A 57671-nucleotide genomic window follows, 5' to 3' on the forward strand; every position below is an offset into this window, starting at 1 on the left:
CAGCAGCGCCGCGCCGGTCCAGCGCACGCGCCGGCTCCGCAGCCGTGTGCTGGGCAGCCTTGCAGCGGGGATGCCGTCTCGTTCTTTCATATCCAGGGGAGCGTCGCCATGCGGCGGGCAAGGATAGCGCATCGCCTGCGGTCTGCCGCCGCGACACCTCGTGCGTGCGCCTGTCTGTGAGGCGGCCGCCGGGCGGGCATGTGGAAACACTATTGACATGGTGGATGCGCACCGTCGGTACCTCGCAGGATGGGCGATGCAGGCAGTCTGCGCAGCGCGATGTAGCGCGCGGTGCTGCCGGCGCCAGTGCCATGTCACTGCGGATGCGCCGTTCCATCACGGGGCCACGACATTGCCGGCAAACGTCATTCCGAGCGCATTGAACGGGGCGCGGCGTCCTTCGATGGCGACGGCGCGGATACGGACGCACGCGTGACCAGCCGGTGCGCAAGCACCTGATTGACGGCCACGCGGCCAGCGGTGGGGGTGCGGCGGATCTGCCGCAACAGGATGTCCACCGCGCTGTCGGCCATGTCTGCCACGGGCTGATGCAGGGTGGTCAGTTCCGGCCACACCATCGTGGCGGCGGACGTGTCATCGAAACCAACGACGGAAAGATCGCCGGGCACCTCCAGGCCGCGCCGGTGCGCCACTGAAACCACGGCCGATGCCATGTCATCGTTGCTGGCGAAGATCGCGCTGGGGCGCTGATCCAGGGCCAATAAGCGTTCGGCTGCGTCCAGTCCGGAGCGGTAGGTGAAGTAACCGGGCTGGACAAGGGAGGCGTCATAGTCGATCCCGGCGTCAGCCAGCGCATCCCGGTAACCTTGCCATCGATGCGCGCTGGCGGTCTGGTTTGGATCGCCCTTGATGTAGCCGATGCGCGTGTGTCCGTGGGCCAGCAGATGCGACATGACGTCGCGGCTTGCTTGGCGGTCATCGATGCGTACGCAGGAAATATGATCGCTGAAATGGCTGGACGCGATGGAAACCACGGGAATGCCGGCGTCGACGAAGACATCGACAATGTCCTTTGTTTCGCACAGCGGCGGCGGAAGAATCACGCCCGAGACCGTGATGGAGAGCTGCCGTGCCGCCTCCCGACGCGCCTGGCTGTCCAGCTCATCCCAACTGGCAATCACCAGCTGCGCCGCTGAGCGGGTAGACCCGCGCAGCGCGCCGACCAGCAGCTCGCGCAGGTAGCTGGAGCTGGGATTGGTGTAGATCAACGCGATGCAGGTGTGCTGCGCGGCGGCCAACGCACTGGCGGCAGGGTTGGGCCGGTAGTCCAGTTCCTGCACGCTGCGCATGACCCGGTCACGGTTGCCTTCGCGCACGCCGGCATGGCCATTGATGACACGTGAAACCGTCATCGGCGAAACGCCCGCATGCGCGGCGACGTCATCGATGGTGACGGCGCTTGCCTTGCGACGGACCGCTTTTTGGCTGCTTTTCAAACAATCAACTCCTTTGCTGCGCTGCATGATGACAAGCGCGATCCGGGGTGAGTAGTCTGCGCCCGAGACGTGATGGTAGCGCTACCACTGAGCCAGAGTAAGGCCAGCAGGTACCCCCCCCTTACCGCGCGGCTGTTCTGGCAAATCCGCAAGCGAGTTTGAGTCGCAGTGAAGGCAACGCGCACTGCGATGTTCGGTTTGGAAGACGGGCGTCGCCCGTACGTGCCCCAGAAGGGGCGGTGCATCCATTCGATCGTATGTCAGAGGGGAGAGTCATGAGCGCTGTTACTGTCCGTCGTACACCCGGCTGGAGGGCTCTGCCATGAGCCGGACGCTGGCGAAGTTCACCTCCAGGGCCATGTTCACCTTCGTCGGCGGCGTCCTGGTCATCAATCCCGCCTTCGCGCAGGACCCGGCCACGCCGGCGCCCGTGGCGCAGCAGCAGGGCCAGGCGAGCCCGACCCAGCTGGACGCCGTGCAGGTCACCGGCATCCGCAACAGCCTCAGCCAGGCGATGGATATCAAGCGCGACTCGGCCGGCGTGGTGGATGCCATCAGTGCGGAGGACATCGGCAAGTTCCCCGACACCAACCTCGCCGAGTCACTGCAGCGCATCACCGGTATTTCCATCGAACGCCGTGATGGTGAGGGTGCACAGGTCACCGCGCGCGGCTTCGGGCCGCAGTTCAACATGGTCACGCTCAACGGGCGCCAGATGCCCGGCGCCGATGCCTTCGGTGCATCTGGACAGGTCGCCATCGGCGGTGTCGACGGCGGTACCCGTGCCTTCAACTTCGCCCAGCTTGCCGCCGAGGCCATCAACGGCATCGAGGTCTACAAGACCAGCCAGGCCAATGTGCCCAGCGGTGGCATCGGCGCAACGATCAACATCCTGACGGCGCGACCCTTCGACCATCAAGGCACCGTCGCCAGTGCCGGCGCGAAGATCGTTTCCGACGAGAGCCAGCCGTTCGGTGACGACCTGACGCCGGAACTGTCCGGCCTCTTCAGCTACAGCAACCCGGAAAAGACCTTCGGTGTTGGCGTGAGCGCCAGCTACCAGAAGCGCAAGGGTGGCTCGGTGCAGGCCACCAACAATTACTGGAACATCCAGCCGTGGACCGGCACGCTGCCGGGCAATCCGACCGTGGTCAATGCACCGGCAGTGGGCGCGCTGTACGGTCGCCCGAACGACCTCCGCTACGCGTTTTCCGAGTTCGAACGCGAGCGCATAAACGGCCAGGCCGTGCTGCAGTTCGCGCCAACCGATGCGGTGACGCTGACCCTGGATTACACCTATTCGACCAACGAGATCACCGAAAATCGTGGCGAACAGGGCATGTGGCTGCAGAACAGCAACTACACCGACGTCGAGTTCGACACCAGCGGCGCGGTAGCCACGCCGATCTACATCCGAGAGGTCGCGGGCACCAAGGATTTCGGGCTTGAGCAGCAGCGCAGCATGCAGAAGTACAAGCTGGGATCGCTTGGCTTCAATGCACTGTGGCAACTTACCGATCGGTTCAAGCTGAGCTTCGACGCGCACGATTCCAAGAACGAGAGCCGGCCGAACGATCCGCTCACCGGGGGCGGCTCCATCTTCAGCAGCATCGCCGGTACCAACAACTGCACCACCGGGCCGCATTGCGGTGGGTCGTGGGTGCAGGAAATGAACTTCAACAACGGCCTGCCGGTGGGCACGCAGGTCTGGTACCCGAGCACGGCCGATGCACTCGCCAAGGTCAACGGCGTGGTCAATCCGGGGTTCGTGCCGGGCGAGATCGGTTCGCAGGTGCTGCGCATCAATTCGCAGACCCAGGTCAGCGAGATCAAGCAGGGCCGCGTCGACGGTGAGTGGAGTTTCGACAAGGGTCGCTTCCAGTTCGGCGTGGATTCGAGCAAGCAGACCACCCACCGCATCCAGGCCGCGGAGAACTACAACACCCTGGGCGACTGGGGCGTGGCCAACGTCGACGGGGATGTGGCCAATGGGCTGATGGACCTGCTGCAGCCGGTCAACATCGTCGGGTTGTTCAACGACTTCAATGCCAACAGCTTCACCGCCTGGCGCGGCGATGCTGGCCGCCTGGCACAGTGGGCGGCGGACAACTATGGCGCCAGTCTCGGCGTGAGCCCGCAGCGCGCCGCCGACAACCTGGTGGAGGAGAAGACGAAATCCGCTTATTTCCAGGTCGAGCTGGACGGTGAGCTGGGCGGGCTGCGCACCAATACCCGCCTGGGCGTGCGCTATGAAACCACCGATGTGGTGTCCACTTCGGTCATCGCCATTCCGGAGGCCATCGAATGGCAGTCCAACAATGACTTCCGCGTGGTGTTGTCCGATGAGCAACAGCCGTTCACCGAAAAGAACAGCTACAGCTACGTCCTGCCCAACCTCGATTTCAGCATCGACCTCATGGACGACCTGAAGGGGCGCGTCTCGTTCGGCAAGAGCATCGCGCGTGCGCCGATCGGAAACCTCTACGCAGGTCCGACCGCACAGCAACCGTTCGGCTCGGTGCTGATCGATCCGTCTTCGCGCGCCAGCGGCACCGCACAGAACCCGCAACTGAAGCCACTGGAGTCGGACAACCTCGACATGGCGCTGGAGTGGTACTTCGCTGACGCCAGCTACGTGTCGGTCACGTATTGGAACAAGCGGGTCGCCAACTTCATCGGCAATACCGTGGTCCAGGAAAACCTGTACGGACTGCGCGATCCCACTGCCGGTCCGGATGCACAGGCGGCGCTGGCCTTCCTCACCAGCGGCGCCTGCGCTACCCAGGTGGGCGCGGCGAATGCGGCGGCCTGCAATGCCAACGACACCGCGTTGTTCACCGCGCTGGCACTGCTGCGCAACAATCCCGCCGGCCTGGGTGCCTACAACGGGACAGACGCGCAGGTGCTGTCCACCGAAGCCGCCTACGATCTGTATGGCACCGCAGCCGACCCCCTGTACCAGTTCAACGTCAACCGCCCGATCAACCAGAACGAGTCCAAGCTGAGTGGTTGGGAGCTTGGTGGCCAGTACTTCTTCGGCGATACCGGGTTCGGCGTGCTGGCCAACTACACCATCGTCAACGGCGACGTTGGTTACAACGATGCGGGGGATCCGAACATAGACCAGTTCTCGCTCACCGGCCTCAGCGACACCGCCAATGCCATGCTGATGTACGAAAAGTACGGATGGTCGGTACGCCTGGCCTGGAACTGGCGTGACGAGTATCTGATCCTGGCCAACCAGGGCACCAGCCGCAATCCCTACTATGTGGAAGAATACGACCAGTGGGATCTCAGCGTGAACTACACACTGAATGAGAACTGGTCCTTCGGCCTGGAGGCGATCAACCTGACCGGAGAGGACGTCCGCTGGCGTTCGCGCACCTCGCAGATGATCGTGAAGCTGGCGGACCAGAGTCCGCGTTACATGCTCGGCGTGCGTTACAGGTTCTGAACCGTGGGGTGCCGCTGCCTTGCCGGCGGCACCCGTTCAAGGCTCCTGCTGGGAGGGGACGACACCGTGTCGCGATACGAAATGCTCAACAACATCGCCCACCACGACCTGCGCGTGGCGACCGGCTTCGGGCCCGAATTCGGCGATGCGGTGGGCATGCTGCCGGCCTATCCGAGCGAGTTCGCCGAACTGCAACGGGAATATCCCATCTTCCTGCGCCGCGATGTCGACAGCGGCGCCTGGCAAGCGGTAGCGCTGCTCGGGTTCGAGCAGCATGAGAATCTGTTCCTGCAGGACGGCCACTGGAATGCCTCCTACCTGCCCGGGGCTGCGGCAAAAGGGCCGTTTCTGATCGGCTTCCAGGACCGCCATATCGATGGCGCGCTCAGCCAAGAAGCGGTGCTGCACGTGGATCTTGATCATCCGCGCGTGACCGCGATGCAGGGTGAGCCGGTGTTCCTGCCGCAGGGGGGAAACTCCCCTTACCTGGACCATATCGCCAGCGTACTGCGCGGCATCCATGATGGCCACGCGTTCGGTGCGGACATGTTCGCCGCGCTGGACGCGCAAGGGCTGATCCAACCGGTCACGCTGGATGTGCAGGTCGATCCGGAACATCGGTTCACGGTCAACGGGCTGCACGCGATCGACCGTGATCGCCTGGCGCTGCTGGACGGCGCCGCGTTGGCCGGACTCAACCGCGCCGGCTATCTGGAAGGGGCCTATCTGATGCTCGCGTCGCTGCACAACATGCGCCGCCTGATCGCCGAGAAACAACGACGCCTGCGCATGCAGGATGCTGCGTCTACGGCGGGCAGGAACTGACCGATGCGGGACGCCGTTGCCATGCGCGCACTGGAAGGCCTGGACCCCGGCGCGCTGCCGTTGCAGGCGCTGGTGGACGCTGGCGAGCCGGTGGTGCTGCGTGGCATCGTGCGCGACTGGGGACTGGTGCAGGCCGGATTGCGCGGCCCCCACGAGGCCATGGCCTACCTGCGCCGCTTCGACGCAGGGTTGCCGGTTCCGTATTCTTTCGGCGATCCCGGTATTGAAGGGCGACCGTTCTACACGGCGGACTTCACCGCGTTGAACATCGAGGTCCGGCGCGGCGTGCTGTCAGAGGTGCTGGAGGCGATCTCCGACCATCTCGCTTCGCCCAGCCCGCCGACCTACTACGTCGCCTCGCTGCCGGTCGCGCGTGCGCTGCCCGGGTTCACCGAGCACAACGACGCCGGGCTGGCCGGGCAGGGCATCGAAGCGCCGGCAAGCATCTGGATCGGCAACCGGGTCACGGCCTCCTGCCACTACGACACCCCGCAGAACCTGGCGTGCTGCACGGTCGGCCGACGCCGGTTCACCCTGTTTCCGCCCGAGCAGATCGACAATCTCTACCCCGGCCCGATGGATCCCACCCCCGGCGGGCAGGCGGTCAGCGTGGTGGATTTCGACCGCCCGGATTTCGATCTGCATCCCCGTTTCCGTGATGCCCTGGCGAGTGCGCAGAGCGCCGAACTGGAGCCCGGTGATGCCATCTTCATCCCGAGCCTGTGGTGGCACCACGTGCGCAGCCTGGAGCCGTTCAACGTACTGGTGAACTACTGGTGGCGCGGTTCGCCGAGCATGCTGGCCTCGCCCCTGCCGGCGCTGCAGCATGCGATGTGGGCACTGCGTGATCTGCCAGCGCGTGAGAAACAGGCGTGGGCGGCGATCTTCAACTACTACGTATTCGGCCCCGCCGAGCGCGCCGGGCAGCATCTGCCCGAAGCCGCACGGGGCGAGCTGGCACCGTTCGACACGACCCAGGCGCGGCGCATGCGTGCCCGGCTGCTGGCGCTACTCAACCGTTGATGGGGACATCGCATTGAACGCTGTGGACACAACAGATGGTCGGATCCGCAAGGTCGTCATCGCCGGCGGTGGCACTGCCGGTTGGCTTGCCGGCTGCGCGCTGGCCCACCAGTTCCGCGATCAGCTGGACATCGTGCTGGTGGAGTCCGAGCAGATCGGTACCGTCGGCGTGGGCGAATCCACCGTGCCGCCCATCCGCATGTTCCATCGCTTCCTGCAGATCGACGAGCAGGAGTTCCTGCGCGCAGTGGCTGGTACGTTCAAGCTCTCGATCTCGTTCGAGAACTGGCGTCGCCCCGGTGACCGTTTCATCCATCCGTTCGGCACCATCGGGCAGGGCACCTGGGCCACGCCGTTCCATCACTTCTGGTTGGAGAGCCTGCGCCGGGGCATGCCCTCGGACCTGGGCGAGTTCTGCCTGGAAAGTGCGGCCTCGCTGGAAGACCGGTTCTCGCTGCAGACCCAGCCGCAGGCCAGCTACGCCTATCACTTCGACGCCAGCCTCTACGCCAGGTTCCTGCGCGGCAAGGCCGAGGCAAACGGCCTGCGCCGGGTGGAAGGCAAGATCCGCGAAGTCCGCCAGCACGCCCATGACGGCGCCGTGGCATCGCTGGTGCTGGAAGACGGCCAGGTCATCGAGGGCGACCTGTTCATCGACTGCACCGGCTTCCGCGGCCTGTTGACCGAGCAGACCCTGCATACCGGCTATGAAGACTGGCACGAATGGTTGCCCAGCGATCGCGCCGTTGCGGTACAGACCGAGTCGGTGAATCCGCCGGTCCCGTACACGCGCGCCATCGCACACGAGGCCGGATGGCGCTGGCATATCGCGCTGCAGCACCGGGTGGGCTGTGGGCTGGTGTTTTCCAGCCGCCACATGTCCGATGACGAGGCGCAGGCCAAGCTGCTGCGTGACGTCGAGGGCCGGCCCCTGCGCGACCCATGGCTGGTCCCGTTCCGCAGCGGGCGCCGGTTGAAGGCATGGAACAAGAACGTGGTGGCGCTGGGGCTTGCCAGTGGGTTCATCGAGCCGCTGGAATCCACCAGCATCCACCTGACCATCAGCGCGGTAGTGCGCCTGATCCAGTTGTTCCCGCTGGAGGGCATCAGCCCATCGCTGATGGAGCTCTACAACGATGTCAGCCGCCAGGAAATGGAACACGTGCGCGACTTCATCATCCTGCATTACCACGCCAACCAGCGCGACGAGCCGATGTGGAAAGCGTGTCGGGAGATGGCGCTGCCTGAGTCGCTGCAGGTCCGACTGCGCGCGTGGCGCGAGCGCGCCCACGCCTGGCAGGACCCCGGCGAACTGTTCCGGGTCGACTCCTGGACCAGCGTCCTGACCGGGCAGGGCATCCAGCCAGGACCGCCGCATCCGCTGTCGCGCGCCATCAGTGATGCGGACCTGCGCACGCTGCTGGATCGCATCCGTCGGCCGGTGCAGCAGGAGGTGGCGAAGATGCCGTCGCAGGCCGCGTTCATCGAGCGCTACTGCAACGCGTCGGCGCAGGCGTGGCAACGGGGCATGGCGGTGACATAGCCGCCCGACATGCTGTTGCCGCTGATTGGTAGCGCTACCTTCAAGCCAAAACGGGTGGAAACGATGGATCTGGTTGCCGGAATCGACGCGGGTACGCAAAGCCTCAAGGTGGTGGTCTACGACCCTGCCGGGCGCAACGTGGTGGCCAGCGCCAGCGCGCCGTTGACGCTGGCCAGCGGTGCCGACGGCAGCCGTGAACAACAGCCGGCGGACTGGGTCGCGGCACTGCACGCCTGCTTCGTCGACATCGATCCCGCGCTGCGCTCGCGCATTGCCGCGCTGGCCGTCTCGGGCCAACAGCACGGGTTCGTGGCGGTCGATGAAGCGGGAGAGGTACTGGCACCGGCCAAGCTGTGGTGCGACACCAGCACCTCGGCCGAGTGCGGGCAGATCATGCAGGCGGCAGGCGGCAGGGCGCGCACCATCGCGCTGGCCGGCAACCCCGTCCTCACCGGGTACACCGCATCCAAGCTGCCCTGGACCAAGGCCCACCGACCCGAGGCCTACGCCCGCCTTGCGAGCATCCTGCTGCCCCACGATTACCTCAATTTCGTGTTGACCGGGCAGCGTTTCTGCGAGTACGGGGATGCGTCCGGCACGGGCTGGCTGGACGTTCGCACCCGCACCTGGTCGAGCGAGCTGTTGCATGCGACCGATCCCGAGCGCGATCTTGCGGCCTGCCTGCCGCGCATCGCCGCGCCTGAAGAAGTGTTCGACATCGACCCCGCCACGGCGGCGGCGTTGGGGCTGCCGGCGACGGTGAAAGTGGCTGTCGGAGGCGGTGACAACATGATGGCGGCCATCGGCACCGGCTGCGTGGTGCCGGGTCGCCTGGCGATGAGCCTCGGCACCTCGGGCACGCTGTTCGCCTACTCCGACACGCCCGTGGTCGATCCGGACGGGGCATGGGCGGCCTTCTGTTCGTCCACCGGCGGCTGGCTGCCGCTGATCTGCACGATGAACTGCACCGTGGCGACCGAGCAGGTCGCGGCGGCTTTCGGCTTCAGCACGCGCGACGGCGACGCTCACCTGCGAGCGACTCCGCCCGGTGCCGACGGGCTGGTGATGCTGCCCTACCTCAACGGTGAACGCACGCCGGACCTGCCGTTCGGCAAAGGCGTGCTGGCGGGGCTGGACACCACCAACATGACGCCGGCGCATGTCTATCGGGCGGCGATGGAAGGGGCCACCTACAGTCTGAAGTACGGCTTCGATGCCTTCGTACGCGCGCGCATGTCGTTTGATTCCATCGTGCTGACCGGCGGCGGCAGCAACAGCGCGCAGTGGCGGCAACTGGTGGCCGATGTATTCGGCCTGCCGGTGGAGGTACCCAGCCAGCCTGAAGGCGCCGCGTTCGGTGCGGCGCTGCAGGCGGTGTGGGCGCTGGGCCACGCGCGCGGCGAAGCCACCTCGATCGCCGACATCGCCGACCAGTACGTAGCGCTGGATCCGCTTCGGTCCGCACGCCCGGACCCGGCGCGCATGCAGGCCTACGCCACCGCCTATGCACGGTTCCTGCGCCACCTCGATGCCATCACGCCGCTGTATCGCGACGGATCCCCCTCAACGCCACACCCCGCACAACGACAGGAAGACCCCTCATGACCACCCAGCCCTTCATCGGCAGCAAGGAATATTTCCCCGGCATCGGCCGCATCCCCTTCGAAGGACGGGGGTCGGACAACCCGCTCGCCTTCAAGGTGTATGACGCGGACAAGCGCGTCGGGGGCAAGACCATGCAGGAACACCTGCGCTTCGCGGTGTGCTACTGGCACACCTTCTGCAATGCAGGGCATGATCCGTTCGGCCCGGGCACCCGGCATTTCCCCTGGGAAGCCGGCTCGCCGATGGCCAGCGCCGAGGCGAAGCTGGACGCGGCGTTCGAGTTCTTCACCAAGCTGGGCGTGCCGTACTGGTGCTTCCATGACATCGACCTGGCACCGGACGCCGACGACGTCGCTGTCTACGAGAAGAACCTCAAGCACATGGTGGCGCTGGCCAAGGCCCGCCAGGACGACACCGGCATGAAGCTGCTGTGGGGCACGGCCAATCTGTTCTCGCACCCACGCTACATGAACGGTGCGTCCACCAATCCGGACTTCGCGGTGGTGGCGCGGGCCGCCGTCCAGGTCAAGGCGGCGCTGGAAGCAACCGTTGAACTGGGCGGCGAACATTACGTGTTCTGGGGTGGCCGCGAAGGGTATGCCGCCCTCGCCAATACGCAGATGAAGCGCGAAGTCGAACACCTTGCACGCTTCCTGACCATGGCGCGCGACCATGGCCGCAGCATCGGCCTGAAGGGCAATTTCCTGATCGAACCCAAGCCGATGGAACCGATGAAGCACCAGTACGACTTCGACAGCGCCACGGTGGTCGGGTTCCTGAAGGAACATGGCCTGGACAAGGATTTCAAGCTCAACATCGAGGCGAACCACGCCACGTTGTCCGGTCATACCTTCGAGCACGATCTGCAGGTCGCATCGGACCATGGGCTGCTGGGCAGCATCGATGCCAACCGCGGCAATGCCCAGAACGGCTGGGATACCGACCAGTTCCCCACCGACCTGTACGACACCGTCGGCGCGATGCTGGTGGTGCTGCGCCAGGGCGGGCTGGAGGGCGGCCTGAACTTCGATGCCAAGGTGCGCCGTGAATCGACCGACCTGGAAGACCTGTTCATCGCACACGTCGGGGGCATGGATGCGTTCGCCCATGGGCTGGAAGTCGCCCATGCGCTGATCAACGATTCGCCGCTGGAACAGTGGCGGAAGGAGCGTTACGCCAGCTTCGACAGTGGTACCGGCCAGGCGTTCGCAAGTGGCGCGCTCAGCCTCGCTGAACTGGCCGCGCTGGGTGCGAAGGGCGGCGAGCCCAGGCAGGTCAGCGGCAAGCAGGAGCGCTACGAGAACCTGATCAACCAGTATCTGCTGCGCTGACCGCGCAAGCTCGCGTCGATGAAACCCAACCGGGGAGGGGCAGGGCAATGCAACAGGCAGTGAGCAGCGGCGAGAACACCCGACTGATCGTCCTGATCAGCGTGGTGGCGACCATTGGCGGATTCCTGTTCGGGTTCGACAGCGGCGTGATCAATGGCACCCAGGACGGACTGCACCAGACGTTCAAGTCCGGCGAATGGATGCAGGGATTCGAGATCGCCTCGATGCTGTTGGGCTGCGCGTTCGGCGCCTTCAGCGCCGGCCGCCTGGCCGACCGCCTTGGCCGCCGCAACGTGCTGATCGTATCGGCGGTGCTGTTCCTGCTGTCGGCGATCGGCGCCGGTGCAGCCCCATCGTCGGCGATGTTCATCATCGCGCGGGTACTGGGCGGTTTCGCGGTAGGCGCGGCCAGCGTGATCTCCCCGGCGTACATCGCCGAAGTGGCGCCGGCGCGTTACCGTGGCCGCCTGGCCACGGTCCAACAGATCGCGATCATCAGCGGGCTGACGGCCGCGTTCCTGTCCAACTATCTGCTGGCGGCCACCGCCGGTGCCTCGACCGAGCCGCTGTGGGCGGGCCACGCGGCCTGGCGCTGGATGTTCTGGATGCAGGCGGTACCCTCGCTGTTGTTCCTGGTGCTGTTGTTGGCCATTCCAGAAAGTCCGCGCTACCTGATGGTGAAGCGCCGCAAAGACGAGGCACTGCAGGTGCTTGGGCGGTTGTTCGGCGCAGCCGAAGCGCAGGCCAAGCTGGCCGAGATCGATGCCTCCCTGTCGACCGACCACCATCGCCCGCGGCTTTCGGACCTGCGTGACAAGGCCAGCGGCAGCGTCCGCCCGATTGTCTGGGTGGGCATCGGCCTGGCGATCTTCCAGCAACTGGTTGGCATCAACGTGGTGTTCTACTACGGCGCCGTACTCTGGCAGGCGGTCGGCTTCTCTGAAAACGACGCCCTGCTGATCAACATCCTGTCCGGTGCGCTCAGCATCGGCGCCTGCATCGTGACCGTGCTGCTGATCGACCGCATCGGACGCAAGCCGCTGCTGTGGGTCGGCTCGGCCGGCATGGCGGTGGCCTTGGCACTGCTGGTGTTTTCCTTCGCCAGCGGCTCGCTGGTCGATGGGCGCCTGCAGCTGCCAGGTGGCATGGGCACGCTGGCGCTGGTGGCTGCCAATGCCTACGTGGTGTTCTTCAACGTCTCCTGGGGGCCGGTGATGTGGGTGATGCTGGGCGAGATGTTCCCCAACCAGATACGCGGCTCGGCGCTGGCGGTGGCTGGTGCGGCGCAATGGACCGCCAACTTCGCCGTGACGGTGACCTTTCCGATTTTGTTGGCTGCCATCGGGCTGGCCGCAACCTACAGCCTCTACCTGGTGGCGGCGGTCATCTCGGTGTTCTTCGTGCTGCGGTTCGTGCACGAAACCAAGGGCAAGGAACTGGAGCAGATGGAAGGATGAACACCATGACGAATCGACGCTTCACGCAGGCCGGTGGTGGCGTACTGCTGACTGCGCTGGTGCTGGCAGTGGCGGCCTGCGGGAACGATGGGAAAGCCGTTGCAGCTGCGCCGGCCGCCCCGAACGCGTGGCCGCAGGTCGCCTGGCCGCTGGCCGAGGATGCGACTCTGGAGAAACGCATCAACGAGCTCATGGCGACCCTGACGGTGGAGGACAAGGTCGGCCAGCTGGTGCAGGGGGATATCGCCAGCGTCACCCCGGACGACGTGCGCCGCTACCGGCTGGGTTCCATCCTGGCAGGCGGCAACTCAGACCCCGGCGGCCGTTACGATGCCTCGCCTGCGCAATGGCTGGCACTGGCCGATGACTTCCATGCCGCCTCGATGGACACCTCGCAGGGCGGCAAGGCGATCCCGGTGCTGTTCGGCATCGACGCCGTGCACGGGCAGAGCAACATCATCGGCGCGACCCTGTTCGCGCACAACATCGGCCTGGGCGCGACCCGCAATCCGGAACTGCTGCGCCGTATCGGCGAGATCACCGCACTGGAGACCCGCGTGACCGGGATGGAGTGGGCCTTCGCACCCACCGTGGCGGTACCGCAGGACGATCGCTGGGGACGCACCTACGAAGGCTATTCGGAATCGCCGGAGGTGGTGGCCAGCTACGCCGCTGCAATGGTCGAGGGCCTGCAGGGCAAGGTGGGCTCGCCCGCCTTCCTGGACGAGCGCCACGTGATCGCTTCGGTCAAGCACTTCCTCGGTGATGGCGGGACCGTCGATGGCAAAGACCAGGGCGATGCCCGGATCGATGAAACCGAGCTGGTGCGCATCCACGCGGCCGGCTATCCGCCGGCCATTGCCGCAGGCGCACAGACTGTCATGGCATCGTTCAACAGCGTCAACGGCGAGAAAATGCACGGCCACAAACCGTACCTGACCGATGCACTGAAGGGACGCATGAACTTCGGTGGCTTCGTGGTGGGCGACTGGAACGGCCACGGGCAGGTGAAGGGCTGCACCACTACGGACTGCCCTGCCACCATCAACGCCGGCCTGGACATGGCCATGGCATCGGACAGCTGGAAGGGTTTCTACGAAACCACGCTGGCGGCGGCCAAGGCCGGCACCATCAGCCCGCAACGCCTGGATGACGCGGTGCGTCGCATCCTGCGGGTCAAGCTGCGCCTGGGCTTGTTCGAGGCGGGGAAACCGTCATCGCGTGCGGTCGGCGGCCAGTTCGCGCTGATCGGTGCACCGGCCCATCGCGCGGTGGCCCGGCAGGCGGTACGCGAGTCGCTGGTGCTGCTGAAGAACCAGGGCGGCGTGCTGCCGCTGTCGCCGAAGCAACGCATCCTGGTGGCCGGTGACGGTGCCCACGATGTCGGCAAGCAGGCCGGTGGCTGGACGCTCAACTGGCAGGGCACCGGCACGACCCGCAAGGATTTCCCGAATGCAGACAGCATCTTCGAGGGCATCGCGCAGCAGGTGAAGGCAGCCGGTGGCCACGCCGAACTTGCAGTCGACGGACGCTATGCGAGCCGGCCGGATGCGGCCGTGGTGGTGTTCGGAGAAAATCCGTATGCCGAGTTCCAGGGTGATCTGCCGACACTGGCGTACAAGCCAGGCGACGATGCGGACCTGGCACTGCTCAAGCGCCTGAAAGCCGATGGCATTCCCGTTGTCGCGGTGTTCCTCAGCGGACGCCCGCTGTGGGTCAATCGTGAGCTCAATGCCGCCGATGCCTTCGTCGCAGCATGGCTGCCGGGCTCGGAGGGCGCAGGCATCGCCGATGTCCTTCTGCGCGGTCCCGATGGCAATGTCCAGCACGACTTCAAAGGCACCTTGAGCTTCAGTTGGCCGCGCACGGCGACCCAGTACGCCAACAACGTGGGCCAGAAGGACTACAACCCGCTGTTCCCGTTCGGCTTCGGGCTGACCTACGCTGACAACGGCGCGCTGGCCCCGCTGCCGGAAATTTCAGGTGTGACCGGCAAGGAAGGGGCGGTCGGGGTGTTCTTTGCACGCGGTGACGCTGGCCCCGGCATGGCACTGCGACTGGAAGCCGACACGGGGCAGGGGGTGACGGTCACGAAGGTACCGGATGCCCTCGAGTCGGACCTGCTCACGGTTGCCGGCGTGGATCATCAGGCGCAGGAAGACGGGCGTCGGCTCAGCTGGTCGGGCAAGGGCGAGGCGACTGCCGCACTGCAATCGCACACGGCGCTGGACCTGCAGCGCGAAAGCAACGGTGACCTGATGCTGTTGACCACCCTGCGGGTCGAGTCCGCACCGCAGGGCGATGCCTGGCTGTCGGTGGGCTGCGGCACGGGCTGCTCGGCGCGCATCGCAATCGGGCCCACGCTGGGGCGTTTGCCGGCAGGCCAATGGACACGCGTAGGGGTGCCGCTGAAGTGCCTTGCCGCCGCGGGTGCGGATGTCGGCAAGCTGGATCGCCCCTGGTCGATCGGCACGGCGGGGAAGATGACGCTGGCGGTGTCGCGCGTAGCGCTCGGGGCGCTGAACGAGGCGGAGACCACCATCGAGTGCACGGGCGCGTGACGGTGGGTGCTGCGCTAACGAGGCCCAGGAGGACGCGCGACCGAATCGCGCACCACCAGGCGGTGGGGCACGACGTGGTCAGTCAGTACACGTACGCCTTCCTGCCGGCGGCGGATGGTGCGCAGCAGGATTTCGATCGCGGCATCGGCCATCGAGGCGATCGGCTGATGGACAGTGGTGAGCTCGGGCCAGACGGTGGTTGCGGCGGAGGTGTCATCGAAACCGACCACCGACAGGTCGCGTGGCACCTCGAGGCCGCGCCGGTGGGCAACGGAGATCGCCGCCGCCCCCATGTCGTCGTTGCTGGCGAAGATCGCGGTGGGCGGCCGACGGTGGCGCAGCAGCTTCTCGGCGGCGGCAAGCCCGGAGCGGTAGGTGTAGTCGCCCTGCTGGACCAGGGCGGGGTCGACTTCCAGCCCTGCATCATGCAGCGCGCTGACGAAGCCGTCGTAGCGCCGCGCGCTTGCGCTGAGGTCGCTGCGCCCGCAGATGAAGCCGATGCGGCTGTGGCCGTGCTGGATCAAGTGTTCGGCCAGTTCTCTGCCGGCGTGGAAGTCGTCGATGCGCACGCAGGAAATGTCGTTGCCGAGGTGGCCCGATGCGATCGCGACCACCGGGATGCCCGCCCTGAGCAGCTCGTTCACCGCGGGCTGGGACTCGCACAGAGGCGGCGGCAGGATGACCCCGTCGACCCGGCCGGCAAGCGCACGCGCCGACCTGCGCTCGGCGGCAGGGCCCAGATCGTCCCAGTAATCGACGACCAGCTGGATCGCGGCGCCCGACGCCACGCGCAGCAGCCCGACCAGCAGTTCGCGCAGGTAGGCACCACTGGGATCGGTGTAGATCAGCGCGATGCGCGTGTGCTGCGCGGCGGCCAGCGAACTGGCGGCGAGGTTGGGTGTATACCCGAGTTCACGCACCGCGCGCATCACGCGCTCACGGGTGACATCGCGGACTTTGCCCTGGTTGATCGCGCGCGATACGGTCATCGGCGAGACCCCGGCCAAGGCCGCCACTTCGTCGATCGTCACGCCACTGGCTTTGCGGCGGACCGATTTCTTCGGCTTCTCCAATACGCGCTCCCATTGTGCTTCGTGGCGCCATCGCCAGCCGCGCACGTCCCGAGCTTACAAGGTTTACCGCCCGCGCTGCGGGGTCGCCCGGATGGCAAGCGGTGTCATTGGATGCTGGCTGCCGTGGTGGCCTTGATGGCCTGCATCGGCAGCGCGCAGGCAGAGGATGGCTACGCGCTCTGGATGCGCTATGTGCCCCTCGATGCCCCGCTTGCCGCCGCCTACCGCACGCAGCTGGCTGAAGTGGTGGCGCCTGATCACACACCGACCCAGCGTGCCGCACGCGAAGAGCTGGAGCGCGGCCTGGCCGGACTGCTCGGCAGCGCCCCGCCCATGCGGGTTGCGGCGGCCACCGGCCCTGCCGTGGTGCTGGGTACGCCGCAGTCATCGCCATTGATCGCGCCGTTCGGCGAGCAGATTGCATCGCTGGGCGGAGAGGGCTACCTGCTCGAACGTACGCGTCTGGCTGGGCACGATGTGGTGCTGGTGGCCGCTCGCACGGATATCGGCGTGCTGTACGGCACATTCCATCTGCTGCGCCTGCTGCAGGCCGGCGCGGCACTGGACACCCTTGCGGTGCGCGAATCGCCGCAGCTCGGTCGGCGCGTACTCAACCACTGGGACGACCTGGACGGGCACGTGGAACGCGGCTATGCAGGCCGCTCGCTGTGGGAGTGGCAGACCCTGCCGGAATGGCGCGACCCGCGCTATACCGACTACGCACGGGCCAACGCGTCGGTGGGCATCAACGGCACGGTGCTGAACAACGTGAATGCCAGCGCGCAGAGCCTGGCGCCGGAGTATCTCGACAAGGCTGCGGCGCTGGCCGACCTGTTCCGGCCCTACGGCATCCGCGTCTACCTGAGCGCGCGCTTCAGCGCGCCGATCGAACTGGGCGGGCTGGAAACCGCCGACCCCCTCGACCCGGCGGTACGACGGTGGTGGCGGGACAAGGCCGCGGAGATCTACAGCCGCATTCCGGATTTTGGCGGCCTGCTGGTAAAGGCCAATTCGGAAGGCCAGCCCGGCCCGCAGGACTACGGTCGTTCGCACGCCGAAGGTGCCAACCTGCTGGCCGATGCGCTGGCCCCGCATGGCGGCGTGGTGATGTGGCGGGCCTTCGTCTATGCGCACGACGTTCCTGCAGACCGGGCCACGCAGGCCTATACCGAATTTGTCGGCCTGGACGGTGCCTTCCGCCCGAACGTGATCCTGCAGGTGAAGAACGGGCCGATTGATTTCCAGCCGCGGGAGCCGTTCCATCCGCTGTTCGGTGCCATGCCGCGTACCCCGCTGATGATGGAGGTCCAGATCACCAAGGAGTATCTCGGCTTCGCCACGCACCTGGTGTACCTGGGGCCACTGTACGAGGAAGTGCTGCACGCCGACGCCCATGCACGCGGCAAACGTTCCACCGTGGCGCAAACGCTCACCGGCATGGCCGGCGTCGCGAATATCGGCAACGATCGCACCTGGAGTGGATCGCACTTCGACCAGGCCAACTGGTACGCCTTCGGCCGTCTTGCGTGGAACCCCGGGCAGAGCGCCGCCGACATCGCGGCGGAGTGGGCGGCGATGACCTTCTCACCGGATCGCGAGGTGGTGCAGCCCATCGTCGGCATGATGATGGGCTCGCGCGAGGCGGCAGTGAACTACATGACTCCGCTTGGCCTGCATCACCTGATGGCACGCGGACACCACCATGGCCCCGGTCCGTGGGTCGACGGCGGTCCGCGCGCGGACTGGACGTCGGTGTACTACCACCGCGCCGACCGCGATGGCATCGGCTTTGACCGCACGGCGCGCGGCAGCAATGCGGTGGCCCAATACGCACCGCACGTGGCAGACCGCTACGGTGACCTGCAGCAGGTCCCCGAATCGTTGCTGTTGTGGTTCCACCACCTGCCCTGGGACCACCGCATGGCGTCCGGCCAGACACTGTGGGACGAACTGGTCCGGCGCTATGCGCAGGGCGTGCGCGGTGTCGAGGACATGCAGAGCACCTGGGCAGGCCTGCGCGGCAGGGTGGATGCACAGCGCTACGCGCAGGTCGAAGCGTTCCTGCGCATCCAGCGCCGCGAAGCACAGTGGTGGCGCGATGCCAGCGTGGCGTATTTCCAGTCGGTCAGCGGCCGACCCTTGCCGGAGGGAGAGGCCACGCCACCGCATCCGCTGGCGTGGTACCAGGCCCAGCAGTCTCCGTCCGCGCCGGGAGATGGCCGATGAGCCGGGCAGCGTGGAGGGGCTGGCTGCTGGCGATCACGCTGGGCTGCTGCGCAGGGCCCGCACCGGCGCAGCACACGATGGCGCCGTTGCTGCATCCGCTGTTCCAGGATCACGCCGTCCTGCAGCGGGACCAGCCGATTCGGGTCTGGGGGACTGCCGCTTCGGGCGTCAGCCTCCGGGTGGAGCTGGCCGGCCGGACAGCCACCGCCCGCGCCGATGACAGCGGCCATTGGCGGGCCATGCTGCCGCCGCTGGCGGCAGGCGGCCCGTACGAGCTGGCGATCCGGGCCGGGAATGCCGTCCAGGTCGTGCGCGATGTGCAGATGGGCGATGTCTGGCTGTGTTCCGGGCAGTCGAACATGGAGCTTCCGGTCTGGCGCGCGCTCGACGCAGCCAGCGAAATCGCTGCCGCCACGCAGCCGATGATCCGCCTGTTCACCGTGCCGAAGGCGGTGGCCGTTTCGCCACGACAGGAGTTTGCAGGACCCGTTGCCTGGCACGCCGCATCGCCGGACACCGTGCGGGACTTCTCCGCTGCCTGCTTCTACTTCGCACGCGAGCTGCAGAAGACCGTCGCGGTACCGATGGGGCTGATCCAGGCGGCGTGGGGCGGTTCCCGCATCGAGGCATGGACCAGCGCCTCTGGCCTGCGCCGACAGGACGGCATGGACCCGGCGCTGGACGTACTGGCGCTGTACGCAACCGATCCGGTGGCCGCCAACGCCCGATGGGGCCGACACTGGCAACAGTGGTGGTCCACGCACATGGGCGCGGGCGCCGATGAAAGCCCGTGGCAGCCCGCGGCAGATCGCACTGGCTGGCAGCAAGCGCCGTCCCTGCTGGGGGCATGGGAGCACTGGGGCGTGCCTGCGCTTTCCCGCTACAACGGCATGGTCTGGTACCGCAGCCAGGTGACCCTGACCGTGGCGCAGGCAGGGCAGGGCGCACGCCTTGAACTGGGTGCGGTGGATGAGACGGACATGACCTGGGTGAACGGCGTGGCCGTGGGCAGCGAGAACGCGCCCGGTTCGGCGCGGTCCTACGCGCTGTCAGCCGGCTTGCTGAAGGCTGGTGCCAACACGGTGGTGATCAACGTGCTGGATACCTATGGCGATGGCGGCCTGGCAGGCCCTGCAAGCGCCCACGCGGTGGTGCTGGACGATGGCACGCGCCTGGTGCTGGACGCACCGTGGCAGTACCAGCCAGCGCCCACGGCGCAGGCCCCACCGCTGGCGCCGTGGCATGCCGCCACGGGCGTGTCCACGCTCCACAACGGCATGATCGCCCCGCTGGGCCAGCCTGGGCTGCGCGGAATGCTGTGGTACCAGGGCGAATCCAACACTGGCGACGGCGCGGCCTATGCGGCACGCCTGCGCGGCCTGCGCGATGACTGGCGCGGGCAGTTCGGTGCGCAGATGCCGTTGCTGGTGGTGCAGCTGGCCGGCTATGGCCAACCGCCCGCAGCACCGGTGGAAAGCGGCTGGGCACAGGTCCGCGAGGCGCAGCGGCGGGTCGTGGCGGAGGACCCGCACACCGGCCTCGCGCTGGCGATCGACATCGGCGACGCCTACGACATCCATCCGCCCAACAAACAGGAACTGGGCCGGCGCCTGGCGCGCGTGGCACGCCACGTCGTCTACGGCGAGCGCGCGATCGCCCCGTCCGGCCCGACCGCACGCACGGCATCGCGTACTCCTGCGGGGGTAAGGATCGCCTTCGATGATGTCACCGGCGCCCTGGCCACCACCGGTGCCAACGGACCCATGGGCTTCGAACTATGCGATGCGCAGGCGCGGCAATGCACCTACGCGGAGGCGCTGCTGGACGGTCATGACGTGGTGCTGCGCAGCCCGCAGCCAGTGCCCGGCGCGCGCGTGCGCTACTGCTGGGCCGATGGCCCGATCTGCACGCTGCGCGATCGCAGCGGCGCACCGGCCGGCCCCTTTGAACTATCCCTCGACGCTGCGGAGATTCCATGATGCTGACGCGCCTGCTGCTTGCCACGATGATCCTGTTGTCGGCCGCTGCGACGCCGCCGCTGCGGGCCGCGCCTGCGCCACCGGTTCATTTCGACTGGTTCGAGTACACCGGTCGGGACGTTGCCTTCGAAGCGCCCCTGCCACCCGGGCACTACCGCAACCCGATCCTCGCCGGCTTCCACGCCGACCCCAGCATCACCCGTGCGAACGGCCGCTACTACCTGGTCAATTCCAGCTTTACCTACTTCCCCGGTATACCCGTTTTCGAAAGTGTGGACCTGGTGCACTGGAAGCAGGTCGGCAACGTCATCGACCGACCGACGCAGTTGGATTTCGATGGCCTGAGCGTGTCGCGTGGCATATTCGCTCCGGCGATCTCCTACCACGACGGCCTGTTCCATGTGGTCACCACCGCAGTGGACAGTGGCGGCAACTTCATCGCTACCGCAAGCGATCCTGCCGGGCCGTGGTCAGACCCGCACTGGCTGCCGGGCGTGGAGGGCATCGATCCTTCGCTGTTCTTCGACGACGACGGCCGCGTCTACCTGCTGAACAATGACGTGCCGCCCGGTTTGCCGCGCTACGAGGGCCACCGTGCGATCTGGATGCAGCAGATCGACATGGACAACTACGCGCCGATGGGCCCGCGCAAGGTGCTGATCGACGGCGGCGTGGAGCCGGCGAAGAACCCGATCTGGATCGAAGGACCTCACCTGTACAAACGCGAGGGCTGGTATTACCTGTCCGATGCAGAGGGCGGCACCGGGCCGCAGCATTCGCAGGTGGTGCTGCGCAGCCGTGATGTCTGGGGACCTTATGTCCCGTATGCGCGCAACCCCATCCTGACCCAGCGCGATCTGCCGGAGGACCGGCCACTGCCGATCACCAATGCCGGCCATGCGGACCTGGTGGAGGGACCGGATGGGTCGTGGTGGGCGGTGTTCCTTGCCAGCCGCAACTATGCCAAGCGCCACTACAACACAGGCCGGGAGACCTACCTGCTGCCGGTCCGATGGCGCGATGGCTGGCCGGTGATCCTGCCAGCCGGCCAGACCATTCCGTATACGCTCAAGGCACCGTCATGGATGCAGGGCGATGCGTCGCAGGCACCGTTCACCGGCAACTTCGTCGATCGCGATGAGTTCGATGCGCCGACGCTCGGCAGCGGCTGGCTGCGCGTGCGTGTGCCCAAGCGACCATGGGCAGACCTGCGCGAGCACCCCGGCGCGCTGACGGTGCACCCGCTGGCGGAAGACCTCGACACGCTGCGCAACCCCGCCTTCCTGGGCCGACGCCAGCAGCACCTGCGCTTCGAGGCCAGCACCGCGATGAGCCACCCGGCAGCAGGCGTGGCGGCTGGCTTGGCTGCCTTCCAGAGTGAAACGTACTGGTATTTCCTTGGCGTCCGCCGCCTCGGCGCTGATCGCGTGACGGTCTTCTTGGAAGGACGCGACGGCGGCGGGACGACCCGGCTGCTGGCCACCCGCGATGTGGACGCGAGCGCTTCGCTGCGGCTGAAGATCACCGGTGACGAAGCCCGCTATGCCTTTGCCTTCGACAGCGGCGACGGGCACGGCTGGCAGACCCTCGCAGCCGAGGTGGATGGAACGGTATTGAGTACTGATCGCGCAGGCGGCTTCGTGGGCGCTCTGCTGGGACCATTCGCACGCGATGAGCGTGCCTTGAGGAGTAAATGATGACGCGCACGCCCCGGCTCCCGATGTTCCGCACGCTGGCGCTGTGCGCCGCCATCGCCTTGAGCAGCGTCGGCCAGGCGGCCGAAGCCCAGCCCTGGCGTGACACTGCGGCAAGCTTTGAAAGCCGCGCCGCCGCGCTGGTGGCGCAGATGACCCTGGAGGAAAAAGCGGCGCAGATGCAGAACGCCGCGCCCGCCATCGAGCGCCTCGGCGTTCCCGCCTACGACTGGTGGAACGAAGGCCTGCACGGGGTGGCACGCGCAGGGCAGGCGACGGTCTTCCCACAGGCCATCGGACTGGCCGCCACCTTCGACGTGCCGCTGGTGCGCCAGGTGGCCACCACCATCAGTGACGAAGCGCGGGCCAAGCATCACCAGTTCGTCCGCGAGGGATCACATGGCCGCTACCAGGGGCTGACCTACTGGTCGCCGAACATCAACATCTTCCGCGACCCACGCTGGGGCCGCGGCCAGGAAACCTACGGCGAAGACCCGTACCTCACCGCGCGCATGGGCGTGGCCTTCGTGCACGGACTGCAGGGCGACGACCCGGTGTACCGCAAGCTCGATGCCACGGCCAAGCATCTGGCCGTGCACAGCGGGCCGGAGGCCGACCGCCACCACTTCGATGCCCGCCCCAGCAAGCGCGATCTGCATGACACCTACCTGCCGGCCTTCGAAGCGCTGGTGAAGGAGGGCCAGGTGGATGCGGTGATGGGCGCTTACAACCGCGTGTACGGCGAGTCCGCCAGCGCCAGCCGCTTCCTGCTGCGCGAAGTACTGCGCCGTGACTGGGGATTCAAGGGTTACGTGGTGTCCGACTGCTGGGCCATCGTGGATATCTGGAAGCATCACAGAATCGTTCCCAGCCGTGAAGCCGCCGCGGCATTGGCGGTCAAGAACGGTACCGAACTGGAGTGTGGCCAGGAGTACGCCACGCTGCCTGCCGCGGTACGGCAAGGCCTGATCACGGAAGCAGAAATCGACGATGCGGTGACCCGGCTGTTCACCGCGCGGATGCGGCTGGGCATGTTCGACCCGGCCGAACGGGTGCGCTGGGCGCGGATCCCCGCATCGGTGAACCAGGCCCCGGCGCACGATGCGCTGGCCTTGAAGGCCGCGCAGGAATCGCTGGTACTGCTGAAGAACGAAGGCGTGCTGCCGCTGTCACGCGACCTCAAGCGCATCGCCGTGGTCGGCCCCACCGCCGATGACACCATGGCACTGCTCGGCAACTACTTCGGCACCCCGGCCGCACCGGTGACCGTCCTGCAGGGAATACGCGATGCAGCGAAGGGCATCGAGGTGCGCTACGCACGCGGTGTGGACCTGGTTGAAGGGCGCGACGATCCCAACGCCACCCCGCTGATCGAAGCGGCCTACCTGCGGCCGTCGGCCGACTCGCCGGAACGGGGCCTGCGCGGTGAGTACTTCCGTACGGCCGATCTGTCCGGCACCCCGGCCCTGGTGCGCACCGATGCCCAGATCGGCTTCCGCTGGGATCGCGGTTCACCGACCGACAACCTGCTGGCCCGCGGTGAAGCCGCGCCGGGGCAGGGGATTCCCAGCGATGGTTTCAGCATCCGCTGGAGTGGCGAACTGGTGCCGCCGGTGTCCGGGCGCTACCGCATAGAAGCAGCAGCCGATGACGGCTACCGCCTGTACATCGATGGCAAGCGGGTACTGGACCGGTGGGGTGACAGCGATCGCCTGCAGGGCGATGGCGTGGAACTGGACCTGCAGGCCGGACGCGCCTATGCGCTGAGGCTCGAGTATTTCGATGCCGAGCGCGATGCCGGCGTGCGGCTGGGCTGGCGCATGCCGGGCGCGAAGCCGCCCTTCGAGGAAGCGGTGGACGCAGCCCGCGAAGCGGACGTGGTGGTGTTTGTCGGCGGGCTGACCGGCGATGTGGAAGGCGAAGAAATGAAGGTCAACTACCCCGGTTTCGCCGGCGGTGACCGTACCGATCTGCGCCTGCCCGCGCCGCAGCGTGCACTGCTGGAAGCGCTGCATGCCACCGGCAAGCCGGTGGTGATGGTGCTGACCGGCGGCTCCGCGCTGGCCGTGGACTGGGCCGATACGAATGTGCCGGCAATCCTGATGAGCTGGTACCCCGGGCAACGAGGTGGCACCGCCGTAGGCCAGGCCCTGTTTGGCGACGTCAACCCCGGCGGACGCCTTCCGGTCACCTTCTACAAGGCGGGCCAGACGATGCCGGCGTTCGACGATTACACGATGGAAGGCCGCACCTACCGCTATTTCCGTGGCGCCCCGCTGTACCCGTTTGGACACGGGCTGTCCTACACGCGGTTCGACTACGGCACGCTGCAGCTCGATTCCGCCCGCATCGGCGACGACGGGACGCTCAAGGTGCAGGTCGAGATAACCAACGCCGGCAAGCGCCCGGGCGATGAAGTCGTGCAGTTGTATGTGCGGCGCATGCAGGCACAGCCCGGCGATGCCCAGCAGGAGCTGCGCGGGTTCCAGCGTGTCCACCTGGCCCCGGGCGAGCGGCGCACGGTCGCCTTTGATCTGCAGGCGAAGGACGCCCTGCGCCAGTACGACGAGGTCCGCGCAGCGTATGCCGTGCCGGCCGGGTCCTACGAGGCAAGGGTAGGCAGCTCCAGCACCGACATCCGCGCGACAAGCAGGTTCACCGTGGAGGCCGGCCGTGACTGATGCAGGCAGCGTGGCAAGCACCGAACACACGCTGTCGATCCGGGAAAAGCTCGGCTACAGCCTGGGCGATCTCGCGGCGAACCTGATCTTCCAGACGCTGATCACCTACCTGGCGTTCTTCTACACCGACGTATACCGGCTTCCGCCCGCCACTGCGGCAACGATCATCTTCGTGATCGGCGTGCTCGGCGCGTTCGTGTTCACGCCGCTGATCGGCATTGCCGCCGATCGCACGGTCAGCCGCTGGGGCAAGTTCCGGCCGTGGATCCTGTGGACGGCGATCCCGTTCGGGGTGTTGTCCTTGCTCGCCTTCAGCACGCCGGACCTGGGGCCCCGCGCGAAGATCGTCTACGCCGTGGCCACCTACGGCCTGCTGATGCTGGTGTACGCGGCCAACAACCTGCCGTACTCCGCGCTCAGCGGGGTGCTTACGGGCAGCATGGCCCAGCGCAACAGCCTGTCGGCCTACCGCTTCGTGGCGGTGATGATCGCGCAGTTCATCATCCAGGTGCTGCTGTTGCCACTGGTGCTGATCCTCGGCGATGGTGATCGCATGCTGGGCTTCGAGCGGGTCATGACGGTGTTCGCGGTGGTGGGCACGCTGTTCTTCCTGACCACCTTCGCCACCACGCGCGAACGCATCGTCCCGGCCCGGGAACAGACCGGCGGCGTACTGCAGGACCTGTCCGACCTGCTGCGCAACCGGCCGTGGAAGGTGATGCTGCTGCTGACCATCCTGGTGTTCGTCAACCTGGCCCTGAAGGGCGGCACCTACATCTACTATTTCCAGTACTACATGCGTGATGCCGCGTTGGCGGGCTTCCTCGACAGCTCCGGCTTCAACGCTTTCATCGGTGGATTGAACGCAACGCTGAGGCGGTGGGGCCTGGCCGGATTCACCTGGCCGGAAGACCCGGCGACCTCGGCCTTCAGCCTGTTCAATGCGTGCGGCATCCTCTGCATGATCCTCGGCATCGGCGTCTCACGCCGGCTGGCTGACCGCTTCGGCAAGCGGGATGTCTTCGGTGGCGCGTTGCTGGTGTGCACGCTGTTCCTGCTGGCGTTCTACTTCTTCCCGCCCACCGCGGTCGGCGTGGCCTTCGTCGCCTTCATGCTGCATGGGTTCTGCTACGGCATCACCATCCCGCTGCTGTGGGCGATGATCGCCGACGTCGCCGACTATTCCGAGTGGAAGAACCATCGCCGCGCCACCGCGATCGTGTTCTCCGCGATGCTGTGCGGGCTGAAGATCGGCCTGAGCATTGGCGGTGCGCTGGTCGCGGGGATCCTCGCGCACCATGGCTACCAGGCTGGCGCGGAACAGCAGCCGCAGGCGGTGGTGGACGGCATCCGACTTACGGTCAGCGTCTACTGCTCGATCCCGTTCCTGCTCGCGGTGGCGCTGCTGTTCCTGTATGAGATCGACAAGCGCATGGAGAACCGGATCGAGCAGGAGCTGCTGCAGCGCCGGCAGACTGGCAGCCTTGACCAGCTGGCGGCGCGCGCGATCTCGCAGCCCGTGCTGAGCCACCTTTACACGGCGGATCCGTCGGCCCATGTGTTCGAAGGGCGGCTGTACATCTATCCCTCGCACGACATCGACAGCGGTGCTCCGTTCGATGACGAAGGCGGTCACTTCGGCATGGAGGACTACCATGTGCTGCGGATGGATACGCCCGCTGGCGAGGCCATCGACTGCGGCGTCGCGCTGCATGTGCGTGACGTGCCCTGGGCCAGCCGGCAGATGTGGGCGCCGGACGCGGCAAGCCGTGATGGGCGCTACTACCTCTATTTCCCCGCCAAGGATGCGCAGGGCCTGTTCCGCATCGGCGTGGCGGTAGGGGATCGCCCGGAGGGCCCGTTCACTGCCGAAGCAGAGGCGATGGAGGGCACCTACTCGATCGACCCGGCGGTGTTCGAGGACGACGACGGCACGCATTACCTGTACTTCGGTGGCATCTGGGGTGGCCAGCTGCAGAAGTACCGTGACAACCGCTTCGGTGCGGCGCACGAGGAGCCCACCGGCGATGCGCCTGCATTGGGGCCACGCGTTGGACGGCTGGAAGCAGGCATGACCCGGCTTGCCGAGCCCACGCGGGAGATCGTGATCCTGGACGAACACGGACTGCCGCTGCGCGCCGATGACCACGCGCGCCGCTTCTTCGAAGGCCCCTGGCTGCACAAGTACCAAGGGCGGTATTACCTGTCGTACTCCACCGGTGATACGCACCTGCTGTGCTACGCAACCGGCGATAGTCCGTACGGACCGTTCACCTATGGCGGGGTGATCCTCAAGCCGGTGGTGGGCTGGACCACGCATCATTCCATCTGCGCATTCGAGGGGCAGTGGTATCTGTTCTACCACGATGCCTTGGCGTCCGGCGGGGTCACCCACCTGCGCTCGGTCAAGTGCACCCCGCTGCACATGGAAGCCGATGGCAGCATCCGCACCATCGATCCTTATGGCGCTTGAAGCTAGTTCACCGCTGGATGATGCGCAGGCGCCGATGGCAGGTGGCCAGCAGCATTGGCTGCGGGCGGGCCGGATGGAGGTCGCGCTCGCTCCCGAAGCAGGCGGACGAATCGCGCAGATGCGGTACGACGGCGTGGACTGGCTGGTAGGCGAGCGCGAGGGCGGGGCGGCTGCCATCGGCTGGGGGTGCTACCCGATGGTGCCCTGGGCTGGGCGCATCCGACGCGGTCGCTTCAGCTTTGATGGCAAGGTTTTCGTGCTGCCTGCGAACCTTGGGGCGCATGCGATCCATGGGGTGGGATTCACACGGGCCTGGCAGATCGAGCGCCTCGAAGTCGATACTGCGATGTTGTCGTTGGCCCTTCCGGAAGACCGCTACTGGCCTTTCGGTGGCGTTGCGACGCAGTGTATCCGTGTCGTGCCGGATGGCGTGGAACTGCGGCTCGCCGTGCAGGCCGGCGACAAGGCGATGCCCGCCGTGATCGGCTGGCATCCCTGGTTCCGCAAGCCGGACCAGCTGCTGTTCTCACCGAGTGCGATGTATCCACGGGACAGGGAGGGCGTTGCCACGCTGCCTCGCATCACGCCCGCGCCTGGCCCGTGGGACGACTGTTTCATCAACCGGGCTGAGGTGATGCTGGTCTCGGAAGGACAGCGGCTGCGGTTGCAGGCGGAAACGGACCATTGGGTGGTGTATGACGGGACTGCGTACGCTACCTGTGTGGAACCGCAGACGGGCCCGCCTGATGGCTTTACGTTGCTGCCCAGGCGGCTCGGGGCGGGGGAGCGGTTGGAGCTGCGGTTTTTGCTTTGTTGGGAGGGCGATGAACCAAGCTGGCGAACGTAATGGAAGGGCATTTTTCGAATGGTACGCTGGAGCGCTACAGCGCCTGGCGGGGGACTCGTTCCACGTCACGCGTGCCACCTTCAGACACCTCTAGCGCCGACGCCTTCCATGCAACTCCTCCGCGTGCTTCTGTTGGCGAGTTTGATGATCCTGTCGGGCTGTGGCGCGCCCTCCACGGCCCCAGCCGTAAACAGTCTCCTCGTCCCCTATCTGGATCGCCCGGGTGTGGATCCGGCCGGCGGCAACGCGGTGGTGGTGAGGCTGTCCTGGATAAACGGGAACGCTCTCACAGGGCCTGGCAGGGACGCGGGGACGCCGGCCGAGCGGATCCGGTTGCTCATACGCCCGCGGATCGCCCCTTCCTCAATCCCAGACGCAACGGATTTGAAGCATGCCGACGAGGGACAGGGCTTCGTTCGCTATTTCCCACCCAGCACGTCACTTTGGCGCGGCGTGCTGGTGTTCACCGGCCCAGAAGGTCATCGGGTGGAATCCGTACAGAGTTTCGGGGATTCACCAGGGGCAGGAAACTATCGCGCCGTGATGCAGATGGACGGCGTGTACCTGCAGTACCTGTATGCCGCGACCAACCACGAGGACCATCTGCGCGCTGCGGAGATCGTCCATCGATGGTTCAACGCGCAACCGCATCCCCGCGAACTCGATGCTCCAGCGGACAGCCGTCTGCAGCGTTGAGCGTGGCGGGGCCATGGTGGAGCGGGGCCCGCGCGCCCTCCTGAGAGCAAAAGTCGTCAGCCCTCTCCAGCCCTCAAACGTTCGCCCGCTTCCTTCAAAGTCAACACTTGCATGCTGGCATCGTGCGCAGCACGCACGCCGGATCGAATACCTCTTGACCGGCCGGGTCATGGATACAGTCTGGAAAGCTGGGCATGGTTCTCACTACAGAAAAATCCGTCACTTCAAGGGCCGGGTAGCTTTCTGTAGGCACCTGCTGTTCAATTGATACATGATCAGCGAATATTCCGGGATCGTTGCGATCCTAGCCTTGATAGTTTCGATGATATCCACTTGGATATCGTATCGCGCGCACCGCCATTCGCGCGATTCCAAGCAGGATGAGTTACAGCTTGCATTCTCTCGCGAGAGATCCGAGTTCATGGTTAGGATTGATCGAGCGACGAATTTGTTTGATCGGCACGAGCGCAGGACCAAGAGTCTGCTGGCTCACATCGAAAGCTTGCCGCCCCATGAGCAACCCGCTATGGCTGATGCGCTCGCGCAACTTCGTGATGACCTGACATATTTGGAGCGTTGCCAGCGCCAAGCAAGGTCCCTTTGGAGTGAGGTTTACGACCTGAGTCCATCCGGGTTGGCGCATCACAAGCCCCGGTTTCTCGCTCTCCTCGAGGACGACGAGAAGATCATCATCGAGAGGGAGCTGCGATCTGATGCACTAGGCATCAAATGGCAGACAGATATCTAGAAAGGGCCGTGTGACAGCGGCTGCGCAGCCGAAGCTAGCCGCATTCCACCCGCTCGCAGCTCAGCCCCCGCGCGAGAGCTCGCGCGCGAGGAAAGGGGCCGTCCTGCTTGCCTCGGCGCGAGACACTTGGTGAGGCGTTCCCTTCGCCACGATGGTGCCGCCCGCAGCACCTGCGCCAGGCCCCACGTCAATCACCCAATCGGCCTGTGCGACCGCCCGCATGTCATGCTCGATCATCACCACCGTGTTCCCCGCATCAACCAACCGTTGCAGCTGAAGCATCAACCTGTCCGCGTCAGATGCATGCAGACCCGTAGTCGGTTCGTCGAGTACATAGAGCGTGCGACGTCGCTGGCCGCGCTGCAGCTCGGTCGCCAGCTTGATGCGTTGCGCCTCACCGCCTGAAAGTTCCGTCGCCGGCTGGCCCAGCCGTAGATAGCCCAACCCGATTTCCCGTAGCACCTGCAGCGAGCGGGCAATCGCATCCTCCTCGCCGAAGAACGCGTGCGCCTGGTCAACCGTCAACTGCAGGACCTCGGCAATGTTGCGGCCATTCCATAGTACCTTCAGCGTGGCCTCGTTGTAGCGCGCGCCGTGGCACGCAGGGCAGGGCGCGTAGACGCTGGGCATGAACAGCAGCTCGACGCTGACGAACCCCTCGCCCTCGCAGGTCGGGCATCTGCCTTTGGCCACGTTGAACGAGAAGCGGCCCGCATCGAAACGGCGTCGGCGTGCGTCCGGGGTATTGGCGAACAGCTTCCGCACATGGTCGAACAGCCCGATATAGGTGGCCAGATTGGACCGCGGCGTGCGGCCGATGGGCTTCTGGTCCACCTGGACGACCCGCTGGATGGCGTCCACATCGCCTGCCAGCCGACCGCGCGTTGCTTCGATGACGGATGGCCCATCCGTGGGGGCGACATCGGGGCCGTCATCCGGCGGCTCATGGCCCAGGTGCAGCAGTACCAGCTCCGGCAGCGCCTGCGCCATCAGGCTGGACTTGCCCGACCCCGAAATCCCGGTCACGGCAGTCAGCAATCCCAGCGGCAGCTGCGCATCCACTCCCTGCAGGTTGTGGCGGTGGATACCCTTCAGTTCCAGCCAGCTACCGGCGTTGCGCTTGCGGCTTGCAGGCGCAGGCACCTGGTCGAAAAGATACTGGGCGGTGCGGGAATCCTGCGCCTGGCGCAGGCCACCGGGTTCGCCACTGTAGAGAACGCGTCCGCCGTGCTCGCCCGCCTGCGGGCCAACATCCACCAGCCATTGCGCGCGGCGCATCAGCTCCAGATCGTGTTCGACGACAAAAACCGAATTTCCCCCATCACGCAGCTGACCAAGCGCATCGTAGAGCGCCTCGCTATCGGCAGGGTGCAGGCCAGCCGATGGCTCATCCAGCACGTACAGCACGCCGAAAAGCAACGAACTCAGCTGCGTACCCAGTCGCAGGCGCTGCAGTTCGCCGGCCGAAAGCGTGGGTGTCGCGCGATCCAGGGAGAGATACCCCACGCCGAGCGAACGCAGCTGTGAGACACGTGCCATGATGCCTCCCGCCAGCCGCTGGGCCGCCATGCGCTTTTCCTCCGACAGGGCCGAGGTCAGGCGTACGTCAGGGGCGGCGGCGTGGGCGGTGCGCCCGCTTGCCACCCGTTGGGCGCGATCGCGGCGTGTCGCGTTCCTGCTGCGTGAGCCACGGCTATGTGCGCTGAAATCACCCTGTGCCACGGGCGCCAGCAGATCCGCCAGTTGATCCAATGGCAGGCGCATGAACTCGCCGATGTCCACGCCGGCGAAGGTGACCGACAGTGCTTCAGGTTTCAGGCGCTTGCCTTGGCAGGCGGGACACAGCTTGCCCTCCATGTAGCGGGAAACCCGCTTTCGCATCAGCGCGCTCTGGGTCGTGGCAAAGGTGTGCAACACGTAGCGGCGGGCGCCGGTGAAGGTCCCCATGTAGCTCGGTTCAAGCTTCCGCTTCAGGGCGGCGCGGGTTTCGGCCGGGGTGAAGCCTGCGTAGACCGGTACGCTCGGCGCTTCCTCGGTGAACAGAATCCACTCTCTGTCCTTCCTCGGCAGCTTCTTCCACGGCACGTCGATGTCGTAGCCCAGCGTGACCAGGATGTCGCGCAGGTTCTGCCCGTGCCATGCCGGCGGCCAAGAGGCGACGGCGCGTTCGCGGATGGTCAGCGACGGGTCCGGAACCATCAGTGCTTCGGTCACCTCGTAGACGTGCCCAAGGCCATGGCAGGTGCTGCAGGCGCCCTGCGGCGTGTTGGGTGAGAAGTCCTCGGCATAGAGCATGGCCTGGCCGGGCGGGTAGGCCCCAGCCCGCGAGTACATCATCCGCACCAGGCTGGACAGCGTGGTCACACTGCCCACCGATGAACGCGCATTACTGGCCCCGCGCTGCTGCTGCAGCGCAACCGCCGGCGGCAGCCCGTCGATGGCATCCACATCGGGGACGCCGGCTTGGTCGATCAGGCGCCGTGCGTAGGGCGCTACGGACTCGAAATAGCGCCGCTGCGCCTCAGCGAAGACGGTGCCAAAGGCCAGCGATGACTTGCCCGAACCCGACACCCCCGAGAACACCACCAACGCATTTCGCGGAATGGAGACATCGACATTCTTGAGGTTATGCTCGCGCGCTCCGCGGACCTCGATGCAACCGCTTGCTACGGCAGCGGAGGATGGCGGATCGATGGGCGGGTGGGGCATGGCGGCAGTCCTGCGGGCAGTGAGCGGCACGCGTGACAGCGCGCCCGATGGCTCATTCTCGCTGCTGCGGGGTGAAGGTTGGTGAGGGTGGTGTGGGCAATGGCTACGCCTTACCGCGGCAATGCGGGAACCGGCCGCATCCTTGGAACTGCTCGCCTGTTCGGCGATTGGTTCTCAAGACCAGTACGCTACCGCACCTTCTGCAGGCAGCTGCTTGGGGGGTGGGGCAAGGTGCAGGCTCAAGTTGCGGTTCGACACGAATTGCGGCTGGCTTCTGCACAGCCCGGATCATGCCAAGCAACTCCTCGCCACCGATCAGCTCTATGGGCTTTCCCGCCGCGAACGCTTCGGCATCACGGGTGAATGTGCCGATGCAAACAATCTTGACCGCATCAGCGCGGTGGTGCGCCAGTAGCCCTGCCATCTCGCGCACCACGCTTACGCCGATCTGCCGTGACCGCCATTGCTTGCATTGGACGAGAACCTTCTGACCCTGCTTGCGCAGGATCAGATCGATACCTCCATCAGGACCGCCCAATCCAGTTTCTTCCACCGTGTAGCCGTGGCGTCGGAATGCTTCACCTACCAATTGCTCGAACTGGGCCCAACTGCCAGAGGCCAGGCTCTCCAGCGAGTCCCGGGTATCGAGCAGGCGTCGGCGGCGACGGGAGCCAAGGAAGGAGGCGAGGGCAGCCATCCAACACAGTCCCAGAAGCAGCCATGCCAGTGGTGCCAGTATGTTGCCGAGCTGTGCGCCGAGCCCGACTGCAAGCGGACCGTTGTGCTTTGTCAGCCACCAAGGGAGGACGTGGTGGATCGCAATGAAGCCGACGACGCCTGCGACGATGCCTGCGGGCCAGGGCAGCTCAGCCAGCACCTCGAATCCGTTCTTCTTTCCTCTACGTGCCATGCAGTGATCTCCGTCTCAGGCTGCACGATAGCGGCTGGGATGATGGTTGTCAGAGGAACTACATTGATGGTGATATGCAGAGGGATCCAACAGCTCGGCGCTTTTGACAAACCCCATCGCGTCAGCGCGTCTAAAACACGCGGAAGGCTTGTCGGCAGCCACGCCCAGCGCATTGACCCCGACGCGTCAGAACCCGTTCCAGGCGTCACTGTTGAGCATCGGGTGCGCGCCAGGGGCTCGTTCCCATAATCGCTATAGAACCGTTACTCAGGCGGCTAGTGCGCTGTATCAGCACGGTTGATCAGGAACGTCCTGCCAGCCACCCTCTATGCGCTTCAGACGGTGTCCCGACATGCAACGTTCGCCAGGCCTCAAGGGTAGGGGGAAATACCGTTCCGCTGGTGCGCTGAGCCTGACACTGCGCGGCATTACAGCTTCAAGATCACGCGTCAGCTGTTCATCCAACTTCGACATTTCTCGATCAAATGCGGCTTGCTCTGACTTTGTCATCGGCCGCATGAGCTCGGCTGTCATGGCCGCCGCCTGCCGCCGCGCGTTCCACTCAATGAGGCCCATTGCGATGGCTAGGGCCGCCGCTACGCCCAGCGCGATTGCCACCCACGGGATCCGGGGCTCGTCTCTGGTCCTCGGATAGTCGCGCGGGCGTGCCCTGAAGTTCACCTCCGCCATGTCCTGTTTGCCAAATGTCGGCTCATGCCGTTCGCGTTCCATACGCCACCCCTGTGCGTGTCCCGGCTCGCATTGTAGAGGGTGTAGGGGTCTGTCCCTACGGGTAACGTTTCAACCGTGCTGTGGTGGCTGCGGCCTACGTCAGTAGACCCGGAAGGGGAGCAAGAGCCGATCCAAAGCTTGAGCCAGTGCCATCCAGAGCCCACAAACGCGGCGTTATGACGGATCCATGACTTCGCATAATGTATATTATGTTCTACTCGCACGACTGTCTCGAGCGCCAGCGCCCACCACTGTGTCCGCAGCACCCTACCGATGTCATCTGCTCCTTAACCATGACATGCCCCTTAATAATGTCATCCCCTAAGGAATGTGCTCTGCAAAATCAATAAGCTAGCCGACTCAAAGGCTCTTGCTGGCGAGGTCGGGCTTATTGGCGATTTCCCTTAATCGTGTCGTGATCCGATATCGTGTCATCGCCCCGCACCATCACGGCTTCTTCTTACTTCCAGGACTTGGCGGCTTGTCGTTGGTCCTATTGGTCCTATTTGATGTCCTTCGATGAGCGCCAAGCAAGCCGGCACTCCTATTTCGTGGCCTTGGATGAGCTCTTCTTAGCCCGCTTTTGGGTGCTTGTCTTCCGTAGATCAGGAGTCACCTGGCTTCGCCTAAGCGCAGCCTCTAGATCCGCTGGTAAGTTCTGGAGCTTGGCCAGCTGATCTTCTAGAGCTTCACATCTGCCACGCTGCTTGTCCGCCATCTGTATTGCCGCCGCGGTGGCTGAGCGCGCCTTTTCAAGGCTGTGCCGCATCTCTGTTTCAATCGACGCATTCCTTTTTACTGCGCTGGCAAGCTTCGTCTGCAATGTCTTGGCCTCTTGTCTAGCGCGATCGAGATCACCCAGCGCTCGATTTTCGACAGATCTGACGTGCTCAGCCAGGGTCTCGCGCTCGGATCTCGCCGATTCCTCAGTCTCTTGCAGCCTGTCGTAGAGAACCTGCCGTGAGATCTCCACTTGCTCAAGTCGCTGAATAGCGGAAGTTCGCTGCCCAGCGAGTTCCGCAGCCTGCAGCTGAAGCTGATCGACCAAGCGCTGCAATTCCGTGGCCTGGGCGCAGGCTAGGCGTTCGGCAACAAGGGCCGCCTCCGACTTCGCATGGACAGCGCTCATCTCACCTGCGAGTGCTTGGGCCCGGACAAGAAGTTCCTCTTGTTTGACTGTAAGCTCCTGGCGCACCTCGGAGAACTCAGCAAGGACGGCATCACGCGCATGTTCTAGCGCCAACGCCCACCATTGCCCAGCAAGCTTCCCCACCACAGCCGGAGCGTCTTTCACGCTTGGCTTCTCAGGATGCAACCGACTTCCAAGGCTTAGCCACCAAGTATCAAGCAAGCGGGTAACCGTGTTGGGGGAGCCCGTACCCAGATGGGCCCGAACGCGCTCCACTGTCGGGCGCTCACCCTTTGCGACTAGCGCGTCAGCGGCGCCGTGCACGTCTAGTTCCGTGATGCCGCGAGCCATTGAATAGTCTCCTGTGCGGGCGCCCTGCCCCGTTGATTCCGTACTAGTGATAAGTGCTGATTATCGCGGGTACGGTGTTCTCTGCATAGCGAACATTACATATTATGAAAGATATTTCTACAATTCCCGTGTCCGCCGCGACGGCCTCCTCTCTGGCACTGCCCGAACAGCTGGCCCAACAGGCTGCCGATGCGGTCCGCGAGCTGCTGGCCGAAGCTGCGGCCGAGAACACCACCCGCAGCTACACCAGCGCCCTGCGGTACTGGGCGGGCTGGCATGCAGCGCGCTACGGCATCGAGCTGGCTTTACCGGTACCCGAAGCCACCGTGCTGCAGTTCGTGGTCGATCACGTACAGCGCCGCTCAACCGACGGCGAATTGGCATGGGAACTGCCACCAGCCGTCGACCAAGCCTTGGTGACCGCCGGCCTTAAGGCCAAACTTGGTCCTTGGTCCTTGGACCTTGGCCACAGTGCGCCATCGCGTTGCCGTGCTGTCCACGGCGCACCGACTCAAGCAAGTGACCAATCCCTGCGAGCAGCCGGCAATCCGCACCGTGCTCAGTCGCGCGGCGCGGGCCGCGGTCAAGCGCGGCGAGCGCCCACGCAAGAAGACTGCGATCACCCTGACCGAGCTGGAGGCCATATTGGCCACCTGCGACGATAGCCTGGAAGGAATTCGGGATCGCGCCCTACTCTGCTTCGGGTTCGCTAGTGGCGGCCGCCGGCGTAGCGAGATCGCCGCGGCCGACCTGCGCGACCTGCGCCGGATTGGCGAGGCGGGCTATATCTACCGGTTGGAGCACAGCAAGACCCAGCAGGCCGGGGTTACGGTCACCTCGACCCCAGATAAGCCGGTGCTCGATCGGGCCGCCCTCGCCCTCCAGGACTGGTTGGAGGCCTCAGGCCTCACCGAGGGGGCGATCTTCCGGCGGCTGTGGAAGCAACGCATCGGCCCCGCTCTCTCCCCGGCCGCCGTAGGCGAAATTGTGCAGCGACGGGCGCGCCTGGCCGGGTTGGAGGGGGATTTTGGTGGGCATAGTCTCAGGTCAGGCTTCGTGACTGAGGCAAGCCGCCAAGGGGTGGCACTGCCGGCGATCATGCAGTTGACCGAGCACCGGTCAGTGTCGAGTGTGGTGGGGTATTTCCAGGCCGGAGGAGCGACATCGAATCCCGCTGCACGTTTATTAGAAGATCAATAGAAATTGCGCAAAGACTAGGCTTGTACGTCCGCCATTCCAACTGATTGATCTTCTGAAAAAACTGCAGACAAGCGTTAGACGGCGCTCGGGACCTTGGCAACTCTGACGCACCCAGATGCGAATCTGTCGGCATGACTAGGCCCGCGCAGCCGTATCGCCGGTTTCAGCTACCTCGCCGCCACCGACGAACACATTGACTTCGTTTTCAGCAACGATCGCCATGATCGCAGGCAGCCCATCTTCCCGAAGTCGAGACTCAAGTTTGGCAAGCAGCTCCTTGTCCAAGGCACTTGGAATCGCTCGGACACCTGGGGGATGGGAATGCCATTCGCCGATGTAGCCCACCATGCCCCTGGTCAGCGATGAAGCGTGTTCAACCAGTTCTGGCACCCCTGCCCTACCCCGAATGAAGCTGTCGGGGTGAGCCACGCTATCTAAGGGCGCCTCTCGCGCATCGACGATCGTTACCGTTCGCACCTTGTGGTCAAAGATGCCAAGCAACACACCACCCGTTTCCACCGGCAAGCATGCCGACCTCATCGCGAGCATCTGGTCCTCAAGCCCTTCGTCCCACCTCACCTTCCAAGAATATCCTTCCAAGCTTCGAACCGGCCTGACTGCAATCGATGCGACACTCACCGCACCCGAGTTTTCATCATGGGTTCGAATTTCAATACGAGCATTTGGCTCCAAGACACCCTGCCTTAGGGCTCGGGAGAGTTGGGCGGCGTGGAGCTGAACTAGCTCATGTGACAAGACGAAGCTGTGATCACGACAACCGGCCCCGACACGGATCTGTGCTGCGGTGTGCAAATGCTTCTGCCCCCAAGGCTCGTGCAACAGAGCTCGATAATATTGCGCTTCTAACGCCGAGAGACGCATGCAGCGATGCTCATCCTCCAACATCAAGACAGATGCAAGCCCCGAATGCGTAAAGAACACGGATGCCGAGCGAGCGAGATCATGCTCAGACCAATCGCGCGGCACGGAGAGCGTTGTGGACGCGTCGACGAGCAATGCGCTTTCGCGCAGACAGCTTTCCACCTCAGAGGCATCAAAGTCACTTGCAGAAGCGTAAACAGCTTTAGCGAGAATCGGCCTCGCAAACACCGCATCAATCTTCCCGCGAATGACATCCACCTTCTTTAAGCCGATGTCGATGGCGTTAGCTTCGTGGCGAACGACATTGTGGGGAGCCACCTGATCTGGATCGATAAGGTTCCACCGCCCCCATTGCGAGCGAGCCCAAAGATTTGCGAGCGCGCTACCGAGTGATCCGACACCCGCCAATGTGCCCCGAAAGTCTGCCCTGCTGGCTTCTATGCCTGACATCGCCCGGGCATGCATCATAGGAGGCGTTTGAAGGACCTCCAAAGGTGCCAGCTTGAAGGCACGTCCCTCCTCACTTAAAGCGGCCACATCACCGCCCAAAAGGTCGATGGCATAGGCCTTCGCGTTAGGGGCCGCGCGACCCAATACACCGAGCTCGATTCCAACATCTTCCCAAGGCGCGGCAACAGCGTAAGCCCGAGCGTCCCACCGATCTATTTTCCCATCTCGCAAACGTGGAATTCGCAATAGAAGAAGCAGCTGCAACTTGCATGCTGTTTTTTGATTTGCTACACGAGTAAGGCTTTTCAAGGCCTCGGAAAGGGCTGGCGACAAATCAGACCCCAAAGCCGTGAGCTGGTCGTCCAGGGCACCCAGCGTGGAGGGGCTTCGCTGAATAGGCTGATGGCCAATGGGCGGCAGATCTAAGACAGCAACTTGCCAGCGAGGCGCGCCGTCAGTTGCCTTGGTTCCCGCTAGCCAATAGCGTCTCTCCGCGCTTTCATCGGCAAGATTGAGATAAAGCCGCTCTTTCTTTTCGCCGTCCCAATCAGAGGGGAGAACCACTACGTCGCCGGAGCTATAGAAAAGCTGTTCTAATGCCTGGTCCTGAGCATGGATCGTTCCGTCGGCCGTAGAAGCAAGCCACCACAGCACTTTTCGGAGGTGCCGCTCTGCGGTCCACTGCCGCTCCTCGAAGCCCCAGCTCTCATAGAGACAAAGTGACGCGGGCTCTCCGTCTGGGACGCCGTTGAGATGGATGACGTCCGGAAAATCCGTGCGCAACGCCCTCACTTCGGCAGGCACCATCGAGCCGGGACAGAAGCTTAGACAGAGTCGCTCCCGAGGCCAAATTCCAGGCGAGTTCTGAGGAGCAACCGTGCCGTCGCCAACGTCTGCGACCACGCCAACATGCGGCACTGGGGCCTGGATCAGGCGCAACCCCACGACATCAAAGTGAGGGTGCGCCTCACAGGCGCGCAAGAGTGCGGCCAGTGCCGAACTCGCCAACTCTTCCGGGATGGCATTGATTGGCTCACCCCAGTTGATGTAGTTCGCCATCATCAGCCCGCACGCGGGGCAGCAGCCGCTGCAAGGCCTGCCGCGCCCGAACGCTGGGCTGCTCTGACCTTCGCCCCTCCGGCCGTGATCTCAATTTCAATCGGCTCCGGAGCCCACGTTTGCGGAGTCTCGCCGGTGCAAAGAAAGGTGCCAGCCTTACTTGCCAAAATCGCCTTGTATTCTCGCTTTGCGCGGGTGCACGGCGGATCGCTCTCATCGTCCTTGATGGGCTTGGAGCTTGAAATAATCTTAGCGCCAAAGCGCGCCTGGGACAGCGCATTTCGCGCGGAAGCGCTGACCACAGCCTCCTCTCCACATCCTGACCAGCTGTCACGCGAAAAGACATGCCACGAGCAGTGGTGAGGTGTTTCAAGGACGTCGTATTCGAGCACCTCGGGCGCGTCCTTATAGCGCTCCCACAGCCGCTCCCAGATCGCGACTTCTGCATCACCAGCGGTGAGAAAGCGACAACTGCTCTGGTTCAGCCCGCCTACGGAAGACGCCAGTTCCATGTTGAGGATCACACTGGAATGGTTCTTGGCGCGCAGGTCCACCTCCTCATCATCGTCGCAAACGAGCGACGGGGCCAGAAGCTGAGCACGGAAGTGGGCGTTCTCCATGCCATTGATGCGGCTAAAGTGGTCGCCGGAACGGACCAAGATCGCTTCAAGACCTTCGGTTTTTCCGCCTTTATCTTCGCCCATCAGCAGGATGCGGTCGCCCTCCAGGACAGCACCATCTCGGAAACTCTGAACGCGACGCTTTGCCTCGGTTCGGAAGGCCTTTGCGTCGTCGCAGAAGGTCATGATCTTCGAGGCACGACGGAAAACAATCGGTGAGGACCACATCTCACGGATGACGATCCTTTTCTCAGACTGCGGCTTCTCGTCGTCGGCGTAGCCGCTCAGAGGCCCCAGATGAAAGTGCTTTTGCAGCCCTGTGCAATGGTCCTTATCCGGGTGGCTCAGCAAAAAGACGTCCACATAGGGTCGCCCATTCGCGTCAATGGGAAGGCGAGCTCTGAGGTCAGCGGCGACGTCTCGGGCCTCATCATTGTTCGGGTCGTCGGCACATTGCCGAATGTTGATGTCCACCAAGATGGTGCTATTGGCGAAATCGACCAAGCGCACCAGTGCCATGTCTCCATTGGCTACTGGGAAGAAGGTAATCGAAGCACTCATTGGGGTTCGCCTATCCTCTGACCACCAGATGTAGTGGCCCTCTTGAGATCGAACTATACTGAGTATTCGCGTTATGTCAATGTCGTATACTGATTGGGACGAATAGAAGGATCCCCCGCATGAAAGAAGCCCAAGTAGCTCCCTCCCGCCGAGGCAGGTGGGGCCAAGACCGTCGATTGGAGTTCATTGACTCCCGCCTCTACTGGGAAGGTCGACTCAATCGCGCAGATCTAACGGATTTTTTCAGCATCTCGGTCCCCCAGGCCTCTCTGGACTTCGCTGAATACCAAGCCCGGGCCCCTGGCAACATGGCCTATGACCGGGGGGAGAAGGCCTATCTGGCAGCCGGCGGGTTCGCACCGATCCTCACAGACGGCAGCAGCACCCGATACCTGGCCGAGCTCTATGCGCTGACGACAGGGGCAATCCCCGCTGATCTCAGCTTCCTGGGAGCTCTGCCTGCGTCGGATGTCGTGCGGCACCCTACTCGACTGGTGTCGGCCCCCTTGCTGCGCCAGGTGTTGCGGGCGATCAATACCCAAAATGCTCTTGAGATCACCTATCAGACGATCGCGCGGCCAGAGCCCGACCGGAGGGTAATCAGCCCGCATGCGCTCGCTTACGATGGGTATCGGTGGCACATTCGCGCGTATTGCCACAATCGCCGAAGCTTTCGGGACTTTCTCTTTGCCCGGATTTTGGAGTGTGAAGGGCCCAAGACCTGGCTACCGGTCAAGGTTCGGGACGAGGAATGGGAGACGCCTGTCACGATTGCGATCGGGCCCAATCCAGCGCTTGAGGAAGGTCGGCGCCGCGTGATCGCGCTGGACTACGGGATGACTGATGGGCGGCTGGACATCTCTACGCGCCTGTCGCTGGCCTTTTACTTGCTTAAACGCCTCGGACTGGACCGCCCCATAGGCGCACTCGCCCCCCACGAACAGCACATCACGTTGCTCAACCGGGCCGAGCTTGAGCCTGTCCTTCCCCAACTCAACCCACGCAATTCAACCGGCTAATCTTATGGCACGCTCGCACAAAGACTCCAATCGCCTAGCGCTGCTGTCGGCTTTGGCGAGCAACCTGCTTCTATACTACGCCCTTGCCCGTGGCTTGGATCTGGGAAAGATCAGCACTGGTGCGATGATGGGACACCTCAACCTGCTTCTGCCAGGTGGGCTGGCCATCGCCTTTACGAGCATAGTCAATGCACAACTGAACTCGCTGCATAAGGCAAGGATCGTCTTCTGGCGGTGGACGCATCCCCTTCCCGGCACGCGGGTGTTCACGGAGCTTGCCCCAGATGATCCCCGTATTGATCTAGATTCCTTGAACGCCCATTTGGCCCCGTTGCCGGTTGAACCTCGCCAACAGAACTCCCTCTGGTATCGCCTGTATCAAGAACAGCAAGACACTGCGGCCGTTAGTCACTTGGACCGAAATTGGCTCTTTGCCCGAGACTACTGCTGCGTCATCGCGCTCCTGGCACCGATCCTAATCGTCGCAGGTCTCTGGCAGCTCCCAAGTCTCAATGTCTACGCATCTCTCGTGGGCTTGTTGGTGTTTCAGTTCTTAGTCGCCCGGCAGGCGGCTAAGAACTACGCTGAGCGGTTCGTCACCACGGTTGTCGCTCAAGCGCTGGCTAAACTCTCCGCGAAGCCTGCTGGAAATTGAGGTGCTGCCGACATGCCAGTGCCACTGTCCGAAGGCTCTAGCGCACCACATCCATATCAATCTCCTGTGGGAGAAGACCAGATGCCAGTGGCGAGCCCAGGAAGGCGCATCGGAGGGCGGGATACGGTGAAGCAGGCACATGCCATGCGCGGGATCGAGGGCTCGTTGATCTGGTCACAAGCTATAGGGAACCTGCCATACCAACAGGCTTCGACGCAGATTGGCTAGTGGCCATTTCCTTCGATTGCTGGATGACAGGTCTCATGAGAGCGAGGAAATCCTCTTCGAAGTCGCCCACGCCGTCCCCATCTGCATTCGGAAATCGATTTTTCAGGTCCGTGAGGAAGTACATTCCACTGATCGTTGGATTGTTCTCAACTCCGAACACCTCGATCATCGGGCGATCCTTCAACGTCGCGCAGGTGTACATTGCCCCCTCAAAGCTGAGCACGCGATACGGCACCTTATCGATCAGATCTTCAGGAAGTCCCTTTTTGCTGATCTGATCCACCACATGACCATGCAGCGTCGTCGTGGTGATGTCGCTGAACAAGATCCAGTCTTCGAGAGTGATGATGATGTTGAAGTACTGGCAATCGTTTTCTTGCTTAGCCTGCATCTCACGATAGATGTTGGCGTAGTTCTGAACGACAGCCTCGGCGAGCTTTACAATGTCCTTTTCCAAGTCACTGACCTGCTCCGCCACACGTCCACTCAACGACAAGCGCTTTGACTTGCACTCTACGAACGCGCAGTTTCCGGGCGACCTGACGATCCAGTCCGTCCCGTCATATCGCTGCTTTCTGATCTTTTGGGATTGCGGTTCTTCGACTTCATAGCGCTTCTCCAGGCTTCTAAGCATCCGACCCGTGATGCTCTCGAACGCATCACCGAAGGCGTGGGGAAAACCCTTTGCGTTAACTAGGTCGAAATACAGACCTTCAAGCAATCGGCGCTCCAATGCTGGTGGCACTGGACACAAGACGCGATCTGGGTGGCCTGGAAACAATGAGATCAACGGATAGAAGTGAAATGCGTTGAAGGTGTACTCCCAGCAATCATTCTGACGCTGCGTCTCAATGAGCTTCTTGCGCATCGGCTCCAAACCACCGGTGATGCGTTCGAAGAAGCGTGTCGACTGCGATCTATCCACCCCAAGGATTGCGTAGTCCGTTGTGGTGTTCATATGTACCCGAATGAGTGCTGACGCGATCACGCCGAATGTCAGGACGAAATATGTATCGACATCGATCCCAAGATGCTCTTCGAAGATTGCCCGCAGGGCTGGCGTTCTGTACATCGCCAGGTAGCGACCGATCTTGGCCCGTGTCAGTCGGCTGAACCGCGGAAACTGGTCCTGCGCAATGCGGTGCAGCGTCAGCATAATGTCCGTATTTGGATTGTCCTCGTGCACATCATTAGCGAACTTATCCAAAGCACTCTTTACGTCTGCAAAGTCCGGCCAATTCGCTAAAGAATGCCCTGTAGGCCTCCCACTTCTGTCCGCATGCAAAAGCAGCTCGCGAGCCAGAAGCTCGACTTGGTGAGGAAAGAGATACTTCTCGATATCGTGGGAGTAGCCTCGCTCATCCCGGTGGAGATAGCTGTCAGGTAGTTTCACTTGGCCAGAGACCAGCCTTGAGTACTGCCATACGTGACGCAGCGAGTCCTCCAACGGCACCTTCCGTAGCGCTGATTTTACCTTTGCATAGTCTGCTGGCACGTCGCGACTGTCCTTGAGCGAAGCCGCCGAGGATAGCACCAGCACACCCCTCAACGCTCCGGTGGTGAGCTACGGCGACAGCCTTATCGCCTGATCGCAGGAATCGTGGCCATGATCCTTGGCCTCTCATGGGAGAACGCAGGTTTGCAACAAGCCCTCGGACACCATTCATCACAGGTATGCCTGTTTGGCGGCTCTCCAATTCTCCGAACATGCTTGGGCTTCCTGAACCCGGTTGTTCGTAGCCCTGATAAATCGTCCTAATCGGGAGCTTTTTGCCGCTCGTCGACTGGCCATATAGATCTGCTTCTGGGCGAGCGCGAACGTCCAGGTAAGCGGGGGTTAACACCAATGTGGCGTTTAAAGTAAAGTGTGGGAAGACGTCACGGCAACCTCCCCGTTGGGGAGATAGGGCGGCGTCAGACGAAGGAGTTTCGTCGACGGGTCTAGTCGCAAAGGCCTTTCAGACTGGAGTTGGGGAGGGTGTGGTGTTCGACTTCTTGCAAAAAAGCGCTTCTGACGCGCTGCCACTGGAGTTCGGACCTGTCACTGGGCGGGACCGGATTCAGATCACCGCAACATTGAAATGCAATGCTCAGGGAGCGCCTATGTTTTCGCAGGCACTGCCTTCCGACGTGCTCGAGAGCGCAGGAACATCATTGAACGGAAATGATGTGTGCCGCCATGTTTTTAGAATCATTCAGTCCCTCTTTGACGACCCGGCTCTAAAGCCCTTAACAAAGAAGGCTCAAGTTGTCGGTGTCATGAGCGATGAGTCATGTGTCAACGGCCTTGCAACACGACTGCATATTGGCGAGGACAAGCACCTAATCAACGTAACTTCAGGAACGATGCTGCGCGGCACCGTTGCGTTGTACCGCCTACTCGGCCATCAAGTTCTTCAACAGGCTGGCAGTGAGTTCGTGCAAGAGGCCACATCTAAGTTTCACGCCCATCCATTCCCCATGCCGCGCGGTCTCGATTTACGCAAGTACGGTCTGGAGTGCGCTGTGTATGGGATGCTAGCGGTCTTCTGCCATGAGCTCGCCCACGTTCTGAGGGGACATACGGCATTCGTAAGTCTGCGTCTCGGGCTGGACGCGTTGTGTGAAGCAGGAGAATCCAGAGATGGAGGGGCGCTCGACGTCAGGCGTCTAATTGAAGTCGACGCCGATGACTATGCCGGACAGTTTCTCGCAGACATCCTCTTCCGTAACCAAGTACAGACTAAACAGCTGCTGGAAGACACTGCAGCAACGGCCCGTTTCCTGAAGGTTGCAGCCGGTGTTCTGGCACTCTACTTGGGCTTCAACAAAGAGGGAGGCGCCTACTACGGCGGCCCTGCGCGGGCGCACTTGGTTCTATCGTCGCTGCTGCATCGCTGCACCGACGACCCCGAAGCTGCCTCCTGGCTGCGCGACCAGATTAAGGATATTCAAGCCGACATGGTTGGTGCGGGTCTCGTCACGCGGGAGGATGTTGCTCTTCTTGAAAAAGAAAAAGCGGACCTGGCCAACTTGAGCATCCCGGCCAGAAACGCAGTTGAGCACGAGTGGATCGCCGTTCGGCCATGGACGAATGAACTAAAGATCAGGGTGTAGCGCTCTGCACTAATCGAACAAGCTACGCCGCGTGTCGCATAGATTTTGCGGGGGCATCTCGTGCGCTGGCCAACGATATACCTATTAACGCTGGCAGCGTACGTTCGCCCTACCCCCGATAAACATCCCTAATCCAGCAGCGGAATTTCGGCATTTCCACCCCGTGGTCCTACCGGTGCCTGGCTCGCCGCATGTGGCAACCAGAACAGTTGACGGCGGTGGTGGCTCCGCCGGACTACCTGCTCAAGCATGGACTCTCGGAGACACTGCATGACCCGATCGACCGCACCTGGTGGACTGTACGCGAGAGTTCGAGGAAATGGGCCGTCCTTAGAATGCGGATCGACCATCGGCCGGTGTCAGCGATATGGGCATCGTGCTGCTGGCAACTGCTCAGTCGTTTGGGATCGCCTTGGCGCTTGAAGAGCTGGTAACAGGCCTCATCGAGGCGGGCACAATTGTTCGACTGACCCGTACTGGCGCCCTGCCTTTCCCGGTTACAACACCTGTTACCCACGCCGCCACCAGCCGTCGGCGGCATTCGCCTTGTTGGTGAGCGAGCTGCGCTCACGCGCCACCGAGGCGAAGACTCCATCCCGCATTGATGCACTGGGCACATAAGAGCATTCGCGAATCGTGCGGTTTTAAATACCACCGCCTCGGCTAGCATCAGTGCAGTGAATCGGTGCCAGCACTTTCCTGCCAGCTGAGAGGCCCAGCATCATGACCCTGCTCGCCCGGGCGTACGCACGTCCTGATTTCTGCGTGGTGGAAAGCCGTCCCGAGGCATCTCGCCCATGACGGACGTTCGATTGACCCGAAGAGAGCTGCTGGCAATGGGCGCGACGACCACGGCGGGCGCCGTGGCAGCGCTCACTCCTTTGCCCGCCCATGCGACCGCCAGGGAAGATCACTCGAGAGCGTTGCCGGTCCACGAATCCACAGTCTCGCTGGAGGTCAACGGACGCCCCCTCGTGCTGCAGGTCGACAACCGAGGCAGCCTGCTCGATGTGCTGCGCGAGCAACTGCGCCTCACGGGGACCAAGAAAGGCTGCGACCAAGGACAATGCGGCGCCTGCACGATCCTCGTCGATGGTCGACGGATCAACTCCTGCCTGACATTGGCGGTCATGTTCGAAGGCGCTTCGATCACCACCATCGAGGGAATTGGTACGGCAGCGCAGGCTCACCCGCTGCAGCGGGCGTTCGTGAAACATGATGGCTACCAGTGCGGTTACTGCACGCCGGGTCAGATCTGCTCGGCGATCGGCGCCCTGGATGAGATCGAACGCGGCGTTCCCAGCTTCGCCAGTGACGATCCTGCCGCCATGCCTGAGCGGACGGAACCTGAGATCCGCGAGCGGATGAGCGGCAACCTCTGCCGCTGCGGCGCCTACCCCAACATCGTCGCGGCGATCCTCGAAAGCGTGGAGACCTGAGATGAAGCAGTTCACCTTCGAGCGCGCGACCTCGCCTGCCGATGCCGTCCAGAAAGCAACCCATACACCGGGCGCCCGCTTCATCGCAGGCGGTACGAACCTGCTTGACCTGATGAAACTGCAGATCGAGTCTCCTACCCACCTGATCGACATCAATGCCATCGGCCTGGACACCGTCGAATCGACGCAGGATGGCGGAATAAGGATCGGCGCACTGGTGCGCAATGCCGACCTGGCGGCGCACCCGCGCGTGCGCAATGAGTACGGCGTGTTGTCGTCGGCCCTGGTATCAGCTGCGTCGGGCCAGCTGCGAAACCGGGCCACGACCGGCGGAAACCTGTTGCAACGCACGCGCTGCCCGTACTTTTACGACACCAACCAGCCGTGTAACAAGCGACTGCCCGGGTCGGGGTGCGCAGCCCTTGGCGGTTACAGCCGCCAACTGGCCGTCGTGGGTGCGAGCACGGAGTGCATTGCCACCCATCCCAGTGACATGGCCGTGGCACTGCAGGCCTTGGGCGCGGTGGTGGAAACACAGCAGCCAGGCGGTTCGAGCGGACAACACACGCTGGAGGCGCTGTATCGCGCACCCGGCTCCACACCGCACCTGGAGACGGCGCTGATGCCAGGTGAGCTGATCACCGGGGTCCGCCTGCCCCCTCCCCCTGCGGGCCGCCAGGTGTACCGGAAACTGCGCGACCGCGCGTCTTACGCGTTTGCGCTGGTGTCAGTGGCGGCGATCGTTGATGGCCCGGCCATGCGCGTGGCCGTGGGCGGCATATCGCACAAGCCCTGGTCGCCACGCGGGCACGCTGGACATTCCGCTGCCGCGATCATGTCCGCACTCCGCGCTGAAGCGACAACCTCGGCGATAGCCACCGAACAGAACCGCTTCAAGCTGGATCTCGTCGAGCGCACTCTCGCTTCTATCCTCAACCGCACCACGTGATGCGCCATCTCCCGATGGAAGGAGGAACAACGTGAAGTTTGACCAACCCGCAGGCGAGAATCCGATTGATCGGCAAACCGTGGTCGGACAGCCGCTGGACCGCCTCGACGGTCCGCTCAAGACCGCCGGCCAAGCACGCTACGCTTACGAACAGCATGACGTGGCGACTGGCCAACTCTACGGGGTGATTGTTGGCGCTTCCATCGGCCACGGGCGCCTGCTGGACATCAACACGGACAGGGCCCGTTCCGCGCCCGGGGTTCTCGCCGTGCTGACCGCGCGCAACGCAGGCCCTCTTGGCAAGGGAGAATTCTATGTCGCGACGCCGCTGGTTTCCGATGCGGTTTCGCATTACCACCAGGCGATCGCCGTGGTGGTCGCCAGCACCTTCGAGCAGGCCCGCGCGGCCGCGCATCTTGTCCACGCACGTTACGAGAGAGTCCGTGGCGCCTTTGATCTTTCATCCGCGGTATTTCCCGAGGAGCCGCCGGCCAACAGCCCCGACGTGCACATCGGCGATTTCGACGCCGCCTTCGCAGCCAGTGCCGTGAGGGTCGACGAAATCTACGAAACACCGGACCAGTCCCACGCCATGATGGAGCCGCATGCCACGGTCGCCACCTGGAACGACGGCAAGCTGACGATCTGGACGGCGATCCAGATTGTTTCGTGGGGCATGCGTGACCTGTCGAAGATTTTCGGGACGCCGCAATCCGACATTCGCATCATTTCGCCCTACATCGGTGGCGGCTTCGGCGGAAAGGCCAGCGTCCTCAGTGATGCCGTGCTGGCGGCGGCGGCCTCGCGTCTTTGCGGACGCCCGGTCAAGATCGCCCTGGAACGCAACCTGATGTTCAACAACACCTCGCACCGGCCAGCCACCCGGCAGCGCGTGCGGATCGGCGCGGACAACGCGGGGCGGCTGCAGGCGATCGGTCATGAGACCTGGTCCGGCAACCTGGTCGGTGGGCCCGCGGAGCGCTCCACCATCCCCACTGCGTCCCTGTATGCGGGGGCGAACCGGCTGCTGCGCACACGGCTGGCCAGGCTGGACCTGCCCGAAGGCAACGCGATGCGCGCGCCCGGCGAAGCGCCTGGCCTGATGGCCTTCGAGGTGGCGATGGATGAGCTGGCAGAGAGGCTGCAGCTGGATCCTCTTGAGCTTCGCCTGCGCAACGATGCGGACAGAGACCCGACGCTGGACAAGCCATTCAGTACACGCCGTTTCACCGATTGCCTGCGCATCGGCGCGGAGCGGTTCGGCTGGGACCGCCGCGCGCGCGTGCCCGGCTCCGTCCGCGATGGGGATGAGCTGGTGGGACTGGGGCTGGCAAGTGCCATCCGCGGCAACAACGTGACCAACTCAGCGGTGCGCGTCCGCCTGCAGGCTGGCGGCAGGCTCATTGTTGAAACGGACATGACCGACATCGGCACCGGCAGCTATACGATCATCGGGCAGACCGCGGCGGAGATGCTTGGACTGCCCCTTGAGCGTGTCGATGTGCGACTGGGGGATTCCAGTTTTCCCCGGGCGTCGGGCTCCCTCGGCCAGCGCGGGGCGAACAGTTCAACCTCGGGCGCCTTCGCGGCATGCCAGAAACTTCGAGAGGCGCTGTGCGCGGCCGCCGGCGCGGACCTTGCTGAGTGTGAGTTCCAAGGCGGTGAGCTGCTGCATGATGGCAAGCGCATACCGCTTCAGCAGCTGGTCGTGGGGCGTGAGCTCGTTGCCGAGGACGGCATCGAGTTCGACACGGCGCGGGGCGGGCTGGCCCACCAGACCTTCGGGGCGCACTTCTGCGAGGTACGCGTCAACCGTTTCACCGGCGAACTGCGCGTTACGCGGATGCTGGCGGTGTGCGCGGCAGGCCGCATACTCAATCCAAAGACAGCCCGCAGCCAGGTCATCGGGGCGATGACCATGGGCCTGGGCGGCGCACTGATGGAATCACTCGCCGTGGATCGGCGCCTGGGCTATTTCGTCAATCATGACCTGGCAAGTTACGAGGTCCCGGTGCATGCGGACATCATTGACCAGCAGGTGATTTTCATCGACGAACTGGATCCGCACTCCTCACCCATGAAAGCCAAAGGGGTGAGCGAACTCGGCATATCCGGGGTGGCAGCGGCCGTTGCCAATGCGGTCTACAACGCGACTGGCGCACGCGTACGCAGCTACCCGATCACGATCGAGAAGATCTTCCCGCACCTGCCTGCCTGAGGTGCAGGCAGTAATGCGCGGCGATTCATACCGTGGGCGAATGACTGATATCCGTTCCATGTCCTTCCGCCATGAGTCCGCGGCCGTTAGCGTTAGGACCTGCTACCGCGCGCTTCAGTGAAAGCCGCCGCGGTGATCGCGAACCTGGCTGAAAGGAACACCATGACCCGAACCCTCCTGCGCGCCACGATCCTGGCGGCGATGACCGGCCTGATGGCAGGCAACGCCGCAGCTGCAGATTACCGCCTCAATCCGTACTCGCTGGCTTACGAGGGGGCCATTTCCACCAATGCCGCCGGACAGGTCAACATCTATCCGGTCGTCTACCCCCTCAACGGGGTGGAAATCGCAGCGAACATCTACACCCCGGCGGGATATCCGTCAGCTGGCTCCTACCCTGCGGTGGTCGTGGCCCATCCCAACGGCGGCGTGAAGGAACAGGTTGCCGGACTGTACGCCCAGCGCCTGGCGGAACAGGGTTACATCGCCATCACCGCCGATGCCGCTTACCAGGGCGGCAGTGGCGGAACACCGCGCAACGTGGACAAGCCGGCCTTCCGCATTGAGGACATCCATGGCATGGCGGACTTCATCTCGCGCTATCCGGGCGTGGATAACGCGCGACTGGGCCTGCTCGGCCTGTGCGGCGGCGGCGGCTATTCACTGGCCGCTGCCGCAACGGACAAGCGCTTCAGAGCGGTGGCCACCATCAGCATGTTCAACTCAGGGCGCGTGCGCCGGAACGGATACGCTGATTCGCAGTTGCAAACCATCCAGCATCGGCTGCGGCAGGCCTCTGACGCGCGCGCGCAGGAGGCCGCAAGGGGCGAAGTCCTTTATTCCGGTGACGCCAACCTTTCCGAGGAGCAGATCGCCTCCCTCCCGTTCGATCTCTATCGGCAGGGGTATGAGTACTACTGGAAGACCCATGCGCACCCGCGCTCCACCTTCCGCTACACCACCAGCAGCCTGATGGATCTCATGCGCTGGGATGCGACCGACCAGATGGCGCTGGTCGACCAGCCGCTGTTGATGATTGCCGGCACCAAGGCCGACAGCTTGTACATGTCCGAGGATGCATTCGCCAAGGCGACCGGCACCGAAGACAAGGAGCTGTTCACCCTGGACGGCGCAACCCACATCGAAACCTACTGGGTGCCCCGCTACGTCAATGCTGCCGTCAGCAAGCTGGCGACCTTCTACGCACGCACTCTGGCGCCCGCAACCACCGGAGAGCGCTCGTGATCAGACTGATACTCGGAACCGCCCTGGCCGCAGCCGCCCCCTTTGCACAGGCCGATTCCGAGGTGGCCGGCGGGCAGACGATCATCCGCAAAGGCACGCGGCCTTCGGTGACCGGCCCGGCGGATCGGTTCACCGGCCACGTGCGTGTGGATCCGCTGTTTGCCGCTGATGAGGAGATCCCGGCAAGCGCAGCCTACGTGACCTTCGAGCCCGGTGCGCGCTCGGCGTGGCACGTGCACCCTGCCGGGCAACGGCTGGTTGTCGTCGCCGGTGCGGGCCTCACCCAGCAGTGGGGAAAGGCCGTGCAGGAGATCCATCCCGGCGATGTAGTGGTATGCCCTGCCGGGGTGAAGCACTGGCATGGTGCAGCGCCCGACAGTCCGATGACCCACTTGGCAATGGGCGGCGTGTCGGAAGGGAAAGTCGTTCAGTGGATGGAGGCCGTCACCGATGACCAGTACCACGCCCGCTAGGCCCCGTTGGCTGTGCATGGCAGTTGCCTGTGCGTTGGCCGCGGGAGGCTTGATCTCATCTGCGCAGGCCAATGACAACCCAACGGAATCCTCGAACATGACCGTGTCCCCGCCGACCTCGCAGACTCTTACTGCACGTCAGCAGTCGATTCCCCTCATCACCGCCGCCGCCGCCACCGGCAACCTTCCGCAACTCGACATCGCACTGAATCGTGGGCTTGATGCCGGCCTTACCCTCAGTGAGGCGAAGGAAATCCTGGTGCAGCTGTATGCCTACGCAGGCTTCCCCCGCAGCCTCAACGCGCTGGGCGAATTGATGAAGGTCGTCGAAGCGCGCCGACAGCAGGGCATCGAAGATGCTCCAGGCCGCGAGCCGACCCGCGCGGTACCTGTTGGCGATGCGTTGCTGGCCGTCGGCACGGCCAACCAGACCCGCATTTCCGGTGCGCCGGTCAAAGGTCCGGTCATGGAGTTCGCACCGGTGATCAACCAGTACCTCCAGACCCACCTGTTCGGTGACATCTTCGAGCGTGACAACCTGGACTGGCAAAGCCGTGAACTGGCCACGGTCGGCGCACTGGCAGCGATGCCTGGCGTGGAGGCCCAGTTGCGCTCGCATATGGCAGCCAGCATTCGCGTGGGCTTGTCCATCGCGCAGCTGCGGCAGGTTGTGCAACTGCTGGAGGACGCGGGTGAGGCGGCGGCAGCAGGACGGGCCCGCGAGGCCTTGGACCAGCATGTCGCCGCATCGCGCTGACCCGCTGCCCTGTCGAAGCAGGCGCGCCCCACCAACCTGACCTGGAGTCCACGATGAGCACCCAACCAACCGATTCAAACCGTCGCAGGCTGCTGATCGGTGCAGCGACGCTGGCCGCGGCCCCGATGGCCGCCTCACTGGTGGCGGGACACGCCTCCGCAGCGCAGCGCGCTGCAAGTGTTGGAGGCACCGCAGCGGCGTCTCCTGCACTCACTCGGCACAGGAAACTGGGTGCGCTGAAGGTCTCCGCCGTGGGGCTTGGCGTGCAGAACATGAGCCGTACCTACCAGACCACCGTGCCGTCGCGCAGCGAGATGCACAACATCATCCGCACCGCGTTTGATCGCGGCCTGACCTTCTATGACGCGGCGGAAGCTTACGGTCCGCACGAGGTCGAGCGGATCCTTGGTGAGGGCGTCGCGCCGTTCCGCGACGAGATCGTGATCGCCACGAAATTCGGCTGGAACATCGACCTGCAGACCGGTGCGCGGGGGCCGGGCCTGATCAGCCGGCCCGACCACATCAAACAGGCGGTGGACGGCATGTTGACCCGCCTGCGTACTGACCGTATCGATCTGTTGTACCAGCACCGCGTGGATCCCCAGGTGCCGATCGAGGATGTGGCCGGTGCGATCAAGGACCTGATGGACGCAGGCAAAGTGCTTCACTGGGGGCTCTGCGAGATGGGGCCGCAGACGCTGCGCCGGGCGCATGCCGCGCTGCCGGTGACGGCCGTGCAGAGCGAGTACTCGCTGCTGTGGCGCGGACCGGAGCACCAGGTGCTGGGCATCTGCGAGGACCTGGGCATCGGCTTCGTGCCGTGGAGTCCGTTGGGCGTGGGCTTCCTGACCGGCGCCATTGATGAGAAAACCCGCTTCGCGCAGGGTGACATCCGCGGCAATGAAACGCGGTTCACCCCGGAAAAAATCACCCACAACCTCGCCCTGGTACGCGTCCTGCAGGCCTGGGCCGACCGCAAGGACTCCACGCCAGCACGCATCGCATTGGCGTGGCTGTTGGCGCGCAGGCCGTGGATCGTGCCGATACCGGGCACCACCCAGATGGCCCACATGTTGGACAACATCGGCGCGGCAGACGTGGTGTTCAGCAGCGGCGAACTGCAGGCGCTGGACGCGGCGGTTTCAGCGGTGACCGTGCAAGGCGAGCGCCTGCCGCCTGCGGTGCAGGTCTTCAGCGATGTCGAGGCGCCAACCCGGTAATACCGCTGCCAATCGACCGCATGCGATGCCCTCAGCCTTCGTACCGCAGGGCATCGCGCAGCAGGGTGAACGCCGGCGACGACTGCCGGCGGCTGGGGTAGTACAGGTGGTAACCCGGGAACGGAGGGCACCAGTCCGCCAGCACCCGCACCAGTGCGCCGGACGCGATGTGGGCATGCACCAGGTCCTCGGGCATGTAGGCCAACCCGAGGCCTTCCAGCGCTGCCGACAGGCGCATGGCGATGTTGTTGAATACCAGCTGCCCCTCGACCCTGACCTTGAGTTCCTGCCCTTTCTTCTCGAACTCCCACGCGAAAATTCCGCCATGCGTCGGCAGCCGGATCGTGATGCAGTTGTGCTGGGTAAGCTCGTGCGGCGACTTGGGCCTGACATACCGCCGGAAGTAATCAGGCGAGCCCACCACCGCCATCCGCAGTTCAGGGCCGACACGCATCGCGATCATGTCCTTGGCCACCTGCTCGCCCAGACGGATGCCGGCGTCATACCCTTCGGCGACGATGTCGGTCAGCCCGTAATCGACGATCACCTCGATGTTGAGATCGGCGTGCTGAGGTAACAGGCGACCGAGCACGGGCTGCATGATGGAGATCGCCGCGTGTTCGCCAGCGGTGATGCGCAGGCGTCCCGCCGGCTTGTCACGGAACGCGTTGAGCTGGGCCAGCTCAGTGTCGATCTCTTCAAATCGAGGCGCAATGACCCGCAGCAGCTGCTCGCCCGCTTCGGTGGGGGAAACACTGCGCGTGGTGCGCGACAGCAGCCGCACTCCCAGACGCTCTTCCAGTTGGCGCATGGAGCGGCTCAATGCCGGCTGGGACATGCCCAGCTGCGCGGCTGCACGGGTGAAGCTGCGTTCGCGCGCCACCAGCGCGAACATCGCCAACTGATCGTAGTTCTCGACACCCATTGATGCAGCCCCGATATAAGCGATATCCGATTATGCCACTACAAGTCGAAGTCCGGCGAGCGTAGATTGGCTGCATGACGACTTCATCGCACAATGCCGGCCGCAGAACGGTCATCGCTGCCATGGCAGCGCTTCCCCTGGGCTGCACAGCCGCGACGTCCGACTCCCCCGCCGCTGCAGCCCCCGTGCCCCGCAGCGGCGCGCGCACGCTGGTTGCGTATTTCTCGCGATCGGGCAACACCCGCGTCATCGCCGGCCTGATCCATCGCAGCCAGCCCAGTGACCTGTTCGAGATCCAGCCTGCCGCTGCTTACCCGGATGATTACCTGGAGACGGTCGCACAGGCGCGCCGCGAACGCGACGAGGGCGCAGAGCCCGCCCTGCAGGCCCTGATTCCCGGCATCACCGACTACGACACGGTGTACCTCGGCTTCCCCATCTGGGGCGAGACCGCGCCGCCGATCATCCGTTCGCTTTTGTCGCGGCACGACCTGCGTGGAAAGACGCTCATACCGTTCATCACCCATGGCGGCTTCGGCGTCGGCAGCAGCCTGCGCGTGCTGGCCGAGCATGCACCCGGCGCCCGCATCCGGGACCCCTTCACGATGGAGGCCGACCAGGAGCGCAGGACCATGGAAACCGTCAACCGCTGGTTGCAGAAATCAGCATGAACACTACTTGGAGCGAACCATGAAAATCCGCACACTCGGCCAGGGCCTGCAGGTATCGGCCCTCGGCCTCGGCTGTATGGGCATGAGCGCGAATTATGGCCCCGCCGCAGACAAGCACGAGATGATCGCGCTGATCCGCAGTGCCGTGGAACGCGGCGTCACTCACTTCGATACCGCCGAAGTGTATGGGCCCTACGTCAACGAAGAACTGGTCGGCGAGGCGCTGCAGCCGGTACGCGACCAGGTGGTCATCGCCACCAAATTCGGTTTCGATCTGGATCCGGTTACGCGGGCCCGCAACGGCGGTACCAACAGTCGGCCCGAGCAGATCAAGGCGGTCGCCGAGGCGAGCCTGAAGCGACTGCGCACTGACCGCATCGATCTTTTCTACCAGCATCGGGTGGATCCGGCGGTGCCGATCGAGGACGTCGCCGGCGCCGTCAAGGACCTAATCCAGGCCGGCAAGGTCAAGCACTTCGGGCTGTCCGAGGCAGGTGTGCAGACCATCCGCCGCGCCCATGCGGTACAGCCGTTGACCGCGGTGCAGAGCGAATTCTCGCTGTTCTGGCGGGAGCCACTGCTGTCGTTGCTGCCCACGCTTGAGGAACTTGGCATCGGATTCGTACCGTTCAGCCCCTTAGGTGCTGGATTCTTGACCGGGAAGATCAACGAGGAGACGCAGTTCGACCCCGGTGATTTCCGTAATGCGGTTCCACGTTTTTCTGCCGAAGCCCGGCGAGACAACATGGTGCTGGTGGAGGTGGTCAAGGCGCTGGCGGCGGACAAGGGCGCGACGCCGGCCCAGGTCGCCCTTGCGTGGCTGCTCGCACAGAAACCCTGGATCGCGCCGATTCCCGGCACCACGAAACTGCATCGCTTGGACGAGAACCTGGGCGCGCTGGACCTGACGCTGGACCAGGCGGACCTGCAGCGGATAGCTGACCAGCTCGCCAACATCCGCATCAGCGGCGAGCGACTGCCCGAAGCCGCGATGAAGATGACCGGCCGCTAGCCGGTCCAGCAGTTCCCTCCCCGCGCGATGAAACGGCGCCCCGTTATCGGGGTGCCGTCTCCATCAGCGTGCGCTTTGCCGTGCAGGAATCCATGAACACCTCCCCCACTTCCTTACTCGCCCACCAGACTGCGGTACTGGGCATCATCCTGACCAGCTATCTGCTTATTATCCTGGACGTGTCGATCGTGATCACCGGATTGCCGCGTATCCAGGAGGAACTGCAGTTCTCGCAGGCACAGTTGGCCTGGGTGCAAAGCGTATATACGCTGTTCTTCGGCGGCTTCCTGTTGCTGGGGGCCCGGGCGGGAGACATCCTCGGACGCCGACGCATGTTTCAAACCGGGCTGGCTGTCTTTACGATCGCATCGCTCGCGGTAGGCCTCGCGCCCAGCGCCAACTGGATGGTGGCGGCGCGAGCCGTACAAGGGGTCGGGGCGGCCATCCTTGCGCCCTCCTCGCTTGCGCTGCTGGCCATCCACTTCCCTGAGGGACCGCAACGGCGCAGGGCAACGTCGCTGTACGGTGCAGTGGCCGGTATCGGCGCCAGCATCGGGTTGGTGATGGGGGGGTTGCTCGCGGACCTCTGGAGCTGGCGCGTCGGCTTCTTCATCAATGTACCGGTAGGAATCGTGCTTGCACTCGCCGGCGCGCGTTACATCGAAGAATCCGAACGACATGCAGGCGACTTCGACCTGCTCGGTGCGGTACTGTCCACGGCCGGCTTCGGCGCTTTGATCTGGGGCATCGTCAACCTCGGCGACGTCGGCTGGCAGGACCTTCCTTCCCGTATTGCCGTCGTCATCGGGCTTGCCTTGATCGTGCTGTTCATAACCCACGAATCCCGTGCGCCACAGCCGATCATGCCACTGCACCTGTTTCGCCACCAGGCCCGCTCGGCCGCCTATCTCGCGAGGTTTCTGCTGCTCGGCGGCATGGTGACCTTCTTTTTCTATTCAACGCAGTTCATGCAGTCGGTTCTGGGATTTTCAGCGCTTGAAGCGGGCTTGGGCTTTCTACCAATGACACTGGTCAATTTCGTTTCTGCGCTCTACGGCTCCAAGCTCCTGCCCAAAGCCGGCCCTACTGCGCAGACGTTGACGGGGCTGATGCTGATCGTGGCCGGCATGGCCTGGCTGTCGCAGGTAGATGCCAGCGCAACCTATCTGCTGGATGTCGCACTTCCGATGGTATTGATCGGCGCCGGTCAAGGTCTGTGCTTCGGGCCCCTCACCGCCGCTGGCGTTGTGGGAACCACGCGGCAGGACGCCGGTGCCGCCTCGGGCGTGGTCAACGTTGCCCATCAGCTGGGCAGCTCGGCAGGACTGGGGGCAATGGCAGCGCTGGCAACGGCCGCACAAGCCGGCGGCTCGGGTGCGGCCGCTGCCGCTCGCGGGGTCTCGGCCGCCCTACAGGGTGGAACGGTGCTGCTCGGGCTGGCTGCTGCGGTGGCGATGATCCTGTTCGCTTCCAACTTACGACCGACCG

The 57671-nt window shown here is 64.2% G+C and carries 40 protein-coding genes and 2 pseudogenes (2 of these 42 running past the window's edge); 31 read left to right on the forward strand and 11 right to left on the reverse strand.

The window, feature by feature from the left end:
• Both H9654_RS01980 and H9654_RS01985 read right to left on the reverse strand, forming a co-directional pair.
• Nucleotides 1–27: the 5' end (the start) of a hypothetical protein gene (locus H9654_RS01980; RefSeq protein ID WP_191768587.1), read on the reverse strand. It extends 498 nt beyond the left edge of the window; the window shows 27 of its 525 coding nt (coding positions 1–27); its start codon is at nucleotides 25–27; its stop codon lies off the left edge, out of view.
• A 338-nt stretch (nucleotides 28–365) separates the two neighbouring features.
• A complete protein-coding gene (locus tag H9654_RS01985; protein ID WP_225211795.1) occupies nucleotides 366–1373 on the reverse strand; it encodes a LacI family DNA-binding transcriptional regulator in 1008 nt (335 codons plus the stop codon).
• Nucleotides 1374–1779: 406 nt separating this feature from the next.
• On the opposite strand from H9654_RS01985, the gene H9654_RS01990 reads away from it, so the two are divergent.
• From H9654_RS01990 to H9654_RS02025, 8 genes are all read left to right on the forward strand, one after another.
• Nucleotides 1780–4911: a TonB-dependent receptor gene (locus H9654_RS01990; protein ID WP_191768591.1), complete on the forward strand. Its 3132-nt coding sequence runs from the start codon at nucleotides 1780–1782 to the stop codon at nucleotides 4909–4911.
• A gap of 66 nt (nucleotides 4912–4977) precedes the next feature.
• A complete protein-coding gene (locus tag H9654_RS01995) occupies nucleotides 4978–5736 on the forward strand; it encodes a SapC family protein (protein ID WP_191768593.1) in 759 nt (252 codons plus the stop codon).
• Nucleotides 5737–5739: 3 nt separating this feature from the next.
• On the forward strand, nucleotides 5740–6759 hold the full coding sequence (locus H9654_RS02000) for a cupin-like domain-containing protein (protein ID WP_191768595.1): 1020 nt from the start codon (nucleotides 5740–5742) through the stop codon (nucleotides 6757–6759).
• 13 nt (nucleotides 6760–6772) lie between these two features.
• The gene (locus tag H9654_RS02005; RefSeq protein WP_191768597.1) at nucleotides 6773–8302 is read left to right on the forward strand and encodes a tryptophan halogenase family protein; all 1530 of its coding nucleotides are present in this window, start codon (nucleotides 6773–6775) and stop codon (nucleotides 8300–8302) included.
• A 63-nt stretch (nucleotides 8303–8365) separates the two neighbouring features.
• A complete protein-coding gene (xylB, locus tag H9654_RS02010) occupies nucleotides 8366–9907 on the forward strand; it encodes a xylulokinase (protein ID WP_191768598.1) in 1542 nt (513 codons plus the stop codon).
• Nucleotides 9904–11238: a xylose isomerase gene (xylA, locus tag H9654_RS02015; RefSeq protein ID WP_191768600.1), complete on the forward strand. Its 1335-nt coding sequence runs from the start codon at nucleotides 9904–9906 to the stop codon at nucleotides 11236–11238. The genes xylB and xylA overlap by 4 nt, the downstream gene beginning before the upstream one ends.
• A gap of 47 nt (nucleotides 11239–11285) precedes the next feature.
• On the forward strand, nucleotides 11286–12695 hold the full coding sequence (locus tag H9654_RS02020; protein WP_191768602.1) for a sugar porter family MFS transporter: 1410 nt from the start codon (nucleotides 11286–11288) through the stop codon (nucleotides 12693–12695).
• Nucleotides 12692–15256, forward strand: a complete 2565-nt coding sequence (locus H9654_RS02025; protein ID WP_406833443.1) for a glycoside hydrolase family 3 N-terminal domain-containing protein — start codon at nucleotides 12692–12694, stop codon at nucleotides 15254–15256. The genes H9654_RS02020 and H9654_RS02025 overlap by 4 nt, the downstream gene beginning before the upstream one ends.
• A 14-nt stretch (nucleotides 15257–15270) precedes the next feature.
• Here the strand turns inward: H9654_RS02025 and H9654_RS02030 are convergent, their stop codons facing one another.
• Complete coding sequence (locus H9654_RS02030) at nucleotides 15271–16329, reverse strand: LacI family DNA-binding transcriptional regulator (RefSeq protein ID WP_191768606.1); 1059 nt, start codon at nucleotides 16327–16329, stop codon at nucleotides 15271–15273.
• 111 nt (nucleotides 16330–16440) lie between these two features.
• Between H9654_RS02030 and H9654_RS02035 the strand changes: the two genes are divergently transcribed.
• The 9 genes and pseudogenes from H9654_RS02035 to H9654_RS02070 all read left to right on the forward strand — a co-directional run bounded on the left by H9654_RS02035 (nucleotide 16441) and on the right by H9654_RS02070 (nucleotide 29673).
• Nucleotides 16441–18555 (forward strand): alpha-glucuronidase family glycosyl hydrolase, encoded by a 2115-nt coding sequence (locus tag H9654_RS02035; RefSeq protein WP_191768608.1) that lies wholly within the window; start codon nucleotides 16441–16443, stop codon nucleotides 18553–18555.
• Nucleotides 18552–20534: a sialate O-acetylesterase gene (locus H9654_RS02040; protein ID WP_191768610.1), complete on the forward strand. Its 1983-nt coding sequence runs from the start codon at nucleotides 18552–18554 to the stop codon at nucleotides 20532–20534. The genes H9654_RS02035 and H9654_RS02040 overlap by 4 nt, the downstream gene beginning before the upstream one ends.
• A complete protein-coding gene (locus H9654_RS02045; protein WP_191768906.1) occupies nucleotides 20534–22231 on the forward strand; it encodes a glycoside hydrolase family 43 protein in 1698 nt (565 codons plus the stop codon). The genes H9654_RS02040 and H9654_RS02045 overlap by 1 nt, the downstream gene beginning before the upstream one ends.
• 23 nt (nucleotides 22232–22254) lie before the next feature.
• A complete protein-coding gene (locus H9654_RS02050) occupies nucleotides 22255–24909 on the forward strand; it encodes a glycoside hydrolase family 3 protein (protein ID WP_191768904.1) in 2655 nt (884 codons plus the stop codon).
• A 10-nt stretch (nucleotides 24910–24919) separates the two neighbouring features.
• Nucleotides 24920–26386 (forward strand): annotated as a pseudogene (locus H9654_RS17715) (MFS transporter); the annotation flags it as partial.
• A 30-nt stretch (nucleotides 26387–26416) separates the two neighbouring features.
• Nucleotides 26417–27382 carry a glycoside hydrolase family 43 protein gene (locus H9654_RS17720; RefSeq protein ID WP_318241109.1) on the forward strand — a complete coding sequence of 322 codons (966 nt, stop codon included), beginning with the start codon at nucleotides 26417–26419 and terminating at the stop codon, nucleotides 27380–27382.
• The gene (locus tag H9654_RS02060) at nucleotides 27372–28229 is read left to right on the forward strand and encodes an aldose epimerase family protein (RefSeq protein ID WP_191768910.1); all 858 of its coding nucleotides are present in this window, start codon (nucleotides 27372–27374) and stop codon (nucleotides 28227–28229) included. Before H9654_RS17720 ends, H9654_RS02060 begins: the two co-directional genes overlap by 11 nt.
• A 108-nt stretch (nucleotides 28230–28337) precedes the next feature.
• Nucleotides 28338–28925, forward strand: a complete 588-nt coding sequence (locus H9654_RS02065) for a hypothetical protein (protein ID WP_191768612.1) — start codon at nucleotides 28338–28340, stop codon at nucleotides 28923–28925.
• Nucleotides 28926–29196: 271 nt separating this feature from the next.
• The gene (locus H9654_RS02070; RefSeq protein ID WP_191768614.1) at nucleotides 29197–29673 is read left to right on the forward strand and encodes a hypothetical protein; all 477 of its coding nucleotides are present in this window, start codon (nucleotides 29197–29199) and stop codon (nucleotides 29671–29673) included.
• Nucleotides 29674–29733: 60 nt separating this feature from the next.
• Here the strand turns inward: H9654_RS02070 and H9654_RS02075 are convergent, their stop codons facing one another.
• The 4 genes from H9654_RS02075 to H9654_RS02090 all read right to left on the reverse strand — a co-directional run bounded on the left by H9654_RS02075 (nucleotide 29734) and on the right by H9654_RS02090 (nucleotide 35504).
• Complete coding sequence (locus H9654_RS02075; RefSeq protein WP_191768616.1) at nucleotides 29734–32382, reverse strand: excinuclease ABC subunit UvrA; 2649 nt, start codon at nucleotides 32380–32382, stop codon at nucleotides 29734–29736.
• A gap of 103 nt (nucleotides 32383–32485) precedes the next feature.
• Nucleotides 32486–33292 (reverse strand): restriction endonuclease, encoded by an 807-nt coding sequence (locus H9654_RS02080; protein WP_191768617.1) that lies wholly within the window; start codon nucleotides 33290–33292, stop codon nucleotides 32486–32488.
• Nucleotides 33293–33580: 288 nt separating this feature from the next.
• On the reverse strand, nucleotides 33581–34024 hold the full coding sequence (locus tag H9654_RS17725; protein WP_225211796.1) for a hypothetical protein: 444 nt from the start codon (nucleotides 34022–34024) through the stop codon (nucleotides 33581–33583).
• 544 nt (nucleotides 34025–34568) lie between these two features.
• Nucleotides 34569–35504 carry a DNA-binding protein gene (locus H9654_RS02090; RefSeq protein ID WP_191768619.1) on the reverse strand — a complete coding sequence of 312 codons (936 nt, stop codon included), beginning with the start codon at nucleotides 35502–35504 and terminating at the stop codon, nucleotides 34569–34571.
• A 104-nt stretch (nucleotides 35505–35608) separates the two neighbouring features.
• Between H9654_RS02090 and H9654_RS02095 the strand changes: the two are divergent.
• A pseudogene (locus tag H9654_RS02095) lies at nucleotides 35609–36704 on the forward strand (site-specific integrase).
• 135 nt (nucleotides 36705–36839) lie between these two features.
• Here the strand turns inward: H9654_RS02095 and H9654_RS02100 are convergent.
• Together H9654_RS02100 and H9654_RS02105 are read right to left on the reverse strand one after the other, a co-directional pair.
• Complete coding sequence (locus H9654_RS02100; RefSeq protein WP_191768621.1) at nucleotides 36840–39098, reverse strand: Mov34/MPN/PAD-1 family protein; 2259 nt, start codon at nucleotides 39096–39098, stop codon at nucleotides 36840–36842.
• Nucleotides 39098–40276 carry a ComEC/Rec2 family competence protein gene (locus tag H9654_RS02105; protein ID WP_191768623.1) on the reverse strand — a complete coding sequence of 393 codons (1179 nt, stop codon included), beginning with the start codon at nucleotides 40274–40276 and terminating at the stop codon, nucleotides 39098–39100. Before H9654_RS02105 ends, H9654_RS02100 begins: the two co-directional genes overlap by 1 nt.
• Before the next feature lie 119 nt (nucleotides 40277–40395).
• Here H9654_RS02105 and H9654_RS02110 point away from each other — a divergent pair, with 119 nt between their 5' ends.
• Both H9654_RS02110 and H9654_RS02115 read left to right on the forward strand, forming a co-directional pair.
• Nucleotides 40396–41295, forward strand: a complete 900-nt coding sequence (locus tag H9654_RS02110) for a helix-turn-helix transcriptional regulator (RefSeq protein ID WP_191768625.1) — start codon at nucleotides 40396–40398, stop codon at nucleotides 41293–41295.
• A 4-nt stretch (nucleotides 41296–41299) separates the two neighbouring features.
• Nucleotides 41300–41950: a hypothetical protein gene (locus tag H9654_RS02115; protein ID WP_191768627.1), complete on the forward strand. Its 651-nt coding sequence runs from the start codon at nucleotides 41300–41302 to the stop codon at nucleotides 41948–41950.
• A gap of 181 nt (nucleotides 41951–42131) precedes the next feature.
• On the opposite strand, the gene H9654_RS02120 is transcribed toward H9654_RS02115, so the two are convergent.
• On the reverse strand, nucleotides 42132–43673 hold the full coding sequence (locus tag H9654_RS02120) for a hypothetical protein (RefSeq protein ID WP_225211797.1): 1542 nt from the start codon (nucleotides 43671–43673) through the stop codon (nucleotides 42132–42134).
• Between the two features lie 485 nt (nucleotides 43674–44158).
• On the opposite strand from H9654_RS02120, the gene H9654_RS02125 reads away from it, so the two are divergent.
• The 8 genes from H9654_RS02125 (at nucleotide 44159) to H9654_RS02160 (ending at nucleotide 53575) form a co-directional block, all read left to right on the forward strand.
• Entirely contained in the window at nucleotides 44159–45274 is a 1116-nt protein-coding gene (locus tag H9654_RS02125) for a hypothetical protein (RefSeq protein ID WP_191768630.1), read from the forward strand.
• 797 nt (nucleotides 45275–46071) lie between these two features.
• A complete protein-coding gene (locus H9654_RS02130; protein WP_191768632.1) occupies nucleotides 46072–46713 on the forward strand; it encodes a 2Fe-2S iron-sulfur cluster-binding protein in 642 nt (213 codons plus the stop codon).
• A 1-nt stretch (nucleotide 46714) separates the two neighbouring features.
• A complete protein-coding gene (locus H9654_RS02135) occupies nucleotides 46715–47662 on the forward strand; it encodes an FAD binding domain-containing protein (RefSeq protein ID WP_191768634.1) in 948 nt (315 codons plus the stop codon).
• Between the two features lie 31 nt (nucleotides 47663–47693).
• Nucleotides 47694–49880 (forward strand): molybdopterin cofactor-binding domain-containing protein, encoded by a 2187-nt coding sequence (locus tag H9654_RS02140; RefSeq protein WP_191768636.1) that lies wholly within the window; start codon nucleotides 47694–47696, stop codon nucleotides 49878–49880.
• 162 nt (nucleotides 49881–50042) lie between these two features.
• On the forward strand, nucleotides 50043–51125 hold the full coding sequence (locus tag H9654_RS02145; RefSeq protein WP_191768638.1) for an alpha/beta hydrolase: 1083 nt from the start codon (nucleotides 50043–50045) through the stop codon (nucleotides 51123–51125).
• Nucleotides 51122–51598: a (R)-mandelonitrile lyase gene (locus H9654_RS02150; protein ID WP_191768640.1), complete on the forward strand. Its 477-nt coding sequence runs from the start codon at nucleotides 51122–51124 to the stop codon at nucleotides 51596–51598. Before H9654_RS02145 ends, H9654_RS02150 begins: the two co-directional genes overlap by 4 nt.
• Before the next feature lie 97 nt (nucleotides 51599–51695).
• Complete coding sequence (locus H9654_RS02155) at nucleotides 51696–52355, forward strand: carboxymuconolactone decarboxylase family protein (RefSeq protein WP_225211798.1); 660 nt, start codon at nucleotides 51696–51698, stop codon at nucleotides 52353–52355.
• Nucleotides 52356–52408: 53 nt separating this feature from the next.
• Nucleotides 52409–53575, forward strand: coding sequence for an aldo/keto reductase (locus H9654_RS02160; protein ID WP_191768644.1), 1167 nt, complete (start codon nucleotides 52409–52411; stop codon nucleotides 53573–53575).
• Nucleotides 53576–53606: 31 nt separating this feature from the next.
• Here H9654_RS02160 and H9654_RS02165 read toward each other — a convergent pair whose 3' ends face one another.
• Nucleotides 53607–54500, reverse strand: coding sequence for a LysR family transcriptional regulator (locus tag H9654_RS02165; RefSeq protein ID WP_191768646.1), 894 nt, complete (start codon nucleotides 54498–54500; stop codon nucleotides 53607–53609).
• 185 nt (nucleotides 54501–54685) lie between these two features.
• Between H9654_RS02165 and H9654_RS02170 the strand changes: the two genes are divergently transcribed.
• From H9654_RS02170 to H9654_RS02180, 3 genes are all read left to right on the forward strand, one after another.
• Complete coding sequence (locus H9654_RS02170) at nucleotides 54686–55171, forward strand: flavodoxin (protein WP_317450724.1); 486 nt, start codon at nucleotides 54686–54688, stop codon at nucleotides 55169–55171.
• A 19-nt stretch (nucleotides 55172–55190) separates the two neighbouring features.
• Entirely contained in the window at nucleotides 55191–56183 is a 993-nt protein-coding gene (locus H9654_RS02175) for an aldo/keto reductase (protein ID WP_191768647.1), read from the forward strand.
• Between the two features lie 92 nt (nucleotides 56184–56275).
• Nucleotides 56276–57671 carry the 5' portion of an MFS transporter gene (locus H9654_RS02180; RefSeq protein WP_191768649.1) on the forward strand. It continues 26 nt past the right edge of the window, so the window shows 1396 of its 1422 coding nt (coding positions 1–1396); its start codon is at nucleotides 56276–56278; its stop codon lies beyond the right edge, outside the window.

This window comes from Stenotrophomonas lacuserhaii (assembly GCF_014836545.1).
In the GTDB taxonomy this organism is placed as follows: Bacteria; Pseudomonadota; Gammaproteobacteria; order Xanthomonadales; family Xanthomonadaceae; genus Stenotrophomonas; species Stenotrophomonas lacuserhaii.

Bases quoted from the DNA above. Each gene is read 5' to 3' on its own strand.
- H9654_RS02060 (WP_191768910.1), top strand. From the start codon at position 27,372: ATGGCGCTTGAAGCTAGTTCACCGCTGGATGATGCGCAGGCGCCGATG.
- H9654_RS02080 (WP_191768617.1), bottom strand. From the start codon at position 33,292: ATGGCACGTAGAGGAAAGAAGAACGGATTCGAGGTGCTGGCTGAGCTG.
- H9654_RS01990 (WP_191768591.1), top strand. From the start codon at position 1,780: ATGAGCCGGACGCTGGCGAAGTTCACCTCCAGGGCCATGTTCACCTTC.
- H9654_RS01985 (WP_225211795.1), bottom strand. From the start codon at position 1,373: ATGACGGTTTCACGTGTCATCAATGGCCATGCCGGCGTGCGCGAAGGC.
- H9654_RS02100 (WP_191768621.1), bottom strand. From the start codon at position 39,098: ATGATGGCGAACTACATCAACTGGGGTGAGCCAATCAATGCCATCCCG.
- H9654_RS02040 (WP_191768610.1), top strand. From the start codon at position 18,552: ATGAGCCGGGCAGCGTGGAGGGGCTGGCTGCTGGCGATCACGCTGGGC.
- H9654_RS02165 (WP_191768646.1), bottom strand. From the start codon at position 54,500: ATGGGTGTCGAGAACTACGATCAGTTGGCGATGTTCGCGCTGGTGGCG.
- H9654_RS02155 (WP_225211798.1), top strand. From the start codon at position 51,696: ATGACCGTGTCCCCGCCGACCTCGCAGACTCTTACTGCACGTCAGCAG.
- H9654_RS02110 (WP_191768625.1), top strand. From the start codon at position 40,396: ATGAAAGAAGCCCAAGTAGCTCCCTCCCGCCGAGGCAGGTGGGGCCAA.
- H9654_RS02035 (WP_191768608.1), top strand. From the start codon at position 16,441: ATGCTGGCTGCCGTGGTGGCCTTGATGGCCTGCATCGGCAGCGCGCAG.
- xylB (WP_191768598.1), top strand. From the start codon at position 8,366: ATGGATCTGGTTGCCGGAATCGACGCGGGTACGCAAAGCCTCAAGGTG.
- H9654_RS02135 (WP_191768634.1), top strand. From the start codon at position 46,715: ATGAAGCAGTTCACCTTCGAGCGCGCGACCTCGCCTGCCGATGCCGTC.
- H9654_RS02020 (WP_191768602.1), top strand. From the start codon at position 11,286: ATGCAACAGGCAGTGAGCAGCGGCGAGAACACCCGACTGATCGTCCTG.
- H9654_RS02045 (WP_191768906.1), top strand. From the start codon at position 20,534: ATGCTGACGCGCCTGCTGCTTGCCACGATGATCCTGTTGTCGGCCGCT.
- H9654_RS02175 (WP_191768647.1), top strand. From the start codon at position 55,191: ATGAAAATCCGCACACTCGGCCAGGGCCTGCAGGTATCGGCCCTCGGC.
- H9654_RS02090 (WP_191768619.1), bottom strand. From the start codon at position 35,504: ATGGCTCGCGGCATCACGGAACTAGACGTGCACGGCGCCGCTGACGCG.
- H9654_RS02065 (WP_191768612.1), top strand. From the start codon at position 28,338: ATGCAACTCCTCCGCGTGCTTCTGTTGGCGAGTTTGATGATCCTGTCG.
- H9654_RS02025 (WP_406833443.1), top strand. From the start codon at position 12,692: ATGAACACCATGACGAATCGACGCTTCACGCAGGCCGGTGGTGGCGTA.
- H9654_RS02105 (WP_191768623.1), bottom strand. From the start codon at position 40,276: ATGAGTGCTTCGATTACCTTCTTCCCAGTAGCCAATGGAGACATGGCA.
- H9654_RS02075 (WP_191768616.1), bottom strand. From the start codon at position 32,382: ATGCCCCACCCGCCCATCGATCCGCCATCCTCCGCTGCCGTAGCAAGC.
- H9654_RS02000 (WP_191768595.1), top strand. From the start codon at position 5,740: ATGCGGGACGCCGTTGCCATGCGCGCACTGGAAGGCCTGGACCCCGGC.
- H9654_RS02160 (WP_191768644.1), top strand. From the start codon at position 52,409: ATGAGCACCCAACCAACCGATTCAAACCGTCGCAGGCTGCTGATCGGT.
- H9654_RS02050 (WP_191768904.1), top strand. From the start codon at position 22,255: ATGTTCCGCACGCTGGCGCTGTGCGCCGCCATCGCCTTGAGCAGCGTC.
- xylA (WP_191768600.1), top strand. From the start codon at position 9,904: ATGACCACCCAGCCCTTCATCGGCAGCAAGGAATATTTCCCCGGCATC.
- H9654_RS02130 (WP_191768632.1), top strand. From the start codon at position 46,072: ATGACGGACGTTCGATTGACCCGAAGAGAGCTGCTGGCAATGGGCGCG.
- H9654_RS02070 (WP_191768614.1), top strand. From the start codon at position 29,197: ATGATCAGCGAATATTCCGGGATCGTTGCGATCCTAGCCTTGATAGTT.
- H9654_RS17725 (WP_225211796.1), bottom strand. From the start codon at position 34,024: ATGGAACGCGAACGGCATGAGCCGACATTTGGCAAACAGGACATGGCG.
- H9654_RS02145 (WP_191768638.1), top strand. From the start codon at position 50,043: ATGACCCGAACCCTCCTGCGCGCCACGATCCTGGCGGCGATGACCGGC.
- H9654_RS02115 (WP_191768627.1), top strand. From the start codon at position 41,300: ATGGCACGCTCGCACAAAGACTCCAATCGCCTAGCGCTGCTGTCGGCT.